The 55,342-nt window shown below is 66.3% G+C and carries 56 protein-coding genes and 1 pseudogene (1 of these 57 only partly in view); 24 read left to right on the forward strand and 33 right to left on the reverse strand.

What is annotated here, in order from left to right; all coding sequences use genetic code 11:
* From phoR to alr, 10 genes are all read right to left on the reverse strand, one after another.
* Positions 1 to 558 carry the beginning of a phosphate regulon sensor histidine kinase PhoR gene (phoR, locus tag J3U95_RS21830; RefSeq protein ID WP_208280751.1) on the reverse strand. Its footprint begins 735 nt before the window's first position, so the window shows 558 of its 1,293 coding nt (coding positions 1–558); the start codon lies at positions 556 to 558; the stop codon falls past the left edge of the window.
* Positions 559 to 577: 19 nt separating this feature from the next.
* Positions 578 to 1,264, reverse strand: a complete 687-nt coding sequence (locus J3U95_RS21835; RefSeq protein WP_123072181.1) for a response regulator — start codon at positions 1,262 to 1,264, stop codon at positions 578 to 580.
* Positions 1,265 to 1,266: 2 nt separating this feature from the next.
* On the reverse strand, positions 1,267 to 1,968 hold the full coding sequence (gene phoU / locus J3U95_RS21840; protein ID WP_109344037.1) for a phosphate signaling complex protein PhoU: 702 nt from the start codon (positions 1,966 to 1,968) through the stop codon (positions 1,267 to 1,269).
* 64 nt (positions 1,969 to 2,032) lie between these two features.
* The gene (gene pstB, locus J3U95_RS21845) at positions 2,033 to 2,821 is read right to left on the reverse strand and encodes a phosphate ABC transporter ATP-binding protein PstB (RefSeq protein WP_229520015.1); all 789 of its coding nucleotides are present in this window, start codon (positions 2,819 to 2,821) and stop codon (positions 2,033 to 2,035) included.
* A gap of 35 nt (positions 2,822 to 2,856) precedes the next feature.
* Positions 2,857 to 3,717, reverse strand: a complete 861-nt coding sequence (gene pstA / locus J3U95_RS21850) for a phosphate ABC transporter permease PstA (RefSeq protein WP_208280753.1) — start codon at positions 3,715 to 3,717, stop codon at positions 2,857 to 2,859.
* A 13-nt stretch (positions 3,718 to 3,730) separates the two neighbouring features.
* Positions 3,731 to 4,756: a phosphate ABC transporter permease subunit PstC gene (pstC, locus tag J3U95_RS21855; RefSeq protein ID WP_208280754.1), complete on the reverse strand. Its 1,026-nt coding sequence runs from the start codon at positions 4,754 to 4,756 to the stop codon at positions 3,731 to 3,733.
* A 96-nt stretch (positions 4,757 to 4,852) separates the two neighbouring features.
* Positions 4,853 to 5,887, reverse strand: a complete 1,035-nt coding sequence (pstS, locus tag J3U95_RS21860) for a phosphate ABC transporter substrate-binding protein PstS (protein WP_208280755.1) — start codon at positions 5,885 to 5,887, stop codon at positions 4,853 to 4,855.
* Positions 5,888 to 6,381: 494 nt separating this feature from the next.
* On the reverse strand, positions 6,382 to 6,732 hold the full coding sequence (locus J3U95_RS21865) for a PilZ domain-containing protein (protein ID WP_370662099.1): 351 nt from the start codon (positions 6,730 to 6,732) through the stop codon (positions 6,382 to 6,384).
* A gap of 64 nt (positions 6,733 to 6,796) precedes the next feature.
* Positions 6,797 to 8,173 carry a DNA repair protein RadA gene (gene radA / locus J3U95_RS21870; RefSeq protein ID WP_208280757.1) on the reverse strand — a complete coding sequence of 459 codons (1,377 nt, stop codon included), beginning with the start codon at positions 8,171 to 8,173 and terminating at the stop codon, positions 6,797 to 6,799.
* A gap of 35 nt (positions 8,174 to 8,208) precedes the next feature.
* Positions 8,209 to 9,315, reverse strand: a complete 1,107-nt coding sequence (gene alr, locus J3U95_RS21875) for an alanine racemase (RefSeq protein ID WP_208280758.1) — start codon at positions 9,313 to 9,315, stop codon at positions 8,209 to 8,211.
* Positions 9,316 to 9,474: 159 nt separating this feature from the next.
* Between alr and lplT the strand changes: the two genes are divergently transcribed.
* A complete protein-coding gene (gene lplT, locus J3U95_RS21880) occupies positions 9,475 to 10,734 on the forward strand; it encodes a lysophospholipid transporter LplT (RefSeq protein WP_208280759.1) in 1,260 nt (419 codons plus the stop codon).
* Between the two features lie 492 nt (positions 10,735 to 11,226).
* Here lplT and J3U95_RS21885 read toward each other — a convergent pair whose 3' ends face one another.
* Genes J3U95_RS21885 through tsaB form a run of 4 tightly spaced genes read right to left on the reverse strand, consistent with a single transcriptional unit; the run spans position 11,227 to position 14,246 of the window.
* Positions 11,227 to 12,180 (reverse strand): DUF1853 family protein, encoded by a 954-nt coding sequence (locus tag J3U95_RS21885; protein WP_208280760.1) that lies wholly within the window; start codon positions 12,178 to 12,180, stop codon positions 11,227 to 11,229.
* Entirely contained in the window at positions 12,164 to 13,075 is a 912-nt protein-coding gene (locus tag J3U95_RS21890; RefSeq protein WP_208280761.1) for a uracil-DNA glycosylase, read from the reverse strand. The genes J3U95_RS21885 and J3U95_RS21890 overlap by 17 nt, the downstream gene beginning before the upstream one ends.
* Positions 13,072 to 13,539, reverse strand: coding sequence for a ribosomal protein S18-alanine N-acetyltransferase (gene rimI, locus J3U95_RS21895; protein WP_208280762.1), 468 nt, complete (start codon positions 13,537 to 13,539; stop codon positions 13,072 to 13,074). The genes J3U95_RS21890 and rimI overlap by 4 nt, the downstream gene beginning before the upstream one ends.
* Entirely contained in the window at positions 13,536 to 14,246 is a 711-nt protein-coding gene (tsaB, locus tag J3U95_RS21900; protein ID WP_208280763.1) for a tRNA (adenosine(37)-N6)-threonylcarbamoyltransferase complex dimerization subunit type 1 TsaB, read from the reverse strand. The genes rimI and tsaB overlap by 4 nt, the downstream gene beginning before the upstream one ends.
* A gap of 112 nt (positions 14,247 to 14,358) precedes the next feature.
* On the opposite strand from tsaB, the gene J3U95_RS21905 reads away from it, so the two are divergent.
* Positions 14,359 to 14,784, forward strand: a complete 426-nt coding sequence (locus tag J3U95_RS21905) for a thioredoxin family protein (RefSeq protein WP_208280764.1) — start codon at positions 14,359 to 14,361, stop codon at positions 14,782 to 14,784.
* 23 nt (positions 14,785 to 14,807) lie between these two features.
* Here J3U95_RS21905 and J3U95_RS21910 read toward each other — a convergent pair whose 3' ends face one another.
* Entirely contained in the window at positions 14,808 to 15,281 is a 474-nt protein-coding gene (locus tag J3U95_RS21910; RefSeq protein WP_208280765.1) for an AtaL-like protein, read from the reverse strand.
* Between the two features lie 108 nt (positions 15,282 to 15,389).
* On the opposite strand from J3U95_RS21910, the gene J3U95_RS21915 reads away from it, so the two are divergent.
* Positions 15,390 to 16,343, forward strand: a complete 954-nt coding sequence (locus tag J3U95_RS21915) for a LysR family transcriptional regulator (protein WP_208280766.1) — start codon at positions 15,390 to 15,392, stop codon at positions 16,341 to 16,343.
* Here J3U95_RS21915 and J3U95_RS21920 read toward each other — a convergent pair.
* A complete protein-coding gene (locus J3U95_RS21920; protein ID WP_208280767.1) occupies positions 16,294 to 18,558 on the reverse strand; it encodes a xanthine dehydrogenase family protein molybdopterin-binding subunit in 2,265 nt (754 codons plus the stop codon). The two genes, J3U95_RS21915 and J3U95_RS21920, sit on opposite strands and share 50 nt — an antisense overlap.
* Positions 18,551 to 21,412, reverse strand: a complete 2,862-nt coding sequence (locus J3U95_RS21925) for a sensor domain-containing protein (RefSeq protein ID WP_208280768.1) — start codon at positions 21,410 to 21,412, stop codon at positions 18,551 to 18,553. Before J3U95_RS21925 ends, J3U95_RS21920 begins: the two co-directional genes overlap by 8 nt.
* Positions 21,413 to 21,563: 151 nt before the next feature.
* Here J3U95_RS21925 and J3U95_RS21930 point away from each other — a divergent pair, with 151 nt between their 5' ends.
* Positions 21,564 to 22,073, forward strand: a complete 510-nt coding sequence (locus tag J3U95_RS21930; RefSeq protein ID WP_208280769.1) for a DUF1993 domain-containing protein — start codon at positions 21,564 to 21,566, stop codon at positions 22,071 to 22,073.
* Between the two features lie 10 nt (positions 22,074 to 22,083).
* On the opposite strand, the gene J3U95_RS21935 is transcribed toward J3U95_RS21930, so the two are convergent.
* A complete protein-coding gene (locus J3U95_RS21935; RefSeq protein ID WP_208280770.1) occupies positions 22,084 to 22,299 on the reverse strand; it encodes a DUF1289 domain-containing protein in 216 nt (71 codons plus the stop codon).
* A complete protein-coding gene (locus J3U95_RS21940; protein WP_208280771.1) occupies positions 22,283 to 22,849 on the reverse strand; it encodes a DUF1415 domain-containing protein in 567 nt (188 codons plus the stop codon). Before J3U95_RS21940 ends, J3U95_RS21935 begins: the two co-directional genes overlap by 17 nt.
* Positions 22,850 to 23,171: 322 nt before the next feature.
* On the opposite strand from J3U95_RS21940, the gene J3U95_RS21945 reads away from it, so the two are divergent.
* The 3 genes from J3U95_RS21945 (at position 23,172) to selD (ending at position 27,797) form a co-directional block, all read left to right on the forward strand.
* A complete protein-coding gene (locus J3U95_RS21945) occupies positions 23,172 to 24,503 on the forward strand; it encodes a transglycosylase SLT domain-containing protein (RefSeq protein WP_208280772.1) in 1,332 nt (443 codons plus the stop codon).
* A 367-nt stretch (positions 24,504 to 24,870) separates the two neighbouring features.
* Entirely contained in the window at positions 24,871 to 26,505 is a 1,635-nt protein-coding gene (locus J3U95_RS21950) for a DEAD/DEAH box helicase (RefSeq protein WP_208280773.1), read from the forward strand.
* Positions 26,506 to 26,741: 236 nt separating this feature from the next.
* A complete protein-coding gene (selD, locus tag J3U95_RS21955) occupies positions 26,742 to 27,797 on the forward strand; it encodes a selenide, water dikinase SelD (RefSeq protein ID WP_208280774.1) in 1,056 nt (351 codons plus the stop codon).
* 18 nt (positions 27,798 to 27,815) lie between these two features.
* On the opposite strand, the gene J3U95_RS21960 is transcribed toward selD, so the two are convergent.
* Positions 27,816 to 28,457, reverse strand: a complete 642-nt coding sequence (locus tag J3U95_RS21960; protein ID WP_208280775.1) for a glycoside hydrolase domain-containing protein — start codon at positions 28,455 to 28,457, stop codon at positions 27,816 to 27,818.
* A 61-nt stretch (positions 28,458 to 28,518) separates the two neighbouring features.
* The gene (gene nhaR / locus J3U95_RS21965) at positions 28,519 to 29,460 is read right to left on the reverse strand and encodes a transcriptional activator NhaR (protein ID WP_208280776.1); all 942 of its coding nucleotides are present in this window, start codon (positions 29,458 to 29,460) and stop codon (positions 28,519 to 28,521) included.
* A gap of 148 nt (positions 29,461 to 29,608) precedes the next feature.
* Between nhaR and J3U95_RS21970 the strand changes: the two genes are divergently transcribed.
* Complete coding sequence (locus J3U95_RS21970) at positions 29,609 to 30,574, forward strand: TerC family protein (protein ID WP_208280777.1); 966 nt, start codon at positions 29,609 to 29,611, stop codon at positions 30,572 to 30,574.
* 37 nt (positions 30,575 to 30,611) lie between these two features.
* Here J3U95_RS21970 and J3U95_RS21975 read toward each other — a convergent pair whose 3' ends face one another.
* Genes J3U95_RS21975 through egtD form a run of 3 tightly spaced genes read right to left on the reverse strand, consistent with a single transcriptional unit; the run spans position 30,612 to position 33,747 of the window.
* Positions 30,612 to 31,559: a YihY/virulence factor BrkB family protein gene (locus J3U95_RS21975; RefSeq protein ID WP_208280778.1), complete on the reverse strand. Its 948-nt coding sequence runs from the start codon at positions 31,557 to 31,559 to the stop codon at positions 30,612 to 30,614.
* A complete protein-coding gene (gene egtB, locus J3U95_RS21980) occupies positions 31,556 to 32,782 on the reverse strand; it encodes an ergothioneine biosynthesis protein EgtB (protein ID WP_208280779.1) in 1,227 nt (408 codons plus the stop codon). Before egtB ends, J3U95_RS21975 begins: the two co-directional genes overlap by 4 nt.
* A complete protein-coding gene (gene egtD / locus J3U95_RS21985) occupies positions 32,779 to 33,747 on the reverse strand; it encodes an L-histidine N(alpha)-methyltransferase (protein WP_229520016.1) in 969 nt (322 codons plus the stop codon). Before egtD ends, egtB begins: the two co-directional genes overlap by 4 nt.
* 164 nt (positions 33,748 to 33,911) lie before the next feature.
* Between egtD and J3U95_RS21990 the strand changes: the two genes are divergently transcribed.
* From J3U95_RS21990 to J3U95_RS22020, 7 genes are all read left to right on the forward strand, one after another.
* Entirely contained in the window at positions 33,912 to 34,526 is a 615-nt protein-coding gene (locus J3U95_RS21990) for a class I SAM-dependent methyltransferase (RefSeq protein WP_208280781.1), read from the forward strand.
* A 52-nt stretch (positions 34,527 to 34,578) separates the two neighbouring features.
* Positions 34,579 to 35,457 (forward strand): putative selenate ABC transporter substrate-binding protein, encoded by an 879-nt coding sequence (locus J3U95_RS21995; protein ID WP_208280782.1) that lies wholly within the window; start codon positions 34,579 to 34,581, stop codon positions 35,455 to 35,457.
* A gap of 19 nt (positions 35,458 to 35,476) precedes the next feature.
* Positions 35,477 to 36,292 carry a phosphonate ABC transporter ATP-binding protein gene (locus J3U95_RS22000; protein WP_208280783.1) on the forward strand — a complete coding sequence of 272 codons (816 nt, stop codon included), beginning with the start codon at positions 35,477 to 35,479 and terminating at the stop codon, positions 36,290 to 36,292.
* Entirely contained in the window at positions 36,292 to 37,122 is an 831-nt protein-coding gene (locus tag J3U95_RS22005) for a PhnE/PtxC family ABC transporter permease (RefSeq protein WP_208280784.1), read from the forward strand. Before J3U95_RS22000 ends, J3U95_RS22005 begins: the two co-directional genes overlap by 1 nt.
* Positions 37,119 to 37,922 carry a phosphonate ABC transporter, permease protein PhnE gene (gene phnE, locus J3U95_RS22010; RefSeq protein WP_208280785.1) on the forward strand — a complete coding sequence of 268 codons (804 nt, stop codon included), beginning with the start codon at positions 37,119 to 37,121 and terminating at the stop codon, positions 37,920 to 37,922. Before J3U95_RS22005 ends, phnE begins: the two co-directional genes overlap by 4 nt.
* Positions 37,923 to 37,937: 15 nt before the next feature.
* Positions 37,938 to 38,594 carry an ABC transporter ATP-binding protein gene (locus J3U95_RS22015; protein ID WP_208280786.1) on the forward strand — a complete coding sequence of 219 codons (657 nt, stop codon included), beginning with the start codon at positions 37,938 to 37,940 and terminating at the stop codon, positions 38,592 to 38,594.
* Positions 38,595 to 38,769: 175 nt separating this feature from the next.
* Positions 38,770 to 39,060 (forward strand): hypothetical protein, encoded by a 291-nt coding sequence (locus tag J3U95_RS22020; RefSeq protein WP_005669661.1) that lies wholly within the window; start codon positions 38,770 to 38,772, stop codon positions 39,058 to 39,060.
* Positions 39,061 to 39,067: 7 nt separating this feature from the next.
* Here J3U95_RS22020 and J3U95_RS22025 read toward each other — a convergent pair whose 3' ends face one another.
* The gene (locus J3U95_RS22025; protein WP_208280787.1) at positions 39,068 to 39,562 is read right to left on the reverse strand and encodes a hypothetical protein; all 495 of its coding nucleotides are present in this window, start codon (positions 39,560 to 39,562) and stop codon (positions 39,068 to 39,070) included.
* A gap of 275 nt (positions 39,563 to 39,837) precedes the next feature.
* Between J3U95_RS22025 and J3U95_RS22030 the strand changes: the two genes are divergently transcribed.
* A complete protein-coding gene (locus J3U95_RS22030; protein WP_229520017.1) occupies positions 39,838 to 40,932 on the forward strand; it encodes an AI-2E family transporter in 1,095 nt (364 codons plus the stop codon).
* Here the strand turns inward: J3U95_RS22030 and J3U95_RS22035 are convergent.
* From J3U95_RS22035 to J3U95_RS22050, 4 genes are all read right to left on the reverse strand, one after another.
* Positions 40,906 to 41,892, reverse strand: a complete 987-nt coding sequence (locus J3U95_RS22035; protein WP_208280788.1) for a Ppx/GppA phosphatase family protein — start codon at positions 41,890 to 41,892, stop codon at positions 40,906 to 40,908. The two genes, J3U95_RS22030 and J3U95_RS22035, sit on opposite strands and share 27 nt — an antisense overlap.
* An 89-nt stretch (positions 41,893 to 41,981) precedes the next feature.
* The gene (locus J3U95_RS22040; RefSeq protein ID WP_229520018.1) at positions 41,982 to 43,166 is read right to left on the reverse strand and encodes a GGDEF domain-containing protein; all 1,185 of its coding nucleotides are present in this window, start codon (positions 43,164 to 43,166) and stop codon (positions 41,982 to 41,984) included.
* Positions 43,156 to 43,431: a hypothetical protein gene (locus J3U95_RS22045; RefSeq protein WP_208280789.1), complete on the reverse strand. Its 276-nt coding sequence runs from the start codon at positions 43,429 to 43,431 to the stop codon at positions 43,156 to 43,158. Before J3U95_RS22045 ends, J3U95_RS22040 begins: the two co-directional genes overlap by 11 nt.
* Positions 43,432 to 43,534: 103 nt before the next feature.
* A complete protein-coding gene (locus tag J3U95_RS22050) occupies positions 43,535 to 44,158 on the reverse strand; it encodes an exopolysaccharide biosynthesis protein (RefSeq protein WP_208280790.1) in 624 nt (207 codons plus the stop codon).
* 221 nt (positions 44,159 to 44,379) lie between these two features.
* Here J3U95_RS22050 and J3U95_RS22055 point away from each other — a divergent pair, with 221 nt between their 5' ends.
* A complete protein-coding gene (locus J3U95_RS22055) occupies positions 44,380 to 45,000 on the forward strand; it encodes a PEP-CTERM sorting domain-containing protein (RefSeq protein ID WP_208280791.1) in 621 nt (206 codons plus the stop codon).
* Here J3U95_RS22055 and J3U95_RS22060 read toward each other — a convergent pair.
* Positions 44,997 to 45,983 (reverse strand): tripartite tricarboxylate transporter substrate binding protein, encoded by a 987-nt coding sequence (locus J3U95_RS22060; protein ID WP_208280792.1) that lies wholly within the window; start codon positions 45,981 to 45,983, stop codon positions 44,997 to 44,999. The genes J3U95_RS22055 and J3U95_RS22060 overlap by 4 nt on opposite strands.
* A 23-nt stretch (positions 45,984 to 46,006) precedes the next feature.
* Positions 46,007 to 47,068: a porin gene (locus J3U95_RS22065; RefSeq protein WP_208280793.1), complete on the reverse strand. Its 1,062-nt coding sequence runs from the start codon at positions 47,066 to 47,068 to the stop codon at positions 46,007 to 46,009.
* A 123-nt stretch (positions 47,069 to 47,191) separates the two neighbouring features.
* Here J3U95_RS22065 and J3U95_RS22070 point away from each other — a divergent pair, with 123 nt between their 5' ends.
* The 7 genes and pseudogenes from J3U95_RS22070 to J3U95_RS28885 form a co-directional block, all read left to right on the forward strand.
* Positions 47,192 to 47,878, forward strand: coding sequence for a response regulator (locus J3U95_RS22070; protein WP_208280794.1), 687 nt, complete (start codon positions 47,192 to 47,194; stop codon positions 47,876 to 47,878).
* Positions 47,879 to 47,882: 4 nt separating this feature from the next.
* Complete coding sequence (locus J3U95_RS22075; protein WP_208280795.1) at positions 47,883 to 49,310, forward strand: sensor histidine kinase; 1,428 nt, start codon at positions 47,883 to 47,885, stop codon at positions 49,308 to 49,310.
* 138 nt (positions 49,311 to 49,448) lie between these two features.
* Entirely contained in the window at positions 49,449 to 50,981 is a 1,533-nt protein-coding gene (locus J3U95_RS22080) for a CitMHS family transporter (protein ID WP_208280796.1), read from the forward strand.
* A 187-nt stretch (positions 50,982 to 51,168) separates the two neighbouring features.
* On the forward strand, positions 51,169 to 52,668 hold the full coding sequence (locus tag J3U95_RS22085) for a glycosyltransferase family 39 protein (RefSeq protein WP_208280797.1): 1,500 nt from the start codon (positions 51,169 to 51,171) through the stop codon (positions 52,666 to 52,668).
* Positions 52,669 to 53,598: a glycosyltransferase family 2 protein gene (locus J3U95_RS22090; RefSeq protein WP_208280798.1), complete on the forward strand. Its 930-nt coding sequence runs from the start codon at positions 52,669 to 52,671 to the stop codon at positions 53,596 to 53,598.
* Positions 53,591 to 54,457 carry a lysylphosphatidylglycerol synthase transmembrane domain-containing protein gene (locus tag J3U95_RS22095; protein WP_370662100.1) on the forward strand — a complete coding sequence of 289 codons (867 nt, stop codon included), beginning with the start codon at positions 53,591 to 53,593 and terminating at the stop codon, positions 54,455 to 54,457. Before J3U95_RS22090 ends, J3U95_RS22095 begins: the two co-directional genes overlap by 8 nt.
* A gap of 189 nt (positions 54,458 to 54,646) precedes the next feature.
* A pseudogene (locus J3U95_RS28885) lies at positions 54,647 to 54,760 on the forward strand (IS1595 family transposase); the annotation flags it as partial.
* A gap of 40 nt (positions 54,761 to 54,800) precedes the next feature.
* On the opposite strand, the gene J3U95_RS22100 reads toward J3U95_RS28885, so the two are convergent.
* Together J3U95_RS22100 and J3U95_RS22105 are read right to left on the reverse strand one after the other, a co-directional pair.
* Positions 54,801 to 55,019, reverse strand: a complete 219-nt coding sequence (locus J3U95_RS22100; RefSeq protein WP_208280800.1) for a hypothetical protein — start codon at positions 55,017 to 55,019, stop codon at positions 54,801 to 54,803.
* Positions 55,020 to 55,101: 82 nt separating this feature from the next.
* Positions 55,102 to 55,326, reverse strand: a complete 225-nt coding sequence (locus J3U95_RS22105) for a hypothetical protein (RefSeq protein ID WP_208280801.1) — start codon at positions 55,324 to 55,326, stop codon at positions 55,102 to 55,104.
* Positions 55,327 to 55,342 lie beyond the last annotated feature (16 nt).

The following is a 55,342-nucleotide window of genomic DNA, read 5'->3' on the forward strand; positions in this document are numbered from 1 at the left end:
GTTCTCGAACGGGATGATGCGGCATTCCAGCTTGCGGCCGCGGAACGACAGCGTCAGCGGCTGCTCGTAGCGCCCCAGCACGATGTAGTCGATGAAGTCCGGATGGCGCACCAGGTTCGTGACGCGCAGCCCCTTGTCGCGCTCCATCGTCAGGCCCAGGTGACGCTCGGCCGCCGGATTGCACCACTCCAGGAACAGCACGTCGTCCATGATGGCCACGCCTTCCGGCAGCAGGTGCATCGCCTGGCGGAAGCGCGCCAGCCACTCGGTCAGTTCGGCCTGGTGGCGCTCGTCGTCGCGCCGCAGGCGGTAAAGACGGGCAAATGCATCGGTCCAGGCGCCCCAGCCGTCCGGCAGGCGCGTGCTGTGCGGCTCGTCCAGCCACTCGCCCAGCTTGTACAGGTAGGACAATTGCGTGAACACGGCGACCGCGATGCCGGCCAGCGCCAGCGCCAGTCCGGCCACGGCGCCGAACCACCACCACACCACGCCGGCCACGGCGAACAACAGCGCCGTGCGCAGCAGCGCCGGCACCCAGAACAGCAGCTTGGGATTCATCGGGGACGTCGACACCGCGTTATTTTTCGGACAGCATATAGCCGACGCTGCGCACGGTGCGGATCAGGCCATCGGCGCTTTTCAGTGCCTTCCTCAGGCGCAGCACGTGCACGTCGACCGTACGCTCCTCGATTACCGCGTGGTCGCCCCACACCTTGTCGAGCAGCTGGGCGCGCGAGAACACGCGCTCCCGATGCGCCATCAGGTACTTCAGGAGCTTGTACTCCGCGTTGCCGATGTCGATCTGCTGGTTCTCGACCGTCACCGTGCAGCTGTTCGGATCGAGCGTCACCGTGCCGGCGCGCAGCGGCGCCTCGGCCAGGTGCGGCGATTTGCGGCGCAGCAGCGCGCGCGATCGCGCCAGCAGTTCGCGCGGCGAGAACGGCTTGGTGATGTAATCATCCGCGCCGTTGTTCAGGCCCGCCAGCTTGTCCTCTTCCATGCTCTTTGCCGTCAGCATGATCACCGGCAGGTCCTGGAAGTCGCGGTCGGCGCGCAGGCGCGACAGCAGGCGCAGGCCGCTCTGGTCGGGCAGCATCCAGTCCAGCAGCAGCAGGTCGGGCTTGCCCCGGCTGATGCTTTCCCACGCGCCGGCAGTGGTGTCGGCGGTGCGGATGTCCCACCCTGCCTCGCGCAGGGAATACGTCACCAGCTCGACGATCGCCGGCTCGTCTTCGACCACCAGGACGGAGGTATTGTCCGCCATGATCACGCCGCCGGCTGGTCGTCGAGGATCACCTTGCTGTGACGGATGTCGCGGCCTTCGACCACGTAGATCACGTATTCCGCGATGTTCTTGGCGTGGTCGCCGATGCGCTCGATCGCCTTCGCCACCCACAGCGTGTCCAGCGCCGACGAGATCGTGCGCGGGTCTTCCATCATATAGGTGACCATGGTGCGCAGGATGGTGCGGAACTCGTGGTCGACCACCTCGTCGCCGGCGATGATCTGCAAGGCCTGCTTGCCGTCCAGGCGGGCAAAAGCGTCCAGCGAATCGTGCAGCAGTTCGGAGGTCGCCTTGGCGATCGTGCGGATCATGTCGTAGTGGGCGAAGCCGGTGGTGCCGCGCTCGTGCAGGCTTTTCGCGGTGCGCGCGACCTTGGTCGCCTCGTCGCCGATGCGCTCCAGGTCGGTGATGACCTTGATGGTGGCCATCACGGTGCGCAGGTCGTTGGCGGTCGGCTGGCGCTTGACGATCAGGTGGCTGCAGGCGTCGTCGAGCGAGACTTCGAGCTGGTTGACGGCCTGGTCTTCGGCCATCACGCGCTCGGCGCGCGCGATGTCGCCGATGCGGAAGCACTCGAGCGCTTCCTCGAACTGGGTTTCCACCATGCCGCCCATCAGCAAGACCTGGGAACGGATGCCCTCGAGTTCCTGGTCGTACTGCTTGGATGAATGCTCGCCTGTCATAACTTCTCCGTCAAATATTCTTGTGAAGCCGGCGGTGGCCGGCAAAATGATCAACCAGGTGGAATCAGCCGAAGCGGCCGGTAATATAGTCCTGCGTTTCCTTGCGCGCCGGATTCATGAAGATCTGGTCGGTCTCGCCGAATTCGACCAGCTCGCCAAGATACATGTAGGCAGTGTAATCCGAGCAACGCGCTGCTTGTTGCATATTATGGGTCACGATGGTGATCGTGTAATCCTGCTTCAGCTCGCTAATCAGTTCCTCGATCTTGGCGGTCGAGATCGGGTCCAGCGCCGAGGTCGGTTCGTCGAGCAGCAACACATCCGGCTTGACCGCCACACCGCGCGCGATGCACAGGCGCTGCTGCTGGCCGCCCGACAGCGACAGGCCGCTCTTGTTCAACTTGTCCTTGGCTTCTTCCCACAGCGCCGCCTTTTTCAGGGCCCACTCGACGCGCTCGTCCATCTCGCCCTTCGACAGGTTTTCGTACAGGCGCACGCCGAAGGCGATGTTGTCGTAGATCGACATCGGGAACGGCGTCGGCTTCTGGAACACCATGCCGACCTTGGCGCGCAGCATGTTGACGTCGACGCCCGGCTCCAGGATGTTGCGGCCGCGGTACATGATCGAGCCTTCGGCGCGCTGGCCCGGGTACAGGTCGTACATCCGGTTCAGGGTGCGCAGCAGGGTCGACTTGCCGCAGCCCGACGGGCCGATGAAGGCCGTCACCTGCTTGGCGTGGATGTCGAGCGATACATTTTTCAGACTCTGCGTTTTGCCGTAAAAGAAGTTCAGGCCCTGGATTTCGATCGTCTTGGCTTTGGCGGCGGCCGGCGCCGGAGTCGTATTGAGCATGGCTTGGTTCATCACTTTGTCTTTTATCAGTTGGATTAACGCGGGGTCTTTTGGGCAAACATGGTGCGCGAGATGATGTTCAACAGCAGCACGGTAGCGGTCACGAGCAGTGCACCACCCCAGGCCAGCGAACGCCAGTCATCGTAAGGGCTCATCGCGAACTGGTAGATCACGACCGGCAGGTTGGCCAGCGGCGCATTCATGTCGTGGCTGTAGAACTGGTTGTTCAGCGCGGTGAACAGCAGCGGCGCGGTCTCGCCGGCCACGCGGGCCACGGCCAGCAGCACGCCGGTCACGACGCCGGCCTTCACGGCGCGCAGGCGCACCGTCATCGCCACCTTCCAGTGCGGCGCGCCGAGGGCATAGGCCGCTTCAAGCAGGCTCGACGGCACCAGGCGCAGCATATTGTCGGTGGTGCGCACCACGACCGGCACCGCAATCAGGGACAGCGCGATCGCGCCGGCATAGCCCGAGAAGTGCTGGACGTTAGCGACATAGATCGCATACACGAACAGGCCGATCACGATCGATGGCGCCGACAGCATGATGTCGGTCACGAAGCGGGTCACTTGCGCGAACTTGTTGTTCTCGCCGTACTCGGCCAGGTAGATGCCGGCCAGGATGCCGATCGGGGTGCTGACCAGGGTCGACAGGCCGACCATCATGAGCGAGCCGACGATGGCGTTGCGCAGCCCGCCGCCCGGCGTGCCCGGGGCCGGGGTGTCGTTCGTGAACAGGGTGCCGGCCAGGGCGCCGAAGCCGTTGTACAGCAGCGTGCCCAGGATCCAGGCCAGGAAGGCCAGGCCGATGCCCATGGCCAGCACCGACAGCGTGATGCCGACGCGGTGGGCCAGCAGGCGCTTGCGATAGACGGGGTTCTTGATTGCGGTATTCATTTGCACGGCCTTCTTATTTGGTGCCTTCGTTACGGGACATACCGAGCAGCATCAGCTTTGCCGCCGACAGCACGATGAAGGTGATCGCGAACAGGATCAGCGCCAGGGCGAACAGGGCCGACGAGTGCAGCGCGGTCGCCGCTTCGGCGAATTCATTGGCCAGGGTCGACGAGATCGAGTTACCGGCCGAGAACAGCGAGGCCGAGATGCCATGCGAGTTACCGATCACGAAGGTGACTGCCATGGTCTCGCCCAGTGCGCGGCCCAGGCCCAGCATCACGCCGCCGACGACGCCGTTGCGGGTGTACGGCAGCACCACCTTGCGCACCACTTCCCACTTGGTGCAGCCCAGGCCGTATGCCGATTCCTTCAGCACGGTCGGGACGATCTCGAACACGTCGCGCATCACCGAGGCGATGAAGGGGATGATCATGATCGCCAGGATCAGGCCGGCCGTCAGGATGCCGATGCCCATCACCGGGCCCTGGAACACCACGCCGATCAGCGGCAGCTGGCCGAGGGTTTCCTTGAGCGCCGGCTGCACGTATTCGGCGAACAGCGGCGCGAACACGAACAGGCCCCACATGCCGTAGATGATCGACGGCACGCCGGCCAGCAGTTCGACCGCGGTGCCGAGCGGACGGCGCAGCCAGACCGGGCAGATCTCGGTCAGGAACAGCGCGATGCCGAAACTGATCGGGAAGGCCACCGCCAGCGCGATGATCGAGGTCGCCAGGGTGCCGTAGATCGCGATCATGGCGCCATACTGGTCGTTCACCGGATCCCACTCCACCCGGGTGATGAAGCCCAGGCCGAATTCCTTGAAGGCCGGGGCCGCGCCGATCGCCAGCGAGACGATGATACCGGCCAGCACCGCCAGCACCGAGGCCGCGAACAGCCAGGTGACTTTATGGAAGAAAAAATCCTGCAGGCGCTGGTTGCGCATGGTGTTGCGCAGCGCGGGGGATTCGAAGGTGTCGGCCTGGGCCGCTGCCTTGGCGGGCAGCTCGTTCACGGACACGGATGGATGGACGCTCATGGTGTGGTTGACTTCGCTATTAATATCGTTTTGTCAATATCGCTGGCATGCGGAAAGACCGGTCGCACCGGCCCTTCCGGGTTCAGGAAATGTGATTTACCAGAGCGCCTTGCCGGACGCGTCCTTCAGGTTGGCGCGCCAGGCTTCCTGCACCAGCTTGGTGACTTCGACCGGCATCGGCACGTAGTCCAGGTCAGCGGCGGCAGGCGCGCCGTTCTTGTAGGCCCAGTCGAAGAACTTCAGCACTTGCTGGCCCTTGGCGGCGGCCTGGGTCTTGTGCACCAGGATGTAGGAGGCGCCAGTCACCGGCCAGGCGCCCTTGCCCGGCTGGTTGGTCAATACCACCGCGAAGCCCGGGGTGCCTTTCCAGTCGGCGCCGGCGGCGGCGGCCTTGAAAGCGTCGTCCGAAGGCTGCAGCCAGGTGCCGTCGGCGCCTTGCAGCTGGGTGTGCGCCATCTTGTTCTTCTTGGCGTAGGCCCACTCGACGTAGCCGATGCCGCCCTTGATGCGCTGCACGTTGGCGGCCACGCCCTCGTTGCCCTTGCCGCCCACGCCCACGGCCCACTTGACGGTGGTGCCGGCGCCGATCGTCGATTTCCAGGTCGGGCTGACCTTGCTCAGGTAGTCGGTCCACAGGAACGAGGTGCCCGAGCTGTCGGCGCGGCGCACGACGGTGATGTCGGTAGCCGGCAGCTTGACGCCCGGGTTCAGCGCGGCGATCTGCGGCGCGTTCCATTTGACGATCTTGCCCATGTAGATGTCGGCGATGACGGCGCCGCTCAGCTTCATCTGGCCCGGAGCGATGCCGTCCAGGTTCACGATCGGCACCACGCCGCCCATGATGGCCGGGAACTGGAACAGGCCGGCTGCATTCAGTTCATTCGCCGCCAGCGGCATGTCGGACGCGCCGAAATCGACGGTCTTGGCCTTGATCTGCTTGATGCCGGCGCCCGAACCCACGGACTGGTAGTTCAGGCCGACGCTTGACGCCGCCTTGTACAGCTCGGCCCACTTGGCATAGATCGGGTATGGGAAGGTCGCGCCGGCGCCGGTGATGTTGACGTTCTGGGCGCTGGCGGAGAATGCCGTTGCGGCCAGGGCGATCGAGACGAGGAGGTGCTTCATGCGCATATCGGATCCTTTGGAAGTGACACCACGGGACGGTCCCGCTGACGATGAGGCGCAGTCTAACGGGCGAATATGACAGGTTCATGACATATTTGGCCAATGTGACATGAACATGACACGCGCGCAAGGATGTCATCCCCGGGCGCGGCGCGGCGCGCGCATGGAAATCGGCGTCAGCCGAATAATGTCATGTTCCGGATTGTGCACACTTGTAAATACACCATTGCCTGCTAACCTGAAATGGTAGTCATGACATGGAGGGGATGCCGACAGGCGTTTGTTTTATATGTTAGATCTGATGGTGATGGGGATTCTGAGCGGACTGGCCGCCCTCGTGGCGTTCGAGATTTACCAGGAAGTCCGCGGCAGTTCCTCCGACTTGCACGACCGCTATCACGAATAGCGACTGGCCCGCTCAGTGGGCCAATACAGCAAGCGGCGAGGCCGATGGCGCTCGCCGCTTGTCGTATACAAGGCAGAGTCAAGGACTGGCGCCGTCACCGCATGAAGCGCGCCAGCGCCGTCACCGCGGCCAGGTCGGGCTGCAGGAACTGGAAGCCGACCTTGAATTCGCCGCTGCTGAAGATGCAATATGACACCTTGACCCGCGTATTGATGGTGACGAAGCTGCCCTCGACCAGCAGGTCGAAAGCCAGTTGCCCGCCCTGCCCGACCGCCAGCGGATCGGTCAGGCTGACGCTCACACCGTTGGCGCCGACGTCGGTGGTCTTGCCGGCGACCGGTGGCTGGCCGTCGATGGCGAGCATGGCCTTGGTGCGGTACACCTTGCGCGGAGATTTCCTTTGGTCTTGATACACGTGTTTACCCGAATACAGTGAACAAGACACAATTATAGAATCTTCCAGGAAATCCGACAGCCCACGGCCCTGTCCGCCAGGGCCGTATTGACCGTCAGTCGATCTCGCGCAACTTGCTGAACGCCTCTTCGATGCGTTCGACGGCGATGATGTTCATGCCTTCGATCTTCGCCTTCGGCGCGTTCGCTTTCGGGATCACCGCCAGAGAAAATCCCAGCTTGGCCGCTTCGCGCAAGCGTTCCTGGCCGCGCGGCGCCGGGCGGATCTCGCCAGCCAGGCCGACCTCGCCGAACACGACCAGCCCGCGCGGCAGCGGCTTGTTGCGCATCGACGAGTTGATCGCCAGGAGCACGGCCAGGTCGGCCGCCGGTTCGGTGATCTTGACGCCGCCGACCGCATTGATGAACACGTCCTGGTCGAAGGCCGCGATGCCGGCGTGACGGTGCAGGACCGCCAGCAGCATCGCCAGGCGGTTCTGTTCCAGGCCGACCGACAGGCGGCGCGCGTTGGGCAGGTGGCTGGTGTCGACCAGCGCTTGAATCTCGACCAAAAGAGGCCTGGTTCCCTCCTGCGTCACCATCACGCAGGAACCCGGCACCTGGCTGTCGTGCTGCGACAGGAACAGGGCGGAAGGATTCGACACCCCTTTCAGGCCCTTCTCGGTCATCGCGAACACGCCCAGCTCGTTCACCGCGCCGAAGCGGTTCTTGATCGCCCGCACCAGGCGGTAGCTCGACTGGGTGTCGCCTTCGAAGTACAGCACGGTGTCGACGATGTGCTCCAGCACGCGCGGGCCGGCCAGCGCACCTTCCTTGGTGACGTGGCCGACCAGGATCATGGTGACGCCGGTCTGCTTGGCCACCCGCGTGAGCTGGGCCGCGCATTCGCGCACCTGGGCCACCGAGCCGGGGGCCGACGTCAGCGCATCCGAATACATGGTCTGGATCGAGTCGATCACCACCACGTCGGGCTTGAGGTCGGCGATGGTGCCGAGGATTTTCTCGAGCTGGATCTCGGCCTGCAGCTTCAGTTCCTTCGCGTCCACCGCCAGGCGGCGCGCGCGCAGGGCGATCTGGGCACCGGATTCCTCGCCGCTGACGTACAGCGTGCTGCGGACCATCGACAGGCTGGACAAGGCCTGCAGCAGCAGGGTCGACTTGCCGATGCCGGGGTCGCCGCCGATCAGGACCACGCCGCCGGCCACCAGGCCGCCGCCCAGCACGCGGTCGAATTCCTCGATGCCGGTGCCGAAGCGCGGCACGTCGATCGCCTCGATGTCGGCCAGCGACAGCACCGGCGCGGTCTGCGCCAGGCTGCGGTGCGGGGTCTGCGACATGCGGTTGACGCCGGGCGTGTCGACGACGGTCTCGACCATCGTGTTCCATGCCTTGCAGTCGGCGCACTGGCCGGTCCAGCGGCTGGCGATCGCGCCGCACTCGCTGCAGGTGTAATTGGTTTTTGCTTTTGCCATCGTACTTGTTTATATCGGTATGGTCGGGCCGCGGTTCAACCGTCGGTGCCGAGACGGCCTTCGGTCACGCGCACGCGTGGCGCCAGCGCGCACATCAGCTCGTAGCCGATCGTGCCGGCGGCCTGGGCCACGTCGTCGATCGGCAGCCCGTCGCCCCACAGGGTGACCTTGCTGCCGATGCGGGCGTTGGGGATGGGCGTCAGGTCGACGGTCATCATGTCCATCGAGACCCGGCCGACCAGGGTGGTGCGCACGCCGTCGACGATCACCGGCGTGCCGTGCGGCGCGCTGCGCGGGTAGCCGTCGGCATAGCCGCAGGCCACCACGCCGATCGTCATCGGACCTTCGGCCTCGAAGCGGCTGCCGTAGCCGACCGTGTCGCCCAGCCCGATATGCTGGATGCCGATCACTTCCGAGCGCAGGGTCATGGTGGGACGCAGGCCGAAATCCTGGGCGCTGCGCCCGCCCGGCGTGCCGCCGTACAGCATGATGCCGGGCCGGACCCAGTCGTTCGACAGCTGGTCGGCCAGTTCGGCCTGGTGCAGCACGCCGCCCGAGTTCGACAGGCTGCGCTCGCCGGCCAGCCCAGCGGCCCCTTGCTGGAAACGCCGCACCTGCTCGGCGATCGTCAGGCGCGGGTGCTCCAGTTCGTCGGCGTTGGCGAAATGGGTCATGTGGGTGATCGAGCGCACGTCGCGGATCGCGCGCAGGCGCTGCCATGCGGCGGCATACTCGGCGGGCGGAAAGCCCAGGCGGTTCATCCCGGTGTTCATCTTGAGGTAGACGTCGATCGGGCGGTACAGCTGGGTGTACTCGAGCAGCTTGACCTGCTCGATGCTGTGCACGGCGGTGGCGATATCGTGCTCGGCCAGCATGGGCACGTCGGCCGCTTCGAAGAATCCCTCTAATAAAAGAATCGGCTTGGTCCAGCCGAGTTGGCGCAGCCGGATCGCGCTTTCCAGCTCGACCAGCGCCAGGCCGTCGGCGCTGGCGAAGCCGCGCAGCGCGCGCTCCAGGCCATGGCCATAGGCATCTGCCTTCACGACGGCCCAGATCTTCGCCTGCGGCGCGCAGCTGCGCGCCTGGGCCAGGTTGTGTTGCATGGAATCGAGGTGGATGGTGGCGAAGAGCGGACGCGGCATGGCAATCTTTTAAGAAAAACGGAGGGAATCCGGTATAAAACGTCAAGTGCCTATTTTACCGGAGCGGGCCGCGCGCCGCCGCCATGGCACCGTTTCCCGTTTCGCCTGTCTATGCATTCATGGTATAAAGCAACCCGGACCAGATTTGTGAATTCTCGAATGAACCGTGGTTTCTATACCATCATGGCGGCGCAGTTCTTCTCGTCGCTGGCGGATAACGCGCTCCTGTTTGTCGCGATCAGCCTGCTCGTCGCCATGGATGCGCCGGCATCGCTGACTCCGTTGCTGAAGCTGTCATTCGTGCTGTTCTACGTCTTGCTCGCCGCTTTCGTGGGCGCCTTCGCCGATTCGCTGCCCAAGGGGCGCGTGATGTTCATCGCCAACATCATCAAGGTCGCCGGCTGCGCACTGATGTTCTTCAGCGTCCATCCCCTGCTCTCGTACGCCGTGGTCGGCTTCGGCGCGGCCGTGTATTCGCCCGCCAAGTACGGCATCCTGACCGAACTGCTGCCGCCCGAGAAACTCGTGCCCGCCAATGGCTGGATCGAGGGGCTGACCGTGATGTCGATCATCCTCGGCACCGTACTCGGCGGCACCCTGGTGAGCGAGCGCGGCACTGCCTTCCTGCTGTCGTTCGACGCCTTTGCCGGCCTGGGCCTCACGACCGGCGCCGAAGCCGCGATGGCGGTGGTGGTCGGCATCTATATCCTGGCCGCCCTGTTCAACCTGCGCATTCCGGACACCGGCGCCCGCTACGAGCACCAGGAACGCAATCCGGCCAAGCTGATCGCCGACTTTGCCAACTGCTCGGCTACCTTGTGGCGCGACAAGCTGGGCCAGATTTCGCTGGCCGTGACGACCCTGTTCTGGGGCGCCGGCGCGACCCTGCAATTCATCGTGCTGAAATGGGCCGAGCGCTCGCTCGGCATGCCGCTGGACAAGGCGACGAACCTGATCGGCGTGGTCGCGATCGGCGTGGCGCTGGGCGCGGCGATGGCGGCGCGCATGATTCCACTGCGCAAGTCGCTGACCGTGATCCCGATGGGCATCGTCATGGGCCTGGTCGTGACCGTGATGGTGTTCGTGACCTCGGTGTCGGTGGCTTACCCGCTGCTGGCCCTGATCGGCTTCCTGTCGGGCTTCTTCGTGGTGCCGATGAACGCGCTGCTGCAGCACCGCGGCCACGTGTTGATGAGCGCGGGCCACTCGATCGCGGTGCAGAACTTCAACGAAAACCTGTCGATCCTGGTGATGCTGGCCGCCTACGCGATCATGATCACGCTGAACCTCGACCTGAACATCATCATCGTCATCTTCGGCCTGTCGGTCGCCGGCATCATGCTCCTGATCCAGCGCCGCCACACGCTCAACCAGCGCGAACACGATTCGCTCGGGCTGATCGGCGAAGGCAAGCACTGACCCGAAAGGCCCCCAATTAGGGCCCAATTAGGGTCAGTGTCGAATTGTTTGACAACGTTTCGCGCTAGTCATTGCTCAGCACGCAAACAAGCCCGTCGCTCATCACAAGCAATTACTCGGACTTCGCACTCTGTCCCCGATTACTCGCTGACGCGGGAAATTGCTCGATAAATCGACCCTGACCCTAATTATTTTGAAATGAAATACGGGGCAATCAGGAAGTTCATCCTCGGTACTTTCGGCTCCGACTCGGCGCCTTCCGCATTTGTTGCCCGACCTCCACTTAAGTAGATCCAATCGGCAAAAAAATAATTAGGGTCAGAGTCGATTTACTGGGCAATTCCTCAAAGTTGTCAAACAATTCGACTCCGACCCTCATTGTTTAGCGTCGAGTCGGGCACCTGGAAACGGGGGACTCGGGGGCGAATTACCGGGGCGGCCGAAAAGTTGTCAAACAATTCGACACTGACCCTCATTAATGCGGTTGCTGGGTCAGGTTGCCTTGGCTATCCGCACGTGTGCGGCTCTTGAGCGCCAGTCGTTGGGGACGATGAAACCACGATCGACTTCTTCGATGAATTCGTCATGGCGGCGCACGGTGGCGACCAGTACTGGTGTGCTGGAGGATGCGAACTGGCCCGCGAGGACGACGTGGAGTTGGGCACGGCTCATCAGCGGCGTCGCCGGCTGGGCGCGCAATGGAGCGAGCCACTGGAGCTTGGGCAGGACCAGGAACTCTTCGCCGGGGATGTCTTCGATTTCGTCCAGCGCGCACCAGAAGCCGCGGCAGTGCCCGGCCGTGATGCCGCGCATTGCCGGCCAGCTGCCGGATGGGTAGAACAGCCAGCCCTTGACCAGCGCCTGGGCCTGGGTGACGGGCCGCGGCAGCAGCGCCTGCGCCGCCGGGTGGTCGCCCAGCGCGAGCTGGCGCTCGAACACCTTGCGCATCTTGCGGCCCAGGCTGTCGGCCAGGTTGGGGCCCACCAGCGCGTCGAATTCGTTCGATCCACCGCTATCGAGCAGGTAGAACTTGGTGGCGAACTCGATGTGGGTCAGCGCATCCGGTCCGCGCTCGAGCAGGAAGTCGAACTCGCCCACCGTGTCGTTGCGACTGGCGCGCACCTGCAGGCCGTGGCGCACCAGGCGGCCCTGTTCGGCGAAATAGAAGGCCATCAGCTTTTCGGCGTACAGGCCGAGCCGGGTATAGGTCTTGCCGCCGAGAGCGGCGTCGAGCGCCGACGGGTCGAGGTCCAGCCGCGCCAGCCAATCGGCCACGCCAGGTGTGACCTGGCCGAGCGTGGCGATGCGGCCCGCCCATTTGGGCGCGTCGACATCGAGCAGGTCGGGAGAATCGAGCAACCAGGCCAGTGCCCGTACCGGGGCCCGCCGCAGGTGGCCCCAGCGGCGGTGGAAGGTCGCCTGGTAGCTGCTAGTCGCGTGGTCCAAGGGAACGCGCCCGGCACAGGTCGGCCCAGGCCAGCGCCTTGTTTTCGCCGCGCAGCAGCAGTTCGCCCGGATGCAGGGTCGGCACCAGCGGCGTCTCGCCCAGGCGATGCACCTCGCCGCGGGCGCCGGCCAGCGGCTCCTGCAGCGCGCGGCCCAGCAGGCCGTTGGTCGCGACCTGGCCCAGGGTCAGCACTGTCGTGGCGCCGGTGAGCGCCAGTTCGCGTTCGACGAAGGGACGGCAGGCGGCGATCTCGCCGGGGGTCGGCGCGCGGTCGCCGCCCTTCGCGTTCAGCGGCCGGCACTTGACCAGCGGCGTGACGTAGGCATCGCGCTCGCGCGACAGGCCGACCGCGTGCAGCATATTGTCGAGCAGCTTGCCGGGGTCGCCCGTGAGCGGCTGGCCGGCCTCGTCGTCGAGCGCGCTCGGAGTGCCGGCGACGATCAGCCAGCGCGCCTGGCGTGGGCCGGCGCCGTATACCGGCTTGCGGCCTGCGCCGCAGGCGCAATCCTTGCATGCCGAGATCGCCTGGCGCAGCCCGGCCCAGTCCATGGTCGCGACGTCGGGCGTCGCCGGTTCGGGCGCGACGCTGTCGTCCCAGGCCGATTCGTCTTCCACCGGCGGCGGATTGCGGTAAGGCGGCGCGGACAGCGGCGTGTGGACGCGTGCGGCAGGCGTCGGCTCCGGTGCAGGCTCCGGTGCAGGCGCAGGTGCAGGTGCAGAAACTGGCGCCGCTGCGGGCGCGGCGGCTTCCGGCGCCGCCTCGACGACGGCCGCTTCGGCCACCGGATCGGTCACCACTTCGGCCTCGGCCTGCGGCGCATCGCGCAACTGCCATAGCGGGCCGATGCCCATCTCGGCCAGGAACAGCGCGTCGCGCTGGCTCGTGTTCTTCATAAATCCAGCCTCATCACGATCGCATCCTCGCGGCCCGCCGGGCCGGCCGGGTAATAGCCCTTGCGGCGGCCGATCTGGACATAGCCATGGCGGCGATACACTTCCAGCGCCCGCTCGTTCGACGGCCGGACCTCGAGCAGGATCGATTCCATGCCCTGGCCGAGGGCGCGCGCGCCGATCTGGTAAAGCAGGCGCCGGCCCAGGCCCTGGCGCTGGCGCTTGCCGGCCACCGCGACGTCGAGCAGGTGCGCCTCGTCGAGCGCGTACATCAACAGATAATACCCGGCCAGCTCGCCGTCGGCGTCGCGCACGGTCCAGCAATCGTAGCCGCTGGCGACGGCGTCGGCGAAGTTACCGCGGCTCCAGGGATAAGGAAAGACGCTGCATTCGAGCGCCCACACCTCGTCCACGTCGGCCGCCGTCATCGGCGCCAGGCGCAAGTCGGTATCCTGCAACTGGATCATGCGCCGGCCTTGGCCTGGTTGATCGCCTGGCGCTCGGCGCTGGTGTAGGCGACCTTGTTGCGCAGGTACAGCGGCTGGGCCTGGGCCGCGGGCACGCCCTGCCCGTCCGCCAGGGCGCCGCGCGCCAGCAGCGCCAGCTCGCGCGCATGCGGCATGATGTCGGGCAGCGCGCCTTGGGCGAACGGCCGGCCGGCGAAGGCGTCGGCATACTCGGCGAAGCCGTTGCCGCAGGCCCGCAGGCCTTCTGCCGCGAGCGGCGCCACGTCCTGCGGCGCCGACAGCGCCGGCGCCACCACCTCGGTCCACTTGCCGCCGTCGAAGCGGTACTGGGCCCAGTACACCTCGCCCATGCGCGCATCCAGCACGGCCAGCACGTCGCTGGCGCCAGTGCCGGCGCGGCAGGCCTCGGCCATCGCTTCCAGGGTCACCAGCGGCAGCACAGGAAGCCCGGCGCCATAGGCCAGGCCCTGGGCCACGCCGCAGGCGGTGCGCACGCCGGTGAAGGAGCCGGGACCGGCGCCGAAGGCGACGGCGTCGCAGTCGGCCAGCGCGATGCCGGCCTCGTTCAACAGCTCCTGCACCATGGGCAGGACCGATTGTGAGTGGCTGCGCACGCCGGGCGTCGAACGTTCAATGACTTTTTCCCCGGCCAGCAGCGCGCAGGACGCCAGCTCGGCCGAGGTTTCGATAGCAAGGATGTTAGGCATTCCGCTATTTTACCTTCTCGGGCGGAGGGCTTCCATGGCGCGACGGCACATCGCAGCTGCAATGCGCCACTGCGCTGCAACATCGTCCGCAACTCGCTGTACAATGCCGCACATGCAGAGCCTGACCCTCGACTCCACCACCCGCGACGCCATCGCCGCCGCCGTCCATGGCGATGGCTGGACCGTCGCCTGCCTGTGCGCCGCCTGGTGCGGCACCTGCTCTACCTACCGCGCCACCTTCGAAGAGCTGGCGCTGCGCCATCCCGACAAGCAGTTCGTCTGGATCGACATCGAAGACCAGGCCGACCTGGTGGGCGACCTCGACGTCGACAATTTTCCGACCCTGCTGCTGCAGCGCGGCGACACCGTCGCCTTCTTCGGCACCATGGTGCCGGACGGCGGCGTGGCCGACCGGCTGATCCAGGCCCAGGCCGAACAGGGCGACGAGGAGCTGGCGCGCCTGGCGCGGTCGAGCGCAGAGCGCCGCACCTGGCAACAAGAATGCAATCTGCGCGTGCTGCTCGGCGCGCCGGACTGATCCAGCTCCACGCCTGTCAACCGTCAAAGCTGTCCCTGCGCCAGCAGTTCGCGCGTGCGCTTGAGGGTCGACAGCAAGGCGCTGCGGTAGCCGTTCTCGCCATCCATCCAGGCCTGCTCGGCCTGTTCTTCCGCGCCGCCGGGCGCCTTGTCGCGTAAACCCAGGTAGCAGTAGAAGCGCAATTGCAACGCGCCGTCGGCATCCTCGAACAGTTCGTTGACGATGACGCCTTCGCGCGGGCCCGATGCCTGGAAGAAGGACACCTTGCGTTCCGGTTCGAAGCCGATGATCTCGCGCAGGTCCTGGCCGGCGATCGTGGCCTCGCGCACGATGTGCGTCTCGCTCTCTTCCACCACGTCGGAGCGGGTGCAAAGGCCAGGGGGCAGGAACAGGCGCGCATCGCGCGCCTTGCGCACCAGGCCGGCCCAGGCCTGGGCCCGGGTCAACGGGGTTTCGCCTTGGGGGTTCACGGGGACGGTGGCGGTCGAATAGATCATGGCGTTCTCCTTGATGAGATTGTGTCGGCTGACACTTCGTATGCTACGCATCCCACAGGCGGTCCGAAAGCCGTTATATTTGGACACCCTGTCTCACCGGTGGAACACATGGACCTGCTCGCGCTTGCCGATTTCAATCTCGTCGCCCGCCACAAAGGCTTTGGCCGCGCCGCGCGCGCCAGCGGCCGGCCGAAGGCGACGCTATCGCGCCGGGTGGCCGAACTCGAGGCCAGTCTCGGCCTGCGCCTGCTCGAACGGGGCGCACGCACGCTCAAGCTGACCCAGGAAGGCCTGGCGCTGCACGAGCGCACCCGCGTCTTGCTGGCCGAGATCGACGAAACGGCCGAGGCGATCGCCTCGGGCGGCGACCGCCCGCGTGGCCGCCTGCGCATCAGCGCCCCGCTGTTGTTCTCGCAGCTCGCGATGGGCAGCCTGGCCGCCGGCTTCGCCCTGCGCCATCCCGCCGTCAGGCTCGAGATCACGGCCGAAGACCGCAGCGTCGACATGGTCGAGGAAGGCTATGACCTGGCGATCCGGGTCGATCCGGATCCGGACGAACGACTCGTCGGGCGCATCTTCCTGCGCGACCGGCTGGTGGTGGTGGCCGGCCCCGGCGTGGCACGCCCGAGCGAAGGAAAGCCGGCGCCGGCCGTCGTGCGCGGCCTGGGCGACAGTGCATGGAAGCTGCGATCGGAGACCGGCGCCGGCACGAGCAGCATCGCGATCGATCCCGTCCTGTCCCTGTCGTCGCTCGTCATGGTGCGCGATGCCGTGCGCGCCGGCGCCGGCGCCGGGCGCCTGCCGCTGTCGCTGGTCAGCCGCGACCTGGCCGCCGGCGCCCTCGTGCATTGGGGCGACGTGGATGCCCCGGAGGTCGCCCTGTGGGCGCTGTACCCATCTCGGCGTTTGCTCGGCGCCAGGGTGTCGGCCTTCCTCGACTATCTCAGGGAAGCGTTCCCGAAAGGGACGCCGGACGAACTGGCGGCCTGCATCGCCGGCGACGGCCAGGCGCTCAACGCAATTTCAATGGCAGGCTGCGCAAGCGCTGCCCGGTCAGCCTGAACACCGCCGCCGCCACCGCCGGCGCCACCGGCGGCACGGCCGGTTCGCCCACGCCTTCCGGATGGGCGCCGCTCGGCATCACGATCGTCTCGACATGCGGCGCCTGGCCGATGCGCGGCAGCGGATAGTCGCCGAAGTTCGACTGCCGGATCTTGCCTGCCTCGATCGTGATCTCGCCGGCCAGCGCCGCCGACAGCCCGAACAGCACGCCCGACTCGACCTGCTGGGCCACGATATTGGGATTGACGGCCAGGCCGCAGTCGATCGCGCACACCACGCGGTGCACGCGGATCTCCGGACCCTCGACCGAGACCTCGGCCACCTGGACCACCGTGCTGCCGAACGAGCGGTGCAGCGCCACGCCGTGGGCCCGCCCTGCCGGCGGCTGGCCGGCGGCGCCTACCGCCGCGTCCAGCACCGCCAGTGCGCGCGGATGGCCCGCCAGGAGCTTGCGCCGCAAGGCCACCGGATCGTGACCGCCGGCGTGCGCCACCTCGTCCAGGAACGACTCCTTGAAGAAGGCATTGTGCGAGTGCCCGACCGAGCGCCAGTAGCCGATCGGCACGGCGCTGTCGACCGTCACGTGCGCCACGCGCTGGTTCGGGATCGCATATTGATGGTCGTATTCTCCCTCGGCCGTGGTCTTGTCCGGCCCCACGCCCGGCAGGCCCAGGCTGCGTTCGAAGTACTGGTGGCCGATGGCGCCGCTCGCCGACTTGTTGTCCCAGGCCAGGATATTTCCGCCTTCGTCCAGCTGCGCCGTGAAGCGCGCCAGCGCCGCCGGCCGGTAGACGTCATGCATCGTGTCCTGCTCGCGGGTCCAGATCAGCTGCACCGGCTGGCCGTCGAGGACCTTCGCGATGGCCACTGCCTGCGCCACCATGTCGACTTCGAGCCGGCGCCCGAAGCCGCCGCCCAGCAGCATGACCTCGATCGCCACGTCCTCGCGCGCCACCCCGGCCACGCGCGCGGCGCAGTCGACCGCGATGCTCGGCACCTGGGTCGAGGCCCACAGCCGCACCTTGCCGTGCGCGACCTGCGCCGTGCAATTCACCGGTTCCAGCGCCGCATGCGCCAGGAACGGCGCGCGGTATTCGGCGCGCAGCGTGCGCACCGCGCCCTCGACCGCTTGCGCGCCGGTCTCGTGATAGACGTAACCGCGTTCCTCGTCGAGCGCGCGCGCCAGGCCGGCCAGGACCGCGGCGCTCGACAGCGCCGCACCCTCGCCCGGCTGCCAGGTGACCGGCAAGGCCTGGGCCGCCTGGCGCGCCTGCCACCAGGTCGAGGCCACCACCGCCACCCCGGCCCCTGCGCCGGTGCGGCCTTCGAGCGCGGACGAGACGTCGACCACGGCCAGCACGCCCGGCATCCGGCGCACCGCGTCGGCATCGAATTTCGCCACCGTGGCGCCGAGCGTCGGCGCCATCGTCAAGGCCGCGTAGACCATCCCGGCCGGCCGCGCATCGATGCCGAAGCGCGCGCTGCCGTCGGACTTGGCGCGGCTGTCCAGGCGCGGCAAAGGCTTTCCGATCAGGCGGAAGTCCTTCGCTTGCTTCAGGCGCACGTCGCGCGCGGTGAGGCCGGCGCCAGCCTGCGCCGCCAGAGCGGCCAGCGCGCCATAGCCGGCGCTGCGGCCGTCGACGTGGATCACGAAGCCGTCTTCGGTGCGGCAATCCTCCACACGCGCCCCCCACTCCTGGGCAGCCGCCTTCACCAGCATCGCCCGCGCCACCGCGCCCGCTTCGCGCATCGGCAGCCAGGCATCGCGCACGCTGCTCGAGCCGCCGGTGAACATGATGCCCAGCTCGCGGCCGATCTTCGCCATCAGCCACTGGGCGCCCTGGGCCGTGCGGCCGGCGTCGTCCGGGTGGAACGGCAGGTTCTCGCGCAGCACCGTGACGTTGGCATAGATCTTGTCGATCGGCGGCTGGATGACGCGCACCGCGTCCAGGCCGACGTCGAGCTCCTCGGCCACCAGCATCGGCAGCGCCGTGTGCACGCCCTGCCCCATCTCGCTGCGCGGCACCACTACCGACACCGTGCCGTCGAGTGCCAGCGCGACCCAGCCATTGAGCGCGACCTCGCCATCATCCAGCTCCAGCGCTCGCGACGGATGCAGGCGCTGGCGCGGCGGCTGCGCGCCCCAGCCGATCAGCAGCGCGCCGCCGGCGGCCAGGCCGGCCAGCAGAAAGTTGCGGCGACTCTGCCTACGCATATTGCTTGCCTCCCCAGCGCGCCAGGATCTCGTGGTGAGCGAGCGGCTTGCCATATAAATAGCCCTGGGCCAGGTTGCAGCCGTGGCGCAGCAGGAAGGCCGCCTGGTCCTCGCGCTCGACGCCTTCGGCGATCACCGACAGGTTCATGCTCTTGCCGAGCTGGATGATGGCGATCGCGATCGCCTCGTCGTCCGGGTCCTGCGGGATGTCCTTGATGAAGCTGCGGTCGATCTTGAGGGTCTGCACCGGCAACTGCTTCAGGTAGGCCAGCGACGAGTAACCGGTGCCGAAGTCGTCGATCGCCAGGCAGACACCGATCGCATGCAGGTCGTTCACGTATTGCAGCGCGTCGCCCGTGTTCATGATCACCGATTCCGTCACCTCGAGCTGCAGGCGCTGCGGCGCCAGGCCGCTGCCCTGCAGCACCGCGGCCACGGCGGCGGCCATGCCGCCGCGCTCGAACTGGCGCACCGACAGGTTGACGGCGATCTTCGGCACCGCCAGGCGGTCCGCCTCCCACGCCACCATCTGGCGACAGGCTTCCTGCAGCACCCATTGGCCCAGCTGGCCGATGAAGCCGGTGTCCTCGGCCAGCGGAATGAAGCGGCTCGGCGCCACCTCCCCCAGCTCGGGACTGTTCCAGCGCAGCAGGGCTTCGACCCCGACCAGGCGGCCGCTGTCGATCTCGACCTGCGGCTGGTAGGCCAGGTAGATCTCGCGCTTGTCGATCGCACGCCGCAGCAGCGCCTCCATGCGCAGCCGCAGGTCGCCGTCGCCGCTCATCGCCGGCGCGTAGAACTGGTAGCCGTTGCGGCCGCGCGCCTTGGCCTGGTACATCGCCACGTCGGCATTGCGGATCAGGATGTGCATATCGTTCCCGTCCTGCGGGTACAGGCTGATGCCGACGCTGCCGGTGACGAACAGCTCGTAGCCCGAGACGTCGAAGGGCTGCTCGAACATCGCCATCAGCTTGTCGGCCACGCGCGTGGCGCCATGCACGCCGTCGACGTCTTCCAGCAGCACGATGAACTCGTCGCCGCCCAGGCGCGCCAGGGTATCGCCTTCGCGCAGGCAGCGCGACAGCGCCAGCGCCGCCTGCTTGAGCAGCTCGTCGCCGACGTGGTGGCCGAGCGTGTCGTTGACGTTCTTGAAGCGGTCGAGGTCGATGAACAGCACCGCCAGCTGCTCGCCGTCGCGCTCGGCGCGCGCCATCGCGTGGCGCAGGCGGTCGTGGTAGAGCAGGCGGTTGGGCAACGCGGTCAGCGCGTCGTGGTGGGCCAGGTGGTCGAGCTGGACCTGCGATTCGCGCTCGCGCGTGATGTCGCTGAACACGCACACATAGTGGGTGGTGGCGCCATCGTCGTCGCGCACCGCCGACACCGTGAGCGCTTCCAGGTAGGCGTCGCCGCCCTTGCGCGTGTCCCAGATCTCGCCGCGCCAGAAGCCGGATGCGCCGAGCTCGCGCCACAGTTCCTGGTGCAGGGCGGGATCGTTGCGGCTGCCTGCTTCGTCGTGGGAGGACAGGCTCGATGCGCGCCCCAATGCCTCATGCTCGGCATAGCCGGTGATGCGGGTGAAGGCGGGATTGGTGGCCACGATCCGGCCATGCACGTCGAGCACCATCACGCCGTCGGCGATGTGCTCCAGGACGTTGGCCGACAGCCGCAGCTTCTCCTCGGCCAGCTTGCGTTCGGTGATGTCGGCGAACACCCAGATACTGCCCTCGTTGGCGCGGTTCGGCTCGAGCGCGCAGCCGCTCATCAGGCACCAGAACAGGCTGCCGTCGCGGTGGCGCAGCTGGCGCTCCTCTCCCAGGTCCATGCCTTTCTCGAGCAGCGGATACTGTTCGACGCCGATGCGTTCGTAGTCGTCGTGGTTGGGATACAGGATCGCGGTCGACTGTCCCACCATCTCGCCTTCGCCGTAGCCGAACAGCTCTTCGCAGCGGCGGTTGCTGGAGACGATGCGGCGCTGGCGCACGAACAGCACGCCGAACATGACGTTGTCCAGGATCGCGGCCTGCTCGGCCAGCAGCGCCTCGATGCGCATCTCGTCGTGGCGGCGCTCGCTGATGTCCGAGATGATGCCGTCCACCCGCACGCCGTCCGGCCCGTGCAGCGCCGGATCCCAGGCGGCCTGCGGCTGGCCGTGCTCCTGCACCCAGCGCTCGATGCCGTGGGCGTCGACGATCCGGTATTCCATCTCGTAGGCGTTTCCCGACAGGGCCGCGTCGCGGGCGGTGCGGTAATAGGCGCGCCGGTCTTCCGGATGGACGATGGCGGCCCAATCCTCGGTGGTGGCGCACATGAAGCGCGCCGAGGGGTAGCCGGTGATCTTCTCGATCTCGTCGCTGACGAATTCGATCGGGCCGCCCGCGCGCACGCGGTAGACGGCGCCCGGGACCTGGGTCACGATGGTGCGGAACTGTTCCTCGCTGCGCGCGACGTCGGCGAACAGGTCGCGGATCGCCAGGCGCATGCGCTCCATCTGCTCGCCCAGCCGCCCCAACTCGTCCTGGGCCGACAGCGCCAGCGGGGTCTCGAAGTCGCCGCGCGCCAGGCGATCCGAAAAGCGCGTCAGATTGCGCAGGGGCGACAGCAGGCGCCGCCGCAGCAGCAGCGCGATCAGCAGCAGCGACACCGCCAGCTGCAGCGCCAGCACCAGCGCATAATTGCCCTGCAGCGTGTCGTTCGGACTGGCGCCGGCGCGCTGCTGCAAGCCGACCAGCAGGTAGCCGCCGACCACGGCGGGCGCCAGCAGGCCGGCGAACACCACCAGCAGCAGCGCACCGTAAAGCGAACGGCCGTACAGCGAACGCAGGCGGGACGGGGTGCGGGCGGCGGGACTCGACATGGATGCTGAACTGGGTCGGGCGAGCCCGATGCATGGAGGATGGCCAGATTATGCACAGTTGCTTGCCGGGAGTCACTAGCTGTCAACGACGCGCGACAAGTCTTGCTATGATCGGGATGCTGTTGGACCAACTATTTAGGAGAAAGACCACATGAGCCATTCCCTGTATGCCGCCTCGGTGCCGGTATTCCGCCAGCTGCTGGGCAGCCTGGCCGCGGTGCTCGAAAAGGCCGAGGCCCACGCCCAGGAACGCCGCATCGAGCCGGATGCCCTGCTGCAGGCGCGCCTCTATCCCGACATGTTCCCGCTGGCCAGGCAAGTGCAGATCGCCACCGATTTCGCCAAGGGCGCGAGCGCGCGCCTGGCCGGGGTCGAGCCGCCGCGCTACGAAGATGGCGAGCGCACCTTCGCCGAACTGCAGCAGCGCATCAGCAAGACGCTGGGCTTCATCGACAGCCTGAAACAGGCGGACGTGGAAGCCGGCGCCACCCGCCCCATCACCCATGGCAGCGGCGAGCGCGCCCGCCATTTCGACGACGGCGCGCGCTACCTGGCGCACTTCGCGCTGCCGCAGTTCTTCTTCCACGTGACCACGGCGTACGCGATCCTGCGCCACAACGGCGTCCCGATCGGCAAGAAGGATTTCATCGGGGCTTACTGAGCCCCCACGCTTAACTGTTCCGGCGCGGATAACCCTGCGCGAGGATGCGCTGCCACACCACTTCCTTGGCGGCAGCGTCCATCGACACCCAGTTGGCGACTTCGGCGACGGTGCGGCCACAGCCGCGGCACACCTCGTCGAAGGTGGTCGAGCACACCGCCACGCACGGGGTATCGGGACGTTCGGGCGCCGCGGCGGCGCCGTCTTCTTCAGGCCGGGCCGACATCGAGCTTGTCCCAGCCTTCGTGGCCGAGCTTTTCCATGGTGGCGATATTCTTTTCGAAGATCTCTTCCGCCTCCGGGAAGGCCTCGACCGCGCGCGCGATGCTGTCCTCGCGCAGCAGGTGCAGGATCGGGTACGGGGCGCGGTTGGTGTAGTTCGAGATATCGCCCGCGTCGGTGTCCGCGAACTGGTAATCCGGGTGGAAGGAAGCCACCTGCAACTCGCCGTCGAGCTGCATGTCCTCGACCGCCACGTCGGCCACGTCCAGGAATTCGTTGTAGTCCTCGAAATCGTTCAGCACGAAGGGGTGGATCAGCAAGGTCGTGTCGACCTGCTCCGGGCTGGTGTCGGACAGGCGCTGCAGCTCGTCCATCAAGGTTTCAAGCAGTTGCTCGGGCGTGGTGGCGCTCGACACGACGTAGCGTACCTGCTCCTTGACATGGACTGACTTGGCGAAGGGACAGAGATTGAGGCCGATGACGGCGCGCTCCAGCCACTTGCGGGTGGCGGCGACGATGGCGTCGTCGTCGGCGTTCAGATTGGGGGTGCTCATGGTGAAGCTTTCGAAAGGCGAACGGCAAAGCCTGGATTGTACGCACTCTTTGCGCCCACTCATAGTTCGACCCCGCCACGGCGCTAAGGTTTGGCAGACGCGGCCGTTATTCGGGATGGGTCGGGCAAAAAGCATCCTGCTCATCAATATTCATGATATATGCGGCATCTTCCGTTTTCATGATGCCAACGGATGACATCTATCCTTCGGTCTGAATTGTAACGGCAGCGACTTAATTCTTGACTGACTCGACAATTGATACGTACACTGCCCTCTTGTCCTGTCCCTTCGTTCCTGGACGCAACACTGGAAACGCCTCACCATGAAGCCCATGCACGATACGAAACGCTCCATTCTCACCCTGGCTGCGCTGGCCCTCCTGGCAGCAGCACCACTGAGCCAGGCGATGGACGCGGCCCCGGCTTCCGGCGCCCTCGCCGCTTCCAGCCTCGAGCGTTCGGCGCAATCGCCATCGGTAATGAAACTCGACGCCGACGAGTACCGCGAGACCGACGTCTGGGGCCGCATCCGCAGCGGCTATGCGATTCCCGACCTGAACAACGCCCTGGTAACGCGCCACGCCCAGGCCTATGCGGCGCACCCGGGCACCTTGTCCCGCATTTCCGGGCGCGCCTCGCCCTATCTATACCACGTGGTGTCGGAACTGGAAAAGCGCGGCATGCCGACCGAGCTGGCCCTGCTGCCGGTGATCGAATCGGCCTTCAATCCGCAAGCCATGTCGAGCGCCAACGCCGCCGGCCTGTGGCAATTCGTGCCGGGCACGGGCAAGGATTTCGACCTGCGCCAGAACATGTTCAAGGACGAGCGGCGCGGCGTGATCGCCTCGACCGACGCCGCCCTGACCTATCTGCAGCGCCTGTACACGATGTTCGGCGACTGGCCGCTCGCCCTGGCGGCGTATAACTGGGGCGAGGGCAATGTTCAGCGCGCCATCAAGAAAAACCAGGAACTGGGCAAGCCGACCGATTTCGACAGCCTGGCCGAGCTGATGCCGGCCGAGACCCGCAACTACGTGCCGAAGCTGCAGGCGGTCAAGAACGTGGTCGCCAATCCATCGCAATACGGCGTCACCCTGCCGGCGATCGACAACCAGCCCTATTTCACCACGGTCGACAAGACCAGCGACATCGACCTGGCCATCGCGGCGCAACTGGCCGAGATGTCGCTCGACGAATTCAAGGCACTCAATCCGCAGTTCAAGAAGCCGGTCATCATCGGCGGCGAGCGCACCAAGATCCTGCTGCCGACCGAGAACGCCGAGAAATTCCACATCAACCTGGCGCAATGGGGCCATGCGTTGTCGACCTGGACCACGCACAAGATCACCGGCGCCCGCGTGACCATCGCCCAGCTGGCCTCGAAGTTCGGCACCACGCCCGAAGTCATCCGCCAGGCCAACAACATCCCGCCGCAGTCGCGCCTGAAAGCCGGCTCGACGATCCTGGTGCCCAAGACCTCGGCCTCGAACCACGGCGACATCGCCGAGAACATCATCGAGAACGCCGTCGTCGCCTTCGAGGCCGACCGCGGCAAGGCCAAGCGCAATGCCTCGCGCTTCAAGGCCAAGGCCGGAACCAGCAAGACCGGCAAGCGCATCGCGCGCAATACTTCGTCGGCGCGCAAGCAGCGCTGATGTTGCCGTGCAGCATTAGCTGCACGGTTTTACGCGCTGTCGTGCAAAGATTCGGAAAAACCTGTATAGTTCTGTTTGTGCGCTGCGACATCGCGCCCGCTTGATACGATCTCCAGGAGATTCGATGAGCCGGCAGCAACAGCGTTAGCAGTACAACAAGCAGCTACGCAAACCCCAGGCAGCTCGACCAGAGCGCCTTTCCAAAGCCTCCCGCCTTGCGTGTCGTTTCCAGACACCGTCCCGGCGCAAAGCTTTTGTGCCGAAATTTCTTTCATTACTGAGTCATTTCGTTTGTCGGTTCGCGTTGCATTTTTACGTTCGCGCCACATGTGCGAACGTGCATGATTTATTCCGAAAGTAAAGAACAATGAGTTTTGAAGCACTAGGCCTGCACGCGTCCATCGTCCAGGCAGTCGCCGACACCGGCTACACCACCCCGACCCCGGTCCAGGCGCAAGCCATCCCTGCTGCCATCGCCCGCCGCGACCTGCTGGTCTCATCGCAGACCGGTTCGGGCAAGACCGCGGCCTTCATGCTGCCGGCCCTGCACCAGCTGGCCAACGCTGAGCCGACGCCTGTCGGCAAGACCCCTGCGCAAGAAGCGCAGGCTGCCCGCGCACGCGGCGAACGCGTCCGTTTCAAGCCGGCCCAGCCGAAGATGCTGGTCCTGACCCCGACCCGCGAACTGGCGCTGCAAGTGACCAGCAACACCGACAAGTACACGGCCCATATGCGCCGCGTGCGCTGCATCTCGATCCTGGGCGGCATGCCGTACCCGAAACAGATGCAACTGCTGGCCAAGAATCCTGAAATCCTCGTCGCCACCCCGGGCCGCCTGATCGACCATATGGAATCGGGCAAGATCGACTTCTCGCAGCTCGAGATCCTGGTGCTGGACGAAGCCGACCGCATGCTCGACATGGGCTTCATCGACGACATCGAGAAGATCGTCGCCGCGACCCCATCGACCCGCCAGACCATGCTGTTCTCGGCGACCCTGGACGGCGTCGTGGGCAATATGGCGCGCCGCATCACCAGCGATCCGCTGACCATCCAGATCGCCAGCGCCACCAACCGCCACGAGAACATCGTGCAGCGCGTGCACTTTGTCGACGACCTGTCGCACAAGAACCGCCTGCTCGACCACCTGCTGCGCGACGAGACGCTGGACCAGGCCGTGGTGTTCACCGCGACCAAGCGCGACGCCGACATGATCGCCGACCGCCTGAACATCGCCGGCTTCGCCGCCGCCGCGCTGCATGGCGACATGCACCAGGGCGCCCGCAACCGCACCCTGGACAGCCTGCGCCGCGGCAGCGTCAAGGTGCTGGTCGCGACCGACGTCGCCGCGCGCGGCATCGACGTGCCGAACATCACCCACGTGGTGAACTACGACCTGCCGAAGTTCCCCGAGGACTACGTGCACCGCATCGGCCGCACCGGCCGCGCCGGCCGCAACGGCACCGCGATCTCGCTGGTCAACCATGCCGAGAACATGAACATCCGCCGCATCGAGCGCTTCACGCGCCAGCCGATCCCGGTCAATGTGATCGAGGGATTCGAACCGAAGCGCACGGCGGCGCCGCGTTCGGCAGCGCGTCCGGGCTGGAAGCCGGGCGACGGCCGCAATGGCAAGCCGGCCCAGCGCGGTTTCGGCAAGCCGTCGGGTCCGCGTGAAGGCGGCTACGGTGAGCGCAGCTACGGTGGCGAACGCGCCGCCGGCGGCGAGCGTCCGCAGTACGAAAGCCGCTACGCCGACCGCGGTCCACGCGAAGGCAGCCAGCGCGAAGGCGGCTATGCCTCGCGCACCCCGAGCGAGCGCGCACCGCGCGAAGGCGGCTACCAGGGCCAGCGCCGTGAAGGCGGCTACGGCGCCGGCGCGCCGCGCGACGGCAACCGCTTCGGCGGCCCGCGCGAAGGCCAGGGCCAGCGCCGCGAAGGCGGCTACAAGGGCGCCCACCCGCGCTCGATGGACGGCGCCCGCCGTTCGTTCGGCGAGTAAGCCCTGAACGCCTGACAGCAAGCTGCAGCAAACCCGTCGTCCCCGCGCAGGCGGGGACCCAAGTCAACATGCGCCGCCACTTCGCTTGAAGTAAGTGGCGCATCGAGAAACTTGGGTCCCCGCCTGCGCGGGGACGACGTTTTTGGGCCAACGAAAAAGTACCTCGTCGGCTCGCGGCCAAGCGCCCGCGCCGAACTTGCGCGATAATTCGACGATCAACGATAACCGGATATCCCATGAGCACCACCGACCAACCCATCAAACTCACCTCGTTCTCGCACGGCGGCGGCTGCGGCTGCAAGATCGCGCCCGGCGTGCTGGCCGAGATCCTCAAGTCGTCGGGCGGCTTCCCGCTGCCGAAGGAGCTGATGGTCGGCATCGAGACCTCGGACGACGCCGCGGTCTACCAGCTCAACGACGAGCAGGCGCTGGTCGCCACCACCGATTTCTTCATGCCGATCGTCGACGACCCGTTCGACTTCGGCCGCATCGCCGCCACCAATGCGATCTCGGACGTGTATGCGATGGGCGGCACCCCGATCATGGCCCTGGCCCTGGTCGGCATGCCGATCAACAAGCTGCCGCTCGAGACCATCAGCCAGATCCTGGAAGGCGGCGCATCCATCTGCCGCGAAGCCGGCATCCCGATCGCCGGCGGCCACACGATCGATTCCGTCGAGCCGATCTATGGCCTGGTAGTGATGGGCCTGGTGCACCCGTCGAAGGTCAAGAAGAACAGCGCCGCCCGCGCCGGCGACGTGCTAGTGCTGGGCAAGCCCTTGGGCGTGGGCGTGCTGTCGGCCGCGCTAAAGAAGGGCGTCCTGGGCGAAGAAGGCTATGCGGCCATGATCGCCAACACCACCAAGTTGAACAAGCCGGGCCGCCTGCTGGCCGACATGCCCGGCGTGCACGCGATGACCGACGTCACCGGCTTCGGCCTGCTGGGCCACCTGCTCGAACTCGCGCGCGGCGCCCAGTTGCACGCGCAACTTGATATGCCGGCGATCCCGCTGCTCCCCGGCGTGCTGCAACTGGCGCATGACGGCTTCTTCACCGGCGCATCTGGCCGCAACTGGGATGCCTATGGCAAGGACGTGCAGCTCGACGAGGCCTTGAGCCCGGCCCAGCGCGCGCTGCTGACCGATCCGCAAACCTCGGGCGGCCTGCTGGTGGCCTGCGATCCGGCCTCGGTCGACGACGTGCTGGCCCTGTTCGCGCGCGAAGGATTCCTTGACGCGGCAGTGGTCGGCCGCGTCGAAGCCGGCGCCGCCGGCATCACCGTCCGCGCTTGACGCGACACCCCGGGGCGCTCAGCGGCGCCCTACCCCGCGCGCCGCGCCAGGCCCGGCCAGCCAGAACAGGCCGGGATCTCTTCCCGGCTGTCCCAGCACGGGTGACAGCCGCAGCTCGGCGCCGTCGAGCACCAGGCGCGCGGAAGGCCATTGCAGCAGATTGTGGCGCGGCGCCACCCCGCCGGCCGGCATCGAGACCAGCCAGCTCAACCCACCCAAGCCACGGTCGACCAGGCCCGCACACCAGGCATGGCTGCCATGCACCCCGACGCGATAGCCCGCGGCGCCGCCCAGCGCGCTGCGCACACCGGCCAGGTAGTGTTTCAAGACCCCATCGACGTCGGCCGGCGTCGTGTCCTCGCCGAGGGCGAAATAGATCGCGCTGCCTGGCGGCTGCCCCGCCGCGCGGGCCAGGTGCAGGGCCTCGGCGCCATCGCGCACGCCCTGCTGGCGCGAAAGCCGGTCACGCGCCACGCGTCCCTCCCAAAGCGCGCCGATCCGCAGCCCGGCGCCGCACAGGCGCTGCGCCTCGCCGGCGTCGAGATTGGCCGATGGATCGCGGCTGTAGCGCCGCATGACGAAGTCGATGCCGCGCCGGCGCAGCAACGCGGCGTGGGCCGCGATGGCGAACGGCGAATCGCAGCCGCGCAGCAGTCGCATGGGGCATCTCCCGGTCAGTTTTTACGTTCGGCTAGTTTCCGGCAAGAACTTACTGTGCCATTCAGGGCGTCGCCTCGGATTGACTGTGCGCAACAGCACCGTCTCCCCGCGCAAACAGCTTGTCGCGCGCCAGCCTGCTGATCGCCACGGTGGCCGGATGGCTCATGCGGCGCTCGGTCGTGATCGCATACACCTGCTCGACCACCGACTCGACCTGGCCCAGCGCGACCAGCCCGTACTGGCTGCTGACCTGGGCTGCGATCACGCTCGGCGCGAAGAACACGCCGGCGCCCGAACGGCCGAACGCCTGGATCATGGCGCTGTCGTCGAACTCCCCCAGCACGCGCGGATGCACGTCGCAGCGCTCGAGCCAGCGCAGCAGGCGCTGGTGGATCGCGAAATCCTCGCCCGGCAACAGCATCGGCGCATTGTGCAGGCAGGCCGGGAACGGCCGGTCGAAGGTTGCCGCCAGCGCTTCGGTGCAGAAGGCCGTCATCGGGCTCTCGCCCAGCAAGTGGTTGTAGGCGCGCACGCTGAAGTGGCCCGGGATCGGGCGGTCGGCGACCACCAGGTCGAGCCGGTGCACGGCCAGGTCGGCGATCAGACTGTCCAGCCGCCCTTCACGGCAGATCAGCTTGACGGGGTCTTTCAGCCTGAGGGCCGGCTCGACCAGGTCGACGGCGATCAGCTTGGACACCGAATCGGCGCAACCGACGCGATAGGACGTGGTCGCGAAGGCCTGGTCGCGCACCAGCTCCAGCAGCTCGTCGCCGGTATTGAAGATGGCTTCGGCATAGCTGACGATGCGGCGTCCTGTATCGGTCAGTTCGAGCTTGCGCCCGACCCGGCGAAACAGTTCGACGCCCAGGCTGTCCGCGAATTCGGACAACTGGCCCGAGATCGAGTGCGGGGTCAGGTGCAGTTGTTCCGCTGCGCGCGCAATGCTGCCGGTTTTCGCTACCATCCAGAAGTAGCGCAGGTGTTTATAGTTGAGTGTCGACACAGCGCTCTCCCGTAAAGATCGAAAAACTCGATCTTACATCAAACAATATTCGATTTGTCCGATGTATTGGTGCAACCTATAGTGTGGTTTTTACCCATTGGAGGACTGTCATGCCCCCTCGTCTCACTGTAAGTACAAGGAGTGCCCGATGAACGGACTGGAAACCATTGCAAGCCCCATGATGTGGGCCGGCTTCGTCGGCTTCGTGCTGGTCATGCTCGCGCTCGACCTGTTCGTTTTCGGCGGTAACAAGGCGCATAAAGTCAGCGTCAAGGAAGCCGGCATCTGGTCGCTGGTCTGGGTCAGCATGGCGCTGATCTTCAATGCCGGCCTGTATTACTACCTGATGGACACTGCCGGCGCCGAGATCGCGAGCCAGAAGTCGCTCGAATTCTTCTCCGGCTACCTGATCGAGAAAGCGCTGTCGGTCGACAACGTATTCGTGTTCCTGCTGATCTTCACCGCCTTCCAGGTGCCGCAGCAATACCAGCGCCGCGTCCTGATCTATGGCGTGCTGGGTGCGATCATCATGCGCGCCATCATGATCAGCGCCGGCGCCTGGGTCGTGAGCGAATTCAGCTGGGTCCTGTACCTGTTCGGCGCCTTCCTGTTGTTCACCGGTATCCGCATGCTGGTGGCGGTCGACGAAGAGCCGGACGTGGCCAACAACCCGATCCTCAAGCTGGCGCGCAAGCACCTGCGCGTGGCCGACGGCGACCATGGCGAGAAGTTCTTCGTGCGCAAGGACGGCCTGCGTTACGTGACGCCGCTGTTCCTGGTCCTGATCCTGATCGAGGTGACCGACCTGATCTTCGCGGTGGACTCGATCCCGGCGATCTTCGCGATCACGACCGACCCGTTCATCGTGTTCACCTCGAACATGTTCGCGATCCTGGGCTTGCGTGCGCTGTACTTCCTGCTGGTCGACGTGGCTGACCGCTTCCACCTGCTCAAGTATGGCCTGGCGATGGTCCTGACCTTCATCGGCGTCAAGATGCTGATCATGCCGTGGTACCACGTGCCGGTGCAGGCTTCGCTGACCGTCGTGGCAGTGCTGATCGCTGGCAGCTGCATCGCCAGCCTGATGATCAAGCCGAAGGGCGAAGAGAAATAAGAAGCAAACGAACGCCGCAGGCGCGAGGTCGACGATGTCAACCACGCGCCAGCGGCGGAATATCGCAAGTCGGCTGCGCCGGCGGCTCCCCGCTGCCGGCCTGCCCCACCCGCTCGTACTCGGCAATCACCTGGGCTCCCAGCAGCAGCAAGGTGGCGGCGATCTCCAGCGAGAACATCACCACGATCGCCGTCGTCATCGAGCCATACACCAGGTTCACCTGCGACAGGGTCGAGAAATACCAGACCAGCACGTGGCGCGCGATTTCCCACAGCAGCGCCGCCGTCGCGCCGCCGACGAAGGCATGCCAGATCGACAGCCGCCCCACCGGCATCACCAGGTAGATCGAGGTCAGCACCAGGATCTCGCCCGCCAGCCCCAGCAGATACAGCAAGGCTCCAGACACCCCGCCCAGCGACCACTTGTAGTTGAACAGCCACACGCTCTCGGACCCCATCACCTGCAGCGCGCCGGCGACCAGGGTCACCACCATGATGCCGATGCCCAGCGCCAGGATGTAGCAATACGGCAGTACGGCCGAGACCAGAAAATGGCGGCGCCGCATCGCGACCCGGTGCACGAAGATCACGCTCATCGCATTCTCCAGCACGGTAAACGCAAGCGAGCTGAAGAACAGCATGGTGAGCGCCAGCACCCAGGTCAGCAACTGGCGGTCCTGCAGGAAGTTGGCGACCTCGGTCACGATCGGGCGCGACTGGCCCGGCACCAGCAGTTCGAGGTAGCGGCGCAAGGTGTCGAGCAGCTCGACCGGATCGATGAAATGCGACAGCACCACCACCACCAGCATCAGGAAGGGCACGATCGACAGCAGCGCGTAATAGGCGACGGCGCCGGCCAGCAGCAGGCCCTGGTTGGCGCGAAAGCCCCTCAGCACCTGCAGGGTGAACTTGAGGGGGTGCTGCAGGATGTAGATATTGGCGCGCTGGTCTTTCAGGCGCGCGCGCCAGTCACGCCGGCGGCTCATCTTGCCAGCCGGATGCCGGTGAACTGCCAGCGCGCGCCGGTCGGGAAGAAGTTGCGGTAGCTGGCGCGTGCGTGGCCCTCGGGCGTGGCGCAGGACGAGCCGCGCAGCACGTACTGGTTGACCATGAACTTGCCGTTGTACTCGCCGATGGCGCCCGGCGCCGGCGCATAGCCGGGATAAGGCGCATAGCTGCTGCTCGTCCACTGCCAGCAGGCGCCGAACATCTGCTGCAGGCCGGCGCCGCTGGCCGCCGCCGGATGGTGCACCGGCAGCGCGCCCAGGCTGGCTTGGCGCGCCGCGAATTCCCATTCCGCCTCGGTGGGCAGGCGGGCGCCGCGCCAGCGCGCATAGGCGTCGGCTTCGTACAGCGAGACGTGGGTGACGGGACGCTCGGGGTCGAGCGGCTGCACGCCGTGCAGCGTGAACTCGTGCCAGCCATCGTCCCGTTCGATCCAGTACAGCGGGCGGGTGATCTCGCCCGAGCAGACCCGGTCCCAGCCCTCGGCCAGCCACAGCGCCGGGTCGCGGTAGCCGCCGGCCTCGATGAACTCGCGGTATTCGCCATTGGTGACGAGGCGCGAGGCCAGCGCGAACGGCGCCACATAGGTGCGGTGGCGCGGCAACTCGTTGTCGAAGCAAAAGCCCGTGCCCTTGTGGCCGATCTCGGCCAGGCCGCCTTCGAACGGCAGCCACTCCAGCTGCGCCGCCGGCCGGGATGCCGCCAGCGGATCGGCCGCATAGGCCGGATACAGGGGATTCTGCGCCAGCAGGTGCTTGACGTCGGTGAGCATCAGCTCCTGGTGCTGCTGCTCGTGCTGCAGGCCCAGTTCGACCAGGGCCGCCAGTTCACCATCGATGCCACGCGCCAACAAGGCGTCCATGCGGCGGTCGACGTCGTGGCGGTAGGCCTTCACCTCACTGAGAGCCGGCCGCGTGAGCAGGCCGCGCTGCGGGCGCGGATGCTTGTCGCCGACACCGTTGTAGTAAGAGTTGAAAATGACGCGGAACGCCGGGTGGAACGGCGCGAAGCCCGGTTCGCGCGGCTCGAGGATGAAGGTCTCGAAGAACCAGGTGGTGTGCGCCAGGTGCCATTTGATGGGGCTGGCATCTGGCATCGACTGCGCGCAGCAATCTTCGTCGGACAGCGCCTCGGCCAGGTGCAGCGAACGGCCGCGCACCCGGGCGAAAGTGCGTGGCAGGCCCTCGTCGCGCAGCATATTCATACGGGAATGGCCTGTGCGTGGATCACCGCGAACCAGCGCTGCGGATCGGTCCAGACGCGGGTCGCCTCGAAACCGGAACGCTCCAGCAGCTTGATGGCGTCGGCCTGCTGGTATTTATAGCTGTTCTCGGTGTGGATGCAGTCGCCCGCCTCGAAGCGGCGCTCGCCGCCGCGCCAGTGCACGTCTTGCGCCGTGCGCGCCTCGAGGTGCATCTCGATGCGTCCGCGCGCGGCATTGTAGAAGCCGTGGTGGCGCCACTGGCGGATGTCGAAGTCGGCGTCGACCAGCCGGTTCACGTGGCGCAGGATGTTCAGGTTGAAGGCGGCGGTCACGCCCAGCGCGTCGTCATAGGCGGCGTCGAGCGTGGCTTTATCTTTGGCCAGGTCGATGCCGATCAGGATGCCGCCGTCCGGCCCGCACTGCGCGCGCAGGCGCGCCAGGAAGGCCTGCGCATCCTCGGGCGTGAAATTGCCGAGCGAGGAGCCGGGATAGAAGAACAGGCGGCGCTCGGCGCGCACCAGCTCGGGCAGCTCGAAGCGGCTCGAGAAATCCATGCCCAGCGCTTCCATCGCGATCTGCGGGAAACGCTGGCGCAGGCGCGCCAGGGCGTCATGCGTGAATTCGCTGGAGATGTCGACCGCCACGTACTGCGTCGGCTGCAATAGCGGAAACAGCTTGGCGGCCTTGGCGCAATTGCCGGCGCCGAGGTCGATCAGCGTCGTCCCGAGGCCGGCCACGCGCGCGATCTCGGCGCCGTGGCGCTCGAAGATGGCCGCTTCGGTGCGGGTCGGGTAGTACTCGGGCAACTCGCAGATGGCCTCGAACAGCTTGGAACCGAGCGCGTCGTAGAGGAACTTGGGCGAGATGCAGGCGTCTGGGGCGCGCAGGCCGGCATGCAGGTCTTGTGCGTCATGGGCGTTGGCAACGGCGGCCTGGCGCTCGTCGGATGTGCAGGTTGTCAGCATAAGGTTTATCATTCGTGCCGCCACACCGCACCATGCGAGATGGCATATGAGAATTACTTCTATCGTTGCTGTTTTTGCCATCATAGCGGATTCCCCCGAATCGCCGGCGCGCGGCAATTCAAGCGTGCAGGGCCGACTGCCCTGCGATCTTTCTAAAGTGGAATATGGACCAGCGACTTCATTGGGAGACCGTGTACCGCACCAAGGCGCCGGATGCGGTGAGCTGGTACGCCCCGCACCTGGACACCTCGCTCGCCCTGATCGAGCGCAGCGCCGGCGCGCCCTCGGCGGCGATCATCGACGTCGGCGGCGGCGAAGCGACGCTGGTGGACGACCTGCTGGCGCGCGGCTACACGGATGTATCCGTGCTGGACATCTCGGCCGAGGCGATCCGCGTCGCCCGCGAGCGCCTGGGCGCCCAGGCCGACCGGGCCCGCTGGCTGGTGGGAGACATCACGCAGGCCGAGCTGCCGGAACGGCGCTACGACGTCTGGCACGACCGCGCCGTGTTCCACTTCCTGCTCGAACCCGCGCAGCGGGCCGCCTACGTACGCCAGGTGGCGCGCGCCATGCGTCCGGGCGGCAGCGTGATCGTCGCCACCTTCGGCCCCGAAGGCCCCACAAAATGCAGCGGCCTGGACATCGTGCGCTATGACGCCGACGGCTTGCACGACCAATTCGGCCCGGCCTTCCGCCTGGTCGAAAGCCGCACCGAACTGCACCGGACACCGTTCGGCACGACCCAGCAATTCGTCTATTGTTTTTGCCGGGTGGAATGATCGGCATTTATAATTCGTATTCCATCCCGATTAACCATCAATAAAAACCACCATGACCATGTCCATTCGCCGTCACATCCTGAAAACCCTGTGCGCAGCTGTTGCTGGCACGATGCTGATCGCAGGCTCGGCTGCAGCCCAGAGCAATGGCGTGCTGCGCGTCTCGGCAATCCCCGACGAATCGCCGACCGAGCTGCAGCGCAAGTTCAAGCCGCTGGGCGAATACCTGGCCAAGGCCACCGGCCTGAAGGTCGAGTTCACCCCGGTGACCGACTACGCCGCCTCGGTCGAAGGCCTGATCAACCGCAAGATCGACATGGTCTGGTTCGGCGGCTTCACCTTCGTGCAAGCCAATGTGCGCAGCAAGGGCCAGGTAACCCCGCTGGTGCAGCGCGAGGAAGACGAGAAATTCCGCTCGGTCTTCATCACTACCGTGCCAGGCATCACCAAGCTGGAAGACCTGAAGGGCAAGACCCTGGCCTTCGGTTCGGAATCGTCGACCTCGGGCCACCTGATGCCGCGCTCGTTCCTGCTGCAAGCCAAGATCAACCCGGACACCGACCTGAAGCGCATCGCCTTCTCGGGCGCGCATGACGCCACCGTGGCGGCCGTGGCCGGCGGCAAGGTCGATGCCGGCGCGCTGAACATCTCCGTCTGGGAAAAGCTGGTCGAGAGCAAGAAGGTCGATCCGAAACAGGTGCGCGTGTTCTACACCACCCCGGGCTACTTCGACTACAACTGGACCGTGCGTACCGACATGGATCCGGCGCTCAAGAAAAAGATCACCGACGCCTTCCTGGCGCTGGACGGCTCGACCGCCGAAGGCAAGCAGATCCTCGACCTGCAGCGCGCGACGAAGTTCGTGCCGACCAAGACCGCCAACTATGGCGCGATCGAAGCCGCCGCACGCAATGCGGGCCTGCTGAAGTAATATCGGAAGGCGATTCACCATGGCGACCTACCGCCTGCGCGGCCTGACCGTGCGCCACCTGGCCGGCAGCCGCGCGCCGGCCCTGCACGCGCTCGACCTCACGATTCGCGCCGGCGAGCAGGTCGCCCTGATCGGTCCTTCCGGGGCCGGCAAGACCACCCTGCTGTCCACCCTTGCCTGCGCCCACCGGCCCGCCGAGGGCACGCTCGAGATCTTCGGCCAGGATCCCTGGCAGTTGAGCGGCGCCGAGCGCCACCACCTGCGTGCGCGCCTGTTCCTGGCGCCGCAGGCGCCGCCGCTGCCGGCGCGCCAGCGCGTGGTGACGGCGGTGCTGGCCGCGCGCCTGCCGCACTGGTCGCTGTGGCAGGCCCTGGCCTCGCTGGTGCGCCCGCAGGATCCCGCCGCCGCCCACGCCGCGCTGGCGCGCTTTTCGCTGGGCGACAAGCTGTATGCGCGGGTCGACCGCCTGTCGGGCGGCGAACGCCAGCGCTGCGGCCTGGCGCGCCTGCTGCTCTCCAACGCCGAGGCGCTGCTGGTCGACGAGCCGATCTCGGCGCTCGACCCGGCGCTGGCGCGCCACACCCTGGCCACCTTGCGCCAGGAAGCGCAGGGGCGCAATGCCACCCTGGTGTGCAGCCTGCACCAGGTCGACCTGGCGCGCGAGCAGTTCGCTCGCCTGGTCGGCCTGCGCGACGGCCGCATCGTGTTCGATGCGCCGCGCGAAGAGGTCAGCGACGCCATGATCGCCGAGCTGTACGCCAATGAGGCGGTCGAGCCGGCGCCCGCCACCCTGCACGAGACACCCGGCCAGATCGCCGTCGGCGCCTGCTTCTGATGAGCGCCGCTGCAGTTCTTCACCGCGATCCCGCGTGGCGCCCGCGCGTCACCTGGGCCGCGATCTTCGTCGTCCTGCTGTACCCGCTGCTGGCGGGCGCCGAATTCAAGCCCTGGCTGCTGTTCGATGCGCAAAGCCTGCGCGCGGCCGGGATGTTCCTTTCCGATTTCCTGGTCCCGGCGCACGACCCAGAATTCCTGGCCATGGTGCTGCGCGAGACCTGGCAGACGGTGGCGATCGCCACCGCCGGCCTCACGCTGGCCCTGCTGGTGGCGATTCCCGCCACCTTCGTCATCACCGAGCGCCTGTCGATCTCGCGCCTGGGCACCGGCCGCGTGCATCCGTTCGCGGCGCTCGTGCGCCAGGCCCTGCGCTGGATCCTGATGGTCCTGCGTTCGGTGCCCGAACTCGTGTGGGCGCTGCTGTTCGTGCGCATCGTCGGCCTGGGGCCGACCGCCGGCGTGCTGGCGATCGCCCTGTCGTACAGCGGCATGCTGGCCAAGGTATATGCCGAGATCCTCGAGTCGAGCGACGCCCATGCCACCGACGTCCTGCTCGCCAATGGCGCCGGCCGCCTGCCGGCGCTGCTGTACGGCGCCCTCCCCGACTCGAGCGCCGAACTGGTGTCGTATACGGTCTATCGCTGGGAGTGCGCGATCCGCGGCTCGGCCGTGATGGGCTTCGTCGGCGCCGGCGGCCTGGGCCAGCGCCTGGACGAATCGACCAAGATGATGGCCGGCGGCGAAGTCGCCACCATGCTGATCGTGTTCGTGCTGCTGGTGGCGGCGGCCGACCTGGTCTCGAAGATGCTGCGCCGGAGGCTGGGATGAAGCAATCCACGCAGTTGCAAGCGCCGCCGGCGCCGCCGCGCGACCTCAGGACCTGGCTGATCCTGCTTGGTCTCTTGGCCCTGGTCGTGGCTAGCTTCGCCTCGCTGCCGCTGCAGTGGAGCGCCTTCTTCACCGCCGAGGCGATCGATTCGGCGCGCGAATTCCTGGCCGGCTTTGCGCCGCCGGAGACCGGCACGCCCTTCCTGGTCAACACGCTGGGCGCGCTGTGGGAGACGCTGGCCATGTCGGCCATCGGCACCCTGCTCGCCGCCATCGTCGGCCTGCCGCTGGCGCTGGCCGGCGCCGGACGCCTGGGCCGCGTGGCGCGGCTTGCGACGCGCCTGGTGCTCAATGTGCTGCGCTCGATTCCCGAGCTGGTGTGGGCCGCGGTGCTGCTGGTGCTGGCCGGCCTGGGCCCCATGGCCGGCACCATGGCGCTGGCCGCGCACACGGCCGGGGTGCTGGGGCGGCTGTTCGCCGACGCCCTGGAAAACGTCGAGCCGCATGCCGAGCAGACCCTGCGCACCAACGGCGCGCGGCCCCTGGCGGCCTTCCTGTACGCTACGCTGCCCCAGGCGCTGCCGCAGATGCTGTCGTACACGCTGTACCGCTGGGAGAACAATATTCGCGCGGCGGCGGTGCTGGGCGTGGTCGGCGCCGGCGGCCTGGGCCAGATGCTGAAGTACCACCTGTCGCTGTTCCAGATGCCCAGCGCGGCCACCGTGGTGATCGCGATGCTGGTGCTGGTGGCCCTGGTCGATGCGGCCAGCTACCTGCTCCGGCGCGCCCTCACTCGCTAGATCCATATCCTCCGCATGCTCGAACTCGACCAGCTCACCAAATCCTACGGCGGCCGCACGGTGCTAGCGCAGCTGTCGCATGTGTTCGAGCGCGGTGAGTTCGTGGCGATCATGGGCGAATCGGGCGTCGGCAAATCCACCCTGCTCAACCTCATCGCGGGGCTCGACACGCCCGACGCCGGCCAGGTGATCGTGGACGGCGCGCCGATGTCCAGCCTCGACGACGACGCCGCCACCCGCCTGCGGCGCACCCGCATGGGTTTCATCTTCCAGGCCTTCCACGTGCTGCCGCACCTGACCCTGCGCCAGAACGTGGCGCTGCCGCTGCTGCTCACCAAAACGCCGGCGCGGGCCGCGGCGGATCGCGTGGCCGCGATGCTGGAAGCGGTCGGACTACGCGGCCGGGGCGACGATTTCCCGCGCCAGCTCTCGGGCGGCGAACTGCAGCGGGTGGCGATCGCGCGCGCCCTCGTGCACCGTCCGGCCCTGCTGCTGGCGGACGAGCCAACCGGCAACCTCGATCCCGAAACGGCCGACGTCATCCTCCAGCTGTTGCGCCACGAGACCCGCGCCCACGGCGCCGGGGCCATCATGGTCACCCACTCCCACGCCGCGGCCGCCATGGCCGACAAGGTGCTGCTGCTCACGCATTCCGGGCTGAAATTAGCATAAGTTCCTGGAAGAAACGCACAATTGCGGCATTTTTAGTTAAATTTCGCGAATCGTGCGCAACATAATCGTAGTAATATCACAACGACCCGCCGCAACAAGCGATTACAACAGGCCGGGCTATTTTTCCAGAACGGTCGATCTGTCTTGAATCATGTTTTCATATTGGAGAATCGACATGAGCGTACGACAGAAAAAACAGGAAATGCTCGAGGCGATGCATCGAGCGCGGGCGCTTGAGCCCTCGAGTTTCGTGCCCAACAAACTGCTCGACACCCTGATCGAGCGCCTGCAGCTGAAGAACGACGCGGAGCTGTGCCGCGTGCTCGAAGTGCAGCCGCCGATCATCAGCAAGATCCGCCACCGCAAGCTCAATGTCGGCGCCACGATCCTGCTGCGCATGCACGAAAAATCGAATATCCCGATCCGCGAACTCAAGGAATTGACGAGCGCGTCGGCGATCCACTAGCGCGTGTTCACGCCTGTGCGGGCGGACGCCCGGTCTTGAGCTGGGGCAGCGCCGCCAGCACGCCCTGCAGGGTGGCCACGTCGAGCTGGCCCAACAGGGCCACACCGATGCGCAGCAACTCGCTCTTCTTGACGTCGATGCCGGCCCGCAGGCAGGCCTGCTTGACTTCGAGCAGCACCGCGTATTCCCCCTCGGGCATGGTGAAGCTGTCGCGCACCAGCACCGGACGCGCATCCTGGACGGGAGCGCGTTCCACGGCCTTCGCCGCCGGCTTGGCGACGGCCTTCCTGGCCGGCGGAGTCGCGAGCGCCCTGGCGGCCGACCTGACCGCCGTCTTGAGTCCGCCCTTCGCCGTCGCGGCCTTGGTGGCCGGCTTGGCTGCAGGCTTGCTTGCGGCCTTCGCCACCGTCCTGGCCGCCGGTTTTGGACTGGCGCTCTTCGCCCTGGGGCGCTGCGCGCGCGTTGCTGCTGGTTCGGGCGCGGTCGCCGGCTTGCGTGGCATGGTGCTGCTCCATCGTTGCGAGGGCAAATAGTATAAACGATTTAGCCGCTTCCCGCAGGATGTCGTACATACCGCGCGCTTGCTGCCGCCGGCGCCGATCGGTGTCACAATACTATCTTCATAGTGGCGGCTTTCTGTTTTTCGGAAGTATTCATTCTGTAAACTCCGCTTTTATGGGAATGCATCCTGTATTATTCTTTCGAGCGGACAACTCTGCTGTAAACTCTGCACGACGTAGAAACTATTGAGGAAAACGTGATTCAATCCGGGCCAGTATGCGCAACAAAGCTCATTTGATCCTGCCGGTGCTGTTCGCCATCGCCCTGGCCTTCCTGTTGCAACATTTTATTGGCTCGATCGCCTGGGCCGGCCTGCTGGCGGTGATCACCTGGCCGTTGCACCAGCGCCTGCTGCGGCGCGGTTGGGCGCCGCTGGCCAGCGCCAGCTTCATGCTGCTGCTCCTGATCGTCAGCTTCGTCGGGCCGTCGGTGCTGCTGTTCCACACCCTCACCTACGAGCTCGCGAGCCTGCAGCGCATGCTCATCAGCTTCAACCAGACCGGGGTGCCGGTGCCAAGCTGGCTGGCCAACCTGCCGCTGGTGGCCGAACCCGCCGTCAAGTGGTGGCTCGAACACCTCGCCGTGCCGGGCGGACTCAACGCGCTGGTGCGCACCACGGTGGGCGACTTCATGCCGCACCTGACCGATACCGCGCGCGTCTGGGGCTCCACGATCCTGGCCAACGCCCTGTACCTGTTCCTCACCCTGCTCACGCTGTTCGTGCTGTACGTGCACGGCAACAGCGTCATGCACTACATCGACCGCGCCGGCGCGCGCCTGCTGCCCGACCAGTACACCAAGCTGCGCCGCGTGCTGCCGCTGTCGGTGCGCGGCACCGCGCTGGGACTCGGATCGATCGCGATCCTGGAAGGCATCGTGCTGGGCGTGGCCTACTGGGTCGCCGGCGCGCCGGCCCCGGTGCTGCTGGGCGTGATCACCGGCTACCTGGCCCTGATCCCGGGCGGCGCGCCGCTGTCGTTCACGATGGTCTCGCTGCTGCTGTTCGGCCAGGGCCACTCGGCCGAGGCGCTGGGCCTGTTCACCTGGGGCGCGGTCGAGCTGTTCCTGGTCGATAAATTCATCCGCCCGAAACTGATCGGGCAGCGCGTCAACCTGCCCTTCCTGGCGGTGCTGTTCGGCCTGCTGGGCGGCGTCTCGACGCTGGGCGTGATCGGCCTGTTCGTCGGTCCGCTGATGATGGCGATCCTGTTCGGCTGGCTGCGCGACGAGCCGCCGGGCACGGCGCTGCTGACGGTGCCGCCGCCGCAGGCGCCGGCCGAAACGTCAGACGACGCCGGGCGGATGCGCTAGCGAGTCGACCAGCGCGGCGGCGTGCACCGCCGCCGCCCTATGATGTAAATCCCATAGAGCGCCCACGCGCAGGCCGGCCTGCACCGCGACCAGCTCGGCGATGTCGAGTTCTTCCATCAGGCCGATCAAGATCGCCAGCCCGCCCGGCAGGTGCGAGGCGCGCTCGGCCGCCGGATAGGCCTGCCGCACGCCGGCCACGTGGCCGATCCCGATGAAATCCGCGCGCAGGCGTTCGAGGCCGGCGCGACGCAAGACCCCTTCCTCGCCGTGCAGCTGCGCGATCTCGGCCAGCGCGCGCACCGTGCCGCAGGCGCCATACGCCTGCTGCCAGCGCTGCGCGCCCAGCCTGGCCTCGGCGAAGCGGCTGCGGCTCGAGCGCACCGCGGCGTCGAAGCCGGCGGCGTCCAGGCGCCCATCGGCGAAGAAGGTCAGGCTCTGGCGCACGGCGCCGACGGCGAACGATTCGATGCGCCGGATCGTGGCGCCCTGCCCCAGCACCAGCTCGGTCGAGCCGCTGCCGATGTCGACCACCAGCCGTGTTGCAGTGTCCTGTGCGCCGAGCGAAGCCGCCACGCCCAGGTAGACCAGGCGGCCGGCTTCGTCGCCCGCGATGAGTTCGATCGGCCGGCCCAGCGCCTTGCCGGCCGCGGGCAGGAACAGCGCCGCATTGCGCGCCATGCGCAGGGCCGAGGTGGCCACCACGCGCACCGCCTGCGGGCGCCAGGCATCGAGCGCGTCGCGGAAGGCATCGAGGCAGTCCAGCGCGCGCCGCATGGCGGCCGTGCACAGCATGCCGTCCTCGTCGAGCGTCGCGGCCAGCCGGACCGGCTCGGCCATGGTAGCGACCAGGCGCAGCACGCCGTCCTCGACATGCCCGACGTGCAGGCGGAAACTGTCCGAGCCCAGCTCGACGGCGGCGTAGACAGGTGATTCGATTGATTCGATAGGTGCGGCTTGCATGGCATGTCCTTTGAACAGGCCGCAGGATAAGCCGTGCCCATGACATGCGCGTGACGGCGCGGAGCGAACTCTCTTTTAAGCGAGACCGCTCAAACCTCGGCCAGCGTCTCGCTGGCCAGCGCCACCCGGTTGCGTCCCGCTGCCCTAGCCTGCTGCAAAGCCTCGTCAGCGCGCTGGAACAGGGTCGTGGTGCTGTCCTCGGGGCGGATGGTGGTGACCCCGAAGCTGGCGGTCAGCTTGATCATCGCGCGCTCGCCCTTGAACGGGGTCGACTCGATCGCGGCGCGGATGCGCTCGGCAACCAGCGCAGCCTCGGTAAGGTTGGTGCGCGGCAGCAGGAGCGCGAACTCCACGCCGACCACGCGCCCCAGCTGGTCGCTGTCGCGCAGCTGGCGCCGGCACAGCTCGACCATCTGGCGCAGCACGACGTCGCCGGCCGGGTGGCCGTAGCTGTCGTTGACGCGCTTGAAGCCGTCCGGATCGAATACCACCAGCGCGGTGGGCTGGCCCGGACGGCGCGCCAGCGCCATCCATGGCGCCAGCAGCTGGAAGAAGCCGCGCCGGTTCGGCGCATCGGTCAGCGGATCGATCACCTCGGCGCGCTCGAGCGCGTCCTGCAGGCGTTCGCGGGTCAGGAGCAGCACGCCAAAGGCATTGCCGAGCATCAGCAGGTAGAGGGCGCCGCTGGACAGCTGGCCCAGCAGCTCGCTCGTCAGCCAGCCCCAGCCTCCCGGAAGCAGCAGCACCGACAGGCCGCGCGAGGCCACCACCAGGGCCAGCGCCATGCTGGACAGCGCCAGGAAGCGCTGCAGCAGGCTGACGTCGCGCCAGCGCCAGGCGAGGGCCAGCGCGCCCGAAAAATAAAAGCCACCCAGCAGCAGCGAAGCCGCCACGGCGCGCAGGGCTTCCTCGTCGATCAGGTAGCACAGGAAGAAAGCGAGGATCGCGAGGCCGCCGACGATCATGGTCGGGGTGCGCCAGCCGCGCCGCCGCGCCGCCTCCCACGAGGCGCCGCCTTCGACGGCCACGCCGGCGAACAGCAAGGCATAGCCGCCCGGCACCGCGATCGGGGCCGGCACCACGCCGGCGTCGCCCAGGGCCAGCAGCAGCCAGGCGCTGCCCTGGATCTGTTTCGACAGGCTCCACAGCACCAGCGCCGGCGAGCGGGTCGGTCCGTGGTTGAAGAAGGTCAGCAGCGCGCACAGGGCCAGGTTGCCCAATGCCAGTACCAGGACCATGGTCGACGCGTCCAGCATCATTGTGTCAGTACTCATGTTCGACGTTCAGGGTGCCGTCGCCGACCTTGCTGGCCCAGGCGCGGGTGAAGTAGTCCCGCTCCGCTTCGAGGGGCGGTTCGTGCCAGAACACGATCAGGGTGCCCTTGTGATCGTGCAGCTGGGTGACTTTATCGACGAAACCGCCATCGCCCACCCCATCCGCCAGCGCTGCGGCGTAGCCATACACGCGCTGCAGCCGCTCCAGGCGGTCCGGCTCGGCCACGGCATTGGTCGCGGTCATGGTGGGATGGTCCAGGAACATGGGCTCTCCGTCGAAGCGGCCAGCTTATCAGAAGAAGATGCTTTGCAACAAGCCAACTCTTCCGCCTCGACGTTGCTCCTGGACATCAAAGAGTGTGCCAGGTTCAGCCGGCGAAGCGGTTGAACACCTCGCGGATGGCCAGGCCGCCGCCGCCGATCAGGACAGCGAAATACAGGATCGTCACGACATTGCTGACGTGGCCCAGCAGGATGCACAGGCCGTCGCGCTGCAGCAGGCCGATGGCCAGGAACAGGATGGCCACCGCCGGGAAGGTATTGCTGAATGGAATTAGGCCGAACGGCATCATCAGCAGCACGGCGCCCAGGATCAGGGCCAGGTTGTTGATGACTGCCACGGTGCCGCCCGCCACCAGCCACTGGATGCGGTTCGGGCGGCTGACGCGCTCGAGCTTTTTCAGCCACGACAAGGCCTTGCGCAGCAGCGGGCGCAGCTTGCGGGTGCCGATGATGCGGTGCTCGATCTTCGACGGAATCCACAGGTTGCGGCCGAACAGGCGGCTGACGCTGATGAGCAGGATGGCGGCGCCGAACACGGTGCTGACCCCGGGGATCGACACCGGGATCAGGAACACCAGCGTCAGCAGGGTCACCAGGATCAGAAGTCCATCGTTGCCGACACGCTGTATCAGTTCGCTGAGGGTGATGCCGGTGCGCGGCAGTGAGCGGACCAGCGCGCGGAGCGTCTGGGAAATCGGGGCACTGTTCATTGCGTTTCTATTCCTGGTGTCAATGACGGAGCGACAGTATACGCGTTACCGGGCGCTGGCACCGCCAGATGCCGGGCAATCGTCATTGTGCACCGCGCCGCGCCGTCACACCGCAGGCGAATCCGCATCCATTTGCGCGGCGCCGACGTTGTTGTCAATACATGTCAAACGCCGGCATTGTGTTTTCTGTATTGCAACTTCCCCAACCCGAAAGGATCGCCATGAAACATGCTTTTGCATTGGTCGCGCTTGCCTCGGCCTTGCTGGTACCCGCCCATGCCGCCGTCGTCCATACCTCGTCCGCCGCCTTCCTGTCGCAGGTGGCGGGCGGCGCCTACACCGAAACCTTCGACACTGCCCTCGCGGATGCGCCGCGCGCGCTGGACTTCGCGCAGGGCGATTACGCCTATACGGCGTTTGCCGGTCGCGGCCTGTATGGGGGCGGTAACTTCCTGAGCACGTCGACTACCCCCAGTTCGCTGACCATCTCGTTCACGGGCGCCGCCGTCACCGCCTTCGGCGCCAATTTCTACAACACCGGTATCGATCTGGCCTTCCGCGCGACCGAGATCATCATCGCGCTCAGCGACGGAACGATCACGCGCTTCACACCCAGCTCGGTCGAGGACAGCTATCGCGGCTTCACCTCGGACGTCGCCATTGCCTCCATCACCCTCAGCAGCATGGGCCGGGAGAATTTCGCCAGCCTCGACAACCTGACGGTGGGCGCCTGGATCGGTGAAACGCCGGGCGAAGTACCCGAGCCGGCCAGCCTGGGCCTGGTCGGCATCGGCCTCGCCGGTCTACTGAGGCTGCGCCGCCGCGCATCGTCGGCCGGTTAGCGTTCGCGCAGCAGCTTGAATTGCCGCGCCTGCCGATGGTGGCCAGCAACCGACTGCTTGATGTAGCGGGTCAACGCGTCGCCGGTAAGCGAGAATGGATACAGGCCGGCCCGGGCCCGCTTTTCGGCGAATTCGGGGCTGGCCTCCATATTGTCGAAAGCCTTCACCCAGCGCCGGTAGTCGGCCTCGCGCACGTCCGGCCCCATCCAGACGCCGCGGATCACGGGCCAGACCACGTCGTAGCCCTGCTCGCGCGCGGTCTTCACATTTGCCAGCGCACCCGGCAGCCGCTGTTCGGACAGCACCGCCAGCACCCTCACCCGGCCGTCGCCGGTGTACAGCAGCGCCTCGGAGGTGTCGCCCGACACCGCCTGCACGTGGTTTTCCTGCATCGCGATGAACTGCTCGCCGCCGCCCTCGAGGGCGACGAAGCGCATCTTGCGCGGATCGATGCCGGCCATCTGCGCCAGAAGCGCCATCTTGATCCAGTCCTGGCTGCCGACCGTGCCGGACATGCCGATCAAGACTTTCTTGGGATCGCGCTTCAGGGCGTTCAGTAAATCGTCGAGCGACTGCCAGGGCGAATCGGCGCGCACCGCGATCATGCCGTAGTCGGCGCCGAAGGCGGCCACCCAGCGCACGTCGTCGACGTCGGCATCGCCGAATTTGCCGAGCGCGAGGTTGAGCACCGATCCGCCGGAAAAAGTGACGAGGGTATTCGCTTCGGCGCGGCGCTGAGACACGATGGTGTGCCAGGCCACGGCGCCGACGCCGCCCGGCAGGTAGCTCAGCTGCAGCTCGGGCGCCCCTGGTTGGCCGTGCAGGGCTTTCTGAGCCAGCTTGCAGGTCAGATCCATGCCGCCGCCGGGCTTGGACGGGATCAGGCATTCGGCACGGGGTTGGGCGGCGGCCGGCTGGCAAGCCAGGGCCGCGGCCAGGCCGAGAATCGCCGGGAAGGTGCGCACGAAGTTCATGGTGTGCATCATAGCGCCAACGTCGGCACTGGTCAGAACCGGTGCTGCATGCCGGCCGTGATGCCGGTCTGGGTCGAACCGAATCCGGGATCGTCACGCGACAGGCCAACCAGCTGGCCGTGATCGGCTTTCGCATGCGCGGCGGACAGGTAGAGCGTGGTCCGCTTGGACAGCGCCAGCATGCCGCGCACCACGAACATCGTCGGGTCGGCGTCTTCGCTGGTCGGCACGTCCTTCGTGTCGACGTGATAGACGGCGCCGGTCAGGGTCACGTTGTCGATCGTGCGCGAGATCCCGCCCCAATACGTGTCGGCGCGCAGGTCGGCGCCCGCCCTGCCCGCCTCGAGCTCGAAGCCGCGCATGCCGGCCGTGTAGCGCCATTTGCCCGTCTGGTAATCCGCCGCCAGGTGGTAGGCGGAGATTTCGTCGCGCGCGGGCACGCCGGCGATGGCGTTGCCATTGATCCGCTCGTAGGCAGCCATCACGCCGAGGCCGCTCTCGCCGAACCAGGAGCCGCCCACCGCCAGCTTGCGGCCCTCAGCAAAGCTGCCCGAGCGCTCGCCCAGGCCGATCGTGGCCCCATAGGTGAAACCGCCGCTCTTGCCGGTGTACTTGACCAGGTTGTCGAACTGGGTCGTCATGCCGTACTTCGACGGCCCGGTGGCGCTGGCACCGGTGGCCCAGGAATAGTTGGGGGCGAAGCCCAGCGGATCGAACTTGATCACCAGTTCATAGGTGGTGGTAAACGAGCGGCCGATGACGAGGCGGCCGAGCGAACCGTCCAGGCCGACCCAGGCCTGGCGCTTGAATACGGGGCCGTCGCTTTCGCCAGTATCCATCAGGATGCCGCCTTCGAGCTGCCAGATCGCCTTCAGGCCGCCACCCAGGTCTTCGCTGCCGCGAAAGCCCCAACGCGAGGTGTTCTTGCCGCCCGAGATCACGCGCACCATATTGCCGCCGTCTTCGGCGGCATGGTTGACGTACTCGACGCCGGCATCGATCAGGCCATAGACCTGCACATTGCTCTGGGCGTGGGCGGAATGGTTCAGGGAAAGCGCTGCCAGGACGGCGAGCGCGAGGGCCGACTGCTTCATGGTGTCTCCGGATTTTGTTATGGTTGTGCTGCTTTATCGCTCGACTATATGCGCGGCCAGCTTTCAGTGAGCTTTCAATTCCCGCCCTTTCCACCGCCCCGGGATTGCGCTTACACTGGCGCGATGAGAATCCTGCTAGTTGAAGACCACGTCGAACTCTCGCACTGGGTGTCGAAGGCGCTGCGCGACGCCCATCTCACCGTCGAATGCGCGAGCACCGGCGCCGATGCCGACGCCCTGCTGCACACCCAGGACTACGCGCTGGTGATCCTGGACCTGACCCTGCCGCGCATGGATGGCCTGGAAGTGCTGCGCCGCCTGCGCGCCCGCGGCGGCGCGCGCGGCGGCACGCCGGTGCTGATCCTGACCGCGCGCGGCGGCCTGGAAGACAAGGTGCAGGGCTTGAACCTGGGCGCCGACGACTATCTGCCCAAGCCGTTCGAGCTGGCCGAACTCGAAGCGCGCGTGAAGGCATTGCTGCGCCGGCGCAGCGGCAACGAGGCGCTGGTGCACCGCTGCGGCCAGCTCGCCTTCGACACCGTCTCGCGCATGTTCTCCTATTGCGGCGAGCCGCTGGCGCTGACGCCGCGCGAGCACGCGGTGCTCGAGGCGCTGATCGCCAAACCGGGCCGTGCGCTGTCGAAGGAAAAGCTGTTCCAGGAAGTGTTCGCCCTGAGCGACGACGCCAATCTCGACGCCATCGAGCTGTACATCCACCGCATCCGCAAGAAGCTCGAGCGCCCGGGTGGCGACGCCGCCATCGTCACCCTGCGCGGCATCGGCTACCTGATGCAGGAAAAAGCCGGTTAAGGACATGGTGCGAGAGTCCAGGCCGCTCGGCAGCCTGCGCCAGCAACTGCTGCGCTGGCTGATCCTGCCGCTGGTGGCGCTGGTCGCGCTCAATGCCGTGTCGCTGTACCGCGACGCGCTGGAAGCGGCCGACGTGGCCTACGACCGCTCCCTGCTGTCGTCCACGCGCGCGCTGGCCGAACGGGTGACGGTCAGGGAAGGCAAGGTGGTCGCCAACGTCCCTTATGTGGCGCTGGACAGTTTCGAGACCGACACCCTGGGCCGCATCTACTACAAGGTCACCGGCCTCGAAGGCGAGACCGTCAGCGGCTACGCCGACCTGCCGCCGGTGCCGGCCGAGGTGCCGCGCAGCGACCTGTATCCGGCCCTGGTGCGCTTCTACCACGCCAGCTACAACGGCGAGCCGGTGCGCATCGCGGCCCTGCTGCAGCCGGTCTACGACGACTCGATGCGCGGCATCGCCCTGATCCAGGTCGGCGAGACGCTCGACGCGAGGAATGCCCTGTCGCGCGACATCCTGCTCAACACCCTGTGGCGCCAGGCCCTGCTGGTGCTGGCGGTGGCGGCGCTGGTGTGGTTCGCGGTGCGCCTGGTGCTGCGCCCCCTGATGCGCCTGAAGAACGAAGTCGAGACGCGCCCGCTATCCGACCTGTCGACCATCGACCAGGCCCTGGTGCACAAGGAAGTGCGGCCGCTGGTGGCGGCCATGAACGGCACCATGGCGCGCATGCAGGACCTGATCGCCAGCCAGCGCCGCTTCATCGCCGACGCCTCGCACCAGCTGCGCACCCCGCTCGCGGTGCTCAAGACCCAGGCCGCCCTGGCCCTGCGCGAAGACGATCCGGCGGCGATGCGCGCCATCGTCGCGTCGATCGCCGGCACCACCGACTCGGCCATCCACCTGGCCAACCGCCTGCTGGTGCTGGCGCGCATCGAGCATGGCGGCGGCGGAGAAGAGGCGCGGCCGGTGGCGCTGGCGCTCGTTGCGCGCCAGGTTGGCCTGGAACTGGCCCTGCCCGCGGTGCAGAAGGACATCGACCTGGCGCTCGAAGCAGAAACCGACGCCGACACCGCGGTCGTCGGCCGGGAACTGCTGCTGCACGAGCTGGTGACGAACCTCGTCGACAACGCGATCCGCTACACGCCGGCGGGCGGCAGCGTGCTGCTGTGGGTTGGGCGGCGCGACGATCGCGTCGTACTGGCGGTGAGCGACAGCGGTCCCGGCATCCATGAAGCGGAGATCGACAAGGTGGTGATGCCCTTCTACCGCGCCCAGGCCACGCTGGAAGCCAATCCCGGCGGCACCGGGCTGGGGCTGGCCATCGTGCGCGACGTCGCCAGCCTGCACGGCGCCACGCTGGCGCTCGGCCGCGGGGACGCCGGCGGACTCAAAGTCGAGGTGATCTTCGACGCGCCGCGCGCTGAAAGCTGATTGAAAGCTTGCGCGGCCTATAGTTGGCGAAAACGGGGGCCTACCCCACAACGACAACGATCGGAGACATCATGAAGCAGCCGGCTTTCGCGCGCGCCGTCCTGGCCACGCCATCCCTTATCCCTTGCGGAGCATGACATGCTGACCATCCTCGCCTATTCGATGGTCGTCGTCTTCATGTTTCTGATCATGACCAAGCGCCTGCCGGCGCTGGTCGCGCTGATCGTCGTGCCGATCGCCTTCGGCCTGATCGGCGGCTTCGGCGCCGGCCTCGGCCCGATGATGCTGGAAGGGATCCGCTCGCTGGCCCCGACCGGCGTCATGCTGATGTTCGCCATCCTGTATTTCGGCGTCATGATCGACGCCGGCCTGTTCGATCCGGTCGTGCGCATCATCCTGAAACTGGTGCAGGGCGACCCGATGAAGATCGTGGTCGGCACCGCGGCGCTCGCGATGTTCATCTCGCTCGATGGCGACGGCGCCACCACCTATATGATCACGGTGTCGGCCATGCTGCCGCTGTACATGCGCCTGGGGATGAGCCGCCTGACAATGGCCTGCGTGATCATGCTGGCCGGCGGCGTCTTCAACATCCTGCCCTGGGGCGGCCCGACGGCGCGCGCCGCCACCGCGCTGGGCGTGGACGTGAGCGATATCTTCGTGCCGATGATCCCGGCGATGGCGGTGACCGCAGTGTGGGTGCTGTTCGTCGCCTATATGCTGGGCATGAAGGAGCGCAAGCGCCTCGGCACCGTGAGCCTGCCGGGCCAGGCCAGGGCCGAGGTCAGGAAAGCGGCGCCGGCGCCCGTCCTGCAGCCGGCATTCCCGGAACTCGCCGTCGCCGGCGGCATGAACGGCACCACAGGCCAATGGAGCGCCGCTCCGGCCGCCGCCGCCCGCGAAGGCAATGTGCACACCTTCTCGGCCGGCCGCATCGAAACGGATGCCGGCGCAATGGGCGGCTCGGGCGGCTCGGGCGGGTCGGGCAGTTCCGGCGGTGGCGACGAGCCGCCGGTCGGCGTGTCCTCGCCCGACACCGCGCGTCCCAAGCTGATCTGGGTGAACTTCCTGTTGACCGTGGCGCTGCTGGTGCTGCTGGTGCTGGGCGCCCTGCCTCTGCCGGTGCTGTTCATGATCTTCTTCGCGATCGCCATCACCGTGAACTATCCGGGCCTGGAAGCGCAAAAGGCGCGCATCGAGGCGCATGCGGCCAATGTGCTGCCGGTGGTGTCGCTGATCTTCGCGGCCGGCATCTTCGTCGGCATCCTGCAGGGCACGAAAATGGTCGACGCCATCGCCCTGAGCGTGATCGCGGCGGTGCCGGACTGGATGGGGCCCTATCTCGCCATCGTCACCGGTCTGCTGAGCATCCCGTTCACCTTCTTCATCTCGAACGACGCCTTTTATTTCGGCGTTGTGCCGGTGCTGGCCAAGGCGGCCGAGGTGTATGGCATCACGGCGGCGGAGATCGGCCGCGCCTCGGTCATCGGCCAGCCGGTCCACCTGCTCAGTCCCCTGGTCGCATCGACTTACCTGCTGGTCGGCATGTGCAAGATCGAATTCGGCGACCACCAGCGCTACACCCTGATCTGGTCGATCTCGGCCTCGCTGGTGATGCTGGTCGCGGCCGTCATCTTCAACGTGGTGCCGCTGATGGGGTCAGGAGCCTGATGTCATTTTCCGAGATGGATGCGATGGCGACTGTGCCGGGCAAGGCGACGGCTTGTGCATCCTCGAACTTCTTCTCAAGCGCCTTCAATCCGGTCGATGTTTGATCGTTCGCGTCCCGTGCCTCGGCGTTCGCTGCTGCAATCGCTTGGAATACTCAATACTGAGCATATGAGCGTCGAGAACGACTATGGCGGAAGGAATCCGGATTGATGCCCGTGATGCAGCACAAGCGATTCGCGGCGAACAAGGCCATCTCCTTGCTGCACTGTTAACCTATTTTGCCGCGCACCTGTTGATCCAGGTGACGGTCGATGGCTCGCTGGAGCGGGACGAGGCCGAGATAGTGTACCTCACGCAGCAACTGCAGCTTGGTTACGGAACCCAGCCGCCGCTGTACGCATGGTTGCAGTGGCTGGCCTTCGCGCTTTTCGGTCTGAACTGCTTTTCGCTGGCACTGCTCAAGGTGCTGATCCTGGTTGCCCTGTACCTCAGTATGTACCGGGCGGCGCGGCCACTGATCGGCGTCCATGGTGCGTCGGCCGCCGCCGCCTCGCTCGTGCTTTTCCCGCAGATAGGCTGGGAATCGCTGCGCGACCTGACCCACTCCGTGCTCCTGACCAGCATCGCCTGCTCCACGCTGTGGTGTTATTTCGCCGTGCTGCGCAAGCCCAGTACAGGGCGCTACGCCTTGTTCGGCCTGCTGGTCGGACTCGGCCTGCAGACGAAATACAACTTCGGCATTTTCTTGACCGGACTGATCTGTGCCAGCCTCCTCGTGCGCGAGCATCGGGACGTCCTCTGGAGCCGCAAAGTCGTGATCGCGGCAGGAGTGGCGTTCCTGGTGTTCCTGCCACATGGCGCGTGGTTGATGCAGAACCTGGACGCCGCGACCGCCGGCACCATGCACAAGCTGGCAGAAGGCACCGGCGAAGACGCCTACCTGAACAACGTTGGCGCTGGGCTGGCGAGCCTGTTCCTGGCAGCCCTGGCATTTGCGGCGCTGCCGGTGCTCGTCTACCTGCTTGCCTTGCGCGGCCTGCACAAGCGGATTGCATTCGATGTCCGCTCGCCGGAAAGTCGCTTTTTCCTCTGCCTGTACGCCAGCTTTCTCGCGGTGCTGATCGCTGTTGTCTTCACGGGCGAGGTCGGGAAGATCAAGGATCGATGGATGATGCCGCTGCTGTTCTCGCTGCCGCTGGCATTGTTTGCCGTCGCGCCCAGATTGTCGCGACAGGCCGCTTTCGAACACCTTCGCCCGGTCGTCGTCGCAGTCGGCCTGCTCGTTCTGATACTGCTGCCGATGCGCACCTGGTTCGGACCGGCGCTTGGCAGGGTCTCCCCTCCGCACCATCCCTATCCGGAACTGGCCTCGGAACTTGTGCGCCGTTTCCCGGCGACGACCACGGTGGTTACCGAAGGAACGCTCATCGCCGGGAATCTCCATTTTGAACAGCCCCGCCTGCGGACCCTGCTGCTGGAGCACGCCATCCGTCGCGAGGAGCGACTTGCCGGGCAGGTTCTGCTGGTCATGGACGAGGGCGCAAAGACTGGCTTGCTTCACCGCTTCCGCCTGGCCTACCCGCAAGCCCAAGTCATGGAGCAGGGCCGGATCGCCCTCGGCTACCGTTTCGGCGGCAAGGGAAGCATGACCTTCGACTATGTCCATCTCACAGTGGAGGACAATTAAATGCTGCTGTCAGTCGTGATTCCGGTAATGAACGAACAGGGCAACATCGCGCCGCTGGTGGATTGCATTGCCGCCGCCCTGTCCGACATCGAGCATGAGGTGATTTTCGTCGACGACGGCTCGCACGACGACACGATCGGTGAAATCGAGCGTGTCGCGCGGCCCAACACCCGGATCCTGGTGTTCAACCGCAATTACGGGCAGACGACAGCGATGGCTGCCGGCATCGATGCAGCGCGCGGCGAATTGATCGTCATGCTCGACGGCGATCTGCAGAACGATCCCTGCGACATACCGCTGATGATGGAAAAATTGGCGTTGGAGAACTGGGACGTGGTTGCCGGCATCCGCGCCAGGCGCAAGGATGGCTTTTTGCTTCGCAAAGTGCCGAGCAAGATCGCGAATTGGCTCATCCGCCACTCGACGGGTGTGTTCATCCGCGACTATGGCTGCACGCTGAAGCTGTTGAAGGCGGACGTCGCCAAGGGCCTGAGCCTGTACGGTGAGCTGCATCGCTACATGCCGGTACTGGCGAGCATGTACGGCGCCCGCATGACCGAGATGGAGGTGCGTCACCACGCGCGACTCGCGGGCGTGTCGAAATATGGCATTGGTCGTACCTTCAGGGTCGCCAGCGATCTGCTGCTGATGCTGTTCCTCAAGAAGTATGGCCAGCGCCCGATGCATTTTTTTGGCGGCGCCGGCCTGTTCCTGTTGTTGCCGGGCTGCCTGGTCAACCTCTGGCTGCTGCTGCAGAAGCTGATGGGCGAATCCATCGGTGGCCGGCCACTGCTGATATTGGGCGTGCTGCTCACGGTGGCCGGCATCCAACTGATCACGACCGGCTTCGTTGCGGACCTGGTGATGCGGACTTATTACGAATCGCAGAAGAAGAAGCCCTATACGATCAAGAAAGAGATCTGTGTGTAGTGGCCGCAAAAAGCTCGCACTGCAGCTCACGATCACTGCGATCCTGACAGGATTGGTATTGCGGCAGATTGACATGACCCAGTACCGCCACCTGTCGCTGACAGGGCCTGTCCTGGCCGGACTGCTGCTTGCCGTCCTGCTGTTCAACCTGTCGAAGATTGCCGGCGCTTTGCGGCTCAACATCTACCAGCGCCACGTTGGAATACGAATTGGCGAGATCGATAACCTGAAGCTGTATTACGCCGGCATGTACCTCAATCTTGCGCTGCCTGGCGGCATCGGCGGCGACGGGTACAAGATACTGGTATTGCGCCGTCGGGGCGCGGCATCGGGAAAAGTGCTGGTCGGGATCACCTTATTCGACCGTTTCAGCGGCCTGCTGGCCCTTCTGCTCCTTGGCTGTGCTTTAGTGCCATTCCTTGGACTCACCTGGCCGAGTCACACGGTTCACGCCTGGGTGACGCTCTGCCTGACGATCGTCGTGGCCCTGGTCCTGTCGCACCGTTGGCTGTTGAAGATGCGGTGGCCCGAAATCTTCTCCGCCTGTTGCGGCGCTCTCGTCGTCCAGACCCTCCAACTTGCATGCATGGCGGCCATCATTGCCGGGTTAGGCGTGCCGCTCGGCCAGTATCCGCATTATCTGGCTGTGTTTCTTGCATCTTCTGTCGCCGCAGTCCTGCCCGTCACCATTGGCGGCCTTGGCATGCGCGAGCTGACGTTTGTTTATGGATTACGCATGCTCGGCCTGGGATCGGAGGTCGGGGTGCTGGCCGCAATCGCGTTCTTTCTGATTACCGCAGGATCGTCGCTGATTGGGGCTGCGTTGCTTCCAAGGAGTTGGGAAACGCTGCGCGCGTAGGTAACATCTCAGACTGCGCCGCGCCGTCGGTCGGCCTACTCGGACTCTTTTTCAATGGCGCTGTCATCGTTAGATATGGATGAGCATTGAACTGCTGAGCTGACTCGCAGTCTAATCCCGGTCGTGGTCGACCGGGAGCGCGCCATGAAAGCGCCGCAGTTTGAGAAGCTGTTCGCCCAGCTGGCGCTGCTGAACCAGCCGCAGCGTCAGCAGGTGCTCGCCGCTCTGCATCCGGCAGCCGGGCTCGACCGGGTGATCGCTCTCATCGGCGAGATCCGGTCAAAGAGGCGGTGTTGTCCTGATTCACTACCACCGTCTCCGTATCTCATCGTTTTCCGTTCGCTCAGCGATGCACGCGGGTGCGTGCGATGTGGGCAACCATGCCAGGACCAGCAGCATCCGCGACAAGGTGCTTGAGGTTGATCTTCAAGTCGTCCGCTTCACGGTAGGCCATCGTCATGTTGTTTCGTTCAAGGTATTCGACAAGTCGGCCAACGTCATGGCCAAGTGCCTTGCGTTCTTTGGTCGGTTGCGGCTCGTCCGGGTCCAACGGGTTCGGCATCCAATAACCGGGCCGTTTGCCCGCTTGCGCATACTAGTTCTGAACGGCTTCAATTTCGGATGATCATTGCATGGCTTTTCCTCTAGCGTAAGCGCGTGAACGAAATCATATCCAGCCAGTCGATGCCTTCCTCACTCGAAATGTGCTCGCCAAATGTTTCGACAAGGCCTTTTTGTTTGAGCGACCGGACTTGCGTGACCTCATCTTGAAACTGGCCGAGAGCCGCGCTGGATTGGCGAGTAGGACTCAAATTGATCGTTTCGCCAATCGCCGCATTCTCGTAAAGCTCTTGCACTGACTTTTTCATTCCCTATCCCTTTCTT

The organism is Massilia oculi (genome assembly GCF_017582745.1).
GTDB classification, from domain to species: domain Bacteria; phylum Pseudomonadota; class Gammaproteobacteria; order Burkholderiales; family Burkholderiaceae_D; genus Telluria; species Telluria oculi_A.

Coding starts and splice junctions, on each gene's coding strand:
- J3U95_RS21835 (WP_123072181.1), bottom strand. CDS start 1,264: ATGGCGGACAATACCTCCGTCCTGGTGGTCGAAGACGAGCCGGCGATC.
- phoU (WP_109344037.1), bottom strand. CDS start 1,968: ATGACAGGCGAGCATTCATCCAAGCAGTACGACCAGGAACTCGAGGGC.
- pstB (WP_229520015.1), bottom strand. CDS start 2,821: ATGCTCAATACGACTCCGGCGCCGGCCGCCGCCAAAGCCAAGACGATC.
- pstA (WP_208280753.1), bottom strand. CDS start 3,717: ATGAATACCGCAATCAAGAACCCCGTCTATCGCAAGCGCCTGCTGGCC.
- pstC (WP_208280754.1), bottom strand. CDS start 4,756: ATGAGCGTCCATCCATCCGTGTCCGTGAACGAGCTGCCCGCCAAGGCA.
- pstS (WP_208280755.1), bottom strand. CDS start 5,887: ATGCGCATGAAGCACCTCCTCGTCTCGATCGCCCTGGCCGCAACGGCA.
- radA (WP_208280757.1), bottom strand. CDS start 8,173: ATGGCAAAAGCAAAAACCAATTACACCTGCAGCGAGTGCGGCGCGATC.
- alr (WP_208280758.1), bottom strand. CDS start 9,315: ATGCCGCGTCCGCTCTTCGCCACCATCCACCTCGATTCCATGCAACAC.
- lplT (WP_208280759.1), top strand. CDS start 9,475: ATGAACCGTGGTTTCTATACCATCATGGCGGCGCAGTTCTTCTCGTCG.
- J3U95_RS21890 (WP_208280761.1), bottom strand. CDS start 13,075: ATGAAGAACACGAGCCAGCGCGACGCGCTGTTCCTGGCCGAGATGGGC.
- rimI (WP_208280762.1), bottom strand. CDS start 13,539: ATGATCCAGTTGCAGGATACCGACTTGCGCCTGGCGCCGATGACGGCG.
- tsaB (WP_208280763.1), bottom strand. CDS start 14,246: ATGCCTAACATCCTTGCTATCGAAACCTCGGCCGAGCTGGCGTCCTGC.
- J3U95_RS21905 (WP_208280764.1), top strand. CDS start 14,359: ATGCAGAGCCTGACCCTCGACTCCACCACCCGCGACGCCATCGCCGCC.
- J3U95_RS21910 (WP_208280765.1), bottom strand. CDS start 15,281: ATGATCTATTCGACCGCCACCGTCCCCGTGAACCCCCAAGGCGAAACC.
- J3U95_RS21915 (WP_208280766.1), top strand. CDS start 15,390: ATGGACCTGCTCGCGCTTGCCGATTTCAATCTCGTCGCCCGCCACAAA.
- J3U95_RS21920 (WP_208280767.1), bottom strand. CDS start 18,558: ATGCGTAGGCAGAGTCGCCGCAACTTTCTGCTGGCCGGCCTGGCCGCC.
- J3U95_RS21925 (WP_208280768.1), bottom strand. CDS start 21,412: ATGTCGAGTCCCGCCGCCCGCACCCCGTCCCGCCTGCGTTCGCTGTAC.
- J3U95_RS21930 (WP_208280769.1), top strand. CDS start 21,564: ATGAGCCATTCCCTGTATGCCGCCTCGGTGCCGGTATTCCGCCAGCTG.
- J3U95_RS21935 (WP_208280770.1), bottom strand. CDS start 22,299: ATGTCGGCCCGGCCTGAAGAAGACGGCGCCGCCGCGGCGCCCGAACGT.
- J3U95_RS21940 (WP_208280771.1), bottom strand. CDS start 22,849: ATGAGCACCCCCAATCTGAACGCCGACGACGACGCCATCGTCGCCGCC.
- J3U95_RS21945 (WP_208280772.1), top strand. CDS start 23,172: ATGAAGCCCATGCACGATACGAAACGCTCCATTCTCACCCTGGCTGCG.
- J3U95_RS21950 (WP_208280773.1), top strand. CDS start 24,871: ATGAGTTTTGAAGCACTAGGCCTGCACGCGTCCATCGTCCAGGCAGTC.
- selD (WP_208280774.1), top strand. CDS start 26,742: ATGAGCACCACCGACCAACCCATCAAACTCACCTCGTTCTCGCACGGC.
- J3U95_RS21960 (WP_208280775.1), bottom strand. CDS start 28,457: ATGCGACTGCTGCGCGGCTGCGATTCGCCGTTCGCCATCGCGGCCCAC.
- J3U95_RS21970 (WP_208280777.1), top strand. CDS start 29,609: ATGAACGGACTGGAAACCATTGCAAGCCCCATGATGTGGGCCGGCTTC.
- J3U95_RS21975 (WP_208280778.1), bottom strand. CDS start 31,559: ATGAGCCGCCGGCGTGACTGGCGCGCGCGCCTGAAAGACCAGCGCGCC.
- egtB (WP_208280779.1), bottom strand. CDS start 32,782: ATGAATATGCTGCGCGACGAGGGCCTGCCACGCACTTTCGCCCGGGTG.
- egtD (WP_229520016.1), bottom strand. CDS start 33,747: ATGCTGACAACCTGCACATCCGACGAGCGCCAGGCCGCCGTTGCCAAC.
- J3U95_RS21990 (WP_208280781.1), top strand. CDS start 33,912: ATGGACCAGCGACTTCATTGGGAGACCGTGTACCGCACCAAGGCGCCG.
- J3U95_RS21995 (WP_208280782.1), top strand. CDS start 34,579: ATGACCATGTCCATTCGCCGTCACATCCTGAAAACCCTGTGCGCAGCT.
- J3U95_RS22000 (WP_208280783.1), top strand. CDS start 35,477: ATGGCGACCTACCGCCTGCGCGGCCTGACCGTGCGCCACCTGGCCGGC.
- J3U95_RS22005 (WP_208280784.1), top strand. CDS start 36,292: ATGAGCGCCGCTGCAGTTCTTCACCGCGATCCCGCGTGGCGCCCGCGC.
- phnE (WP_208280785.1), top strand. CDS start 37,119: ATGAAGCAATCCACGCAGTTGCAAGCGCCGCCGGCGCCGCCGCGCGAC.
- J3U95_RS22015 (WP_208280786.1), top strand. CDS start 37,938: ATGCTCGAACTCGACCAGCTCACCAAATCCTACGGCGGCCGCACGGTG.
- J3U95_RS22020 (WP_005669661.1), top strand. CDS start 38,770: ATGAGCGTACGACAGAAAAAACAGGAAATGCTCGAGGCGATGCATCGA.
- J3U95_RS22025 (WP_208280787.1), bottom strand. CDS start 39,562: ATGCCACGCAAGCCGGCGACCGCGCCCGAACCAGCAGCAACGCGCGCG.
- J3U95_RS22030 (WP_229520017.1), top strand. CDS start 39,838: ATGCGCAACAAAGCTCATTTGATCCTGCCGGTGCTGTTCGCCATCGCC.
- J3U95_RS22035 (WP_208280788.1), bottom strand. CDS start 41,892: ATGCAAGCCGCACCTATCGAATCAATCGAATCACCTGTCTACGCCGCC.
- J3U95_RS22040 (WP_229520018.1), bottom strand. CDS start 43,166: ATGAGTACTGACACAATGATGCTGGACGCGTCGACCATGGTCCTGGTA.
- J3U95_RS22045 (WP_208280789.1), bottom strand. CDS start 43,431: ATGTTCCTGGACCATCCCACCATGACCGCGACCAATGCCGTGGCCGAG.
- J3U95_RS22050 (WP_208280790.1), bottom strand. CDS start 44,158: ATGAACAGTGCCCCGATTTCCCAGACGCTCCGCGCGCTGGTCCGCTCA.
- J3U95_RS22055 (WP_208280791.1), top strand. CDS start 44,380: ATGAAACATGCTTTTGCATTGGTCGCGCTTGCCTCGGCCTTGCTGGTA.
- J3U95_RS22060 (WP_208280792.1), bottom strand. CDS start 45,983: ATGCACACCATGAACTTCGTGCGCACCTTCCCGGCGATTCTCGGCCTG.
- J3U95_RS22065 (WP_208280793.1), bottom strand. CDS start 47,068: ATGAAGCAGTCGGCCCTCGCGCTCGCCGTCCTGGCAGCGCTTTCCCTG.
- J3U95_RS22070 (WP_208280794.1), top strand. CDS start 47,192: ATGAGAATCCTGCTAGTTGAAGACCACGTCGAACTCTCGCACTGGGTG.
- J3U95_RS22075 (WP_208280795.1), top strand. CDS start 47,883: ATGGTGCGAGAGTCCAGGCCGCTCGGCAGCCTGCGCCAGCAACTGCTG.
- J3U95_RS22080 (WP_208280796.1), top strand. CDS start 49,449: ATGCTGACCATCCTCGCCTATTCGATGGTCGTCGTCTTCATGTTTCTG.
- J3U95_RS22085 (WP_208280797.1), top strand. CDS start 51,169: ATGGCGGAAGGAATCCGGATTGATGCCCGTGATGCAGCACAAGCGATT.
- J3U95_RS22090 (WP_208280798.1), top strand. CDS start 52,669: ATGCTGCTGTCAGTCGTGATTCCGGTAATGAACGAACAGGGCAACATC.
- J3U95_RS22100 (WP_208280800.1), bottom strand. CDS start 55,019: ATGCCGAACCCGTTGGACCCGGACGAGCCGCAACCGACCAAAGAACGC.
- J3U95_RS22105 (WP_208280801.1), bottom strand. CDS start 55,326: ATGAAAAAGTCAGTGCAAGAGCTTTACGAGAATGCGGCGATTGGCGAA.